At 53.3% G+C, this 57,671-nt stretch carries 51 protein-coding genes and 1 tRNA gene (1 of these 52 running past the window's edge); 35 read left to right on the top strand and 17 right to left on the bottom strand.

All coding sequences use genetic code 11. The features are described 5' to 3' along the window. From KJY78_RS05585 to KJY78_RS05565, 5 genes are all read right to left on the bottom strand, one after another. Positions 1-626 carry the 5' portion of a LysR family transcriptional regulator gene (locus KJY78_RS05585; RefSeq protein WP_214337621.1) on the bottom strand. The gene continues 328 nt to the left of window position 1, outside the view, so the window shows 626 of its 954 coding nt (coding positions 1-626); it begins with the start codon at positions 624-626; its stop codon lies off the left edge, out of view. Further along, on the bottom strand, positions 620-904 hold the full coding sequence (locus tag KJY78_RS05580) for a hypothetical protein (protein ID WP_214337620.1): 285 nt from the start codon (positions 902-904) through the stop codon (positions 620-622). Before KJY78_RS05580 ends, KJY78_RS05585 begins: the two co-directional genes overlap by 7 nt. Next, positions 870-1,952 carry a branched-chain amino acid aminotransferase gene (locus tag KJY78_RS05575; protein WP_214337619.1) on the bottom strand — a complete coding sequence of 361 codons (1,083 nt, stop codon included), beginning with the start codon at positions 1,950-1,952 and terminating at the stop codon, positions 870-872. Before KJY78_RS05575 ends, KJY78_RS05580 begins: the two co-directional genes overlap by 35 nt. A gap of 74 nt (positions 1,953-2,026) precedes the next feature. Beyond that, complete coding sequence (locus KJY78_RS05570; protein ID WP_214337618.1) at positions 2,027-3,643, bottom strand: sensor histidine kinase; 1,617 nt, start codon at positions 3,641-3,643, stop codon at positions 2,027-2,029. A 75-nt stretch (positions 3,644-3,718) separates the two neighbouring features. Next, on the bottom strand, positions 3,719-4,420 hold the full coding sequence (locus KJY78_RS05565; RefSeq protein WP_214337617.1) for a response regulator transcription factor: 702 nt from the start codon (positions 4,418-4,420) through the stop codon (positions 3,719-3,721). A 25-nt stretch (positions 4,421-4,445) separates the two neighbouring features. Between KJY78_RS05565 and KJY78_RS05560 the strand changes: the two genes are divergently transcribed. After that, positions 4,446-4,598 carry a hypothetical protein gene (locus KJY78_RS05560; RefSeq protein ID WP_214337616.1) on the top strand — a complete coding sequence of 51 codons (153 nt, stop codon included), beginning with the start codon at positions 4,446-4,448 and terminating at the stop codon, positions 4,596-4,598. Here the strand turns inward: KJY78_RS05560 and KJY78_RS05555 are convergent. The 3 genes from KJY78_RS05555 to KJY78_RS05545 all read right to left on the bottom strand — a co-directional run bounded on the left by KJY78_RS05555 (position 4,595) and on the right by KJY78_RS05545 (position 8,294). Then, positions 4,595-6,319, bottom strand: a complete 1,725-nt coding sequence (locus KJY78_RS05555) for a DNA repair helicase XPB (RefSeq protein WP_214337627.1) — start codon at positions 6,317-6,319, stop codon at positions 4,595-4,597. The genes KJY78_RS05560 and KJY78_RS05555 overlap by 4 nt on opposite strands. A 163-nt stretch (positions 6,320-6,482) precedes the next feature. After that, positions 6,483-8,000 carry a helicase-associated domain-containing protein gene (locus tag KJY78_RS05550; RefSeq protein ID WP_214337615.1) on the bottom strand — a complete coding sequence of 506 codons (1,518 nt, stop codon included), beginning with the start codon at positions 7,998-8,000 and terminating at the stop codon, positions 6,483-6,485. 9 nt (positions 8,001-8,009) lie between these two features. Further along, positions 8,010-8,294, bottom strand: coding sequence for a hypothetical protein (locus KJY78_RS05545; RefSeq protein WP_214337614.1), 285 nt, complete (start codon positions 8,292-8,294; stop codon positions 8,010-8,012). 82 nt (positions 8,295-8,376) lie between these two features. On the opposite strand from KJY78_RS05545, the gene KJY78_RS05540 reads away from it, so the two are divergent. Genes KJY78_RS05540 through KJY78_RS05525 form a run of 4 tightly spaced genes read left to right on the top strand, consistent with a single transcriptional unit; the run spans position 8,377 to position 11,866 of the window. Then, complete coding sequence (locus KJY78_RS05540) at positions 8,377-8,754, top strand: cold-shock protein (protein ID WP_214337613.1); 378 nt, start codon at positions 8,377-8,379, stop codon at positions 8,752-8,754. Then, positions 8,747-9,145, top strand: a complete 399-nt coding sequence (locus tag KJY78_RS05535) for a DUF3027 domain-containing protein (protein WP_214337612.1) — start codon at positions 8,747-8,749, stop codon at positions 9,143-9,145. Before KJY78_RS05540 ends, KJY78_RS05535 begins: the two co-directional genes overlap by 8 nt. Before the next feature lie 47 nt (positions 9,146-9,192). Next, positions 9,193-10,005, top strand: a complete 813-nt coding sequence (locus KJY78_RS05530) for a purine-nucleoside phosphorylase (RefSeq protein ID WP_214337611.1) — start codon at positions 9,193-9,195, stop codon at positions 10,003-10,005. 31 nt (positions 10,006-10,036) lie between these two features. Continuing rightward, entirely contained in the window at positions 10,037-11,866 is a 1,830-nt protein-coding gene (locus KJY78_RS05525; protein ID WP_214337610.1) for a phospho-sugar mutase, read from the top strand. 163 nt (positions 11,867-12,029) lie between these two features. Here the strand turns inward: KJY78_RS05525 and KJY78_RS05520 are convergent, their stop codons facing one another. From KJY78_RS05520 to sdhC, 5 genes are read right to left on the bottom strand one after another with little or no spacing between them, the layout of a single operon-like run. Further along, positions 12,030-13,142 carry a YihY/virulence factor BrkB family protein gene (locus KJY78_RS05520; protein WP_214337609.1) on the bottom strand — a complete coding sequence of 371 codons (1,113 nt, stop codon included), beginning with the start codon at positions 13,140-13,142 and terminating at the stop codon, positions 12,030-12,032. Positions 13,143-13,175: 33 nt separating this feature from the next. Beyond that, entirely contained in the window at positions 13,176-13,940 is a 765-nt protein-coding gene (locus tag KJY78_RS05515) for a succinate dehydrogenase iron-sulfur subunit (RefSeq protein WP_214337608.1), read from the bottom strand. Positions 13,941-13,942: 2 nt separating this feature from the next. Continuing rightward, a complete protein-coding gene (gene sdhA / locus KJY78_RS05510) occupies positions 13,943-15,736 on the bottom strand; it encodes a succinate dehydrogenase flavoprotein subunit (protein WP_348771209.1) in 1,794 nt (597 codons plus the stop codon). A gap of 25 nt (positions 15,737-15,761) precedes the next feature. Next, the gene (locus tag KJY78_RS05505; RefSeq protein ID WP_348771210.1) at positions 15,762-16,208 is read right to left on the bottom strand and encodes a succinate dehydrogenase hydrophobic membrane anchor subunit; all 447 of its coding nucleotides are present in this window, start codon (positions 16,206-16,208) and stop codon (positions 15,762-15,764) included. An 8-nt stretch (positions 16,209-16,216) separates the two neighbouring features. Next, positions 16,217-16,633, bottom strand: coding sequence for a succinate dehydrogenase, cytochrome b556 subunit (gene sdhC / locus KJY78_RS05500; protein WP_214337606.1), 417 nt, complete (start codon positions 16,631-16,633; stop codon positions 16,217-16,219). A 228-nt stretch (positions 16,634-16,861) separates the two neighbouring features. On the opposite strand from sdhC, the gene KJY78_RS05495 reads away from it, so the two are divergent. From KJY78_RS05495 to KJY78_RS05430, 14 genes are all read left to right on the top strand, one after another. Further along, positions 16,862-17,974 carry a mannose-1-phosphate guanylyltransferase gene (locus KJY78_RS05495; protein ID WP_214337605.1) on the top strand — a complete coding sequence of 371 codons (1,113 nt, stop codon included), beginning with the start codon at positions 16,862-16,864 and terminating at the stop codon, positions 17,972-17,974. Positions 17,975-18,259: 285 nt separating this feature from the next. After that, positions 18,260-18,574 (top strand): WhiB family transcriptional regulator, encoded by a 315-nt coding sequence (locus KJY78_RS05490; RefSeq protein WP_214337604.1) that lies wholly within the window; start codon positions 18,260-18,262, stop codon positions 18,572-18,574. A gap of 84 nt (positions 18,575-18,658) precedes the next feature. Beyond that, positions 18,659-21,751 carry a glycosyltransferase gene (locus KJY78_RS05485; RefSeq protein WP_214337603.1) on the top strand — a complete coding sequence of 1,031 codons (3,093 nt, stop codon included), beginning with the start codon at positions 18,659-18,661 and terminating at the stop codon, positions 21,749-21,751. After that, on the top strand, positions 21,744-23,117 hold the full coding sequence (locus KJY78_RS05480; protein WP_214337602.1) for a DUF5719 family protein: 1,374 nt from the start codon (positions 21,744-21,746) through the stop codon (positions 23,115-23,117). Before KJY78_RS05485 ends, KJY78_RS05480 begins: the two co-directional genes overlap by 8 nt. Before the next feature lie 30 nt (positions 23,118-23,147). Continuing rightward, positions 23,148-23,831 (top strand): MtrAB system response regulator MtrA, encoded by a 684-nt coding sequence (gene mtrA, locus KJY78_RS05475; protein ID WP_214337601.1) that lies wholly within the window; start codon positions 23,148-23,150, stop codon positions 23,829-23,831. A 6-nt stretch (positions 23,832-23,837) separates the two neighbouring features. After that, a complete protein-coding gene (gene mtrB, locus KJY78_RS05470) occupies positions 23,838-25,685 on the top strand; it encodes an MtrAB system histidine kinase MtrB (protein WP_214337600.1) in 1,848 nt (615 codons plus the stop codon). Next, the gene (locus tag KJY78_RS05465; RefSeq protein ID WP_214337599.1) at positions 25,682-27,364 is read left to right on the top strand and encodes an LpqB family beta-propeller domain-containing protein; all 1,683 of its coding nucleotides are present in this window, start codon (positions 25,682-25,684) and stop codon (positions 27,362-27,364) included. Before mtrB ends, KJY78_RS05465 begins: the two co-directional genes overlap by 4 nt. A gap of 225 nt (positions 27,365-27,589) precedes the next feature. Next, the gene (locus KJY78_RS05460) at positions 27,590-28,357 is read left to right on the top strand and encodes a ComF family protein (protein WP_214337598.1); all 768 of its coding nucleotides are present in this window, start codon (positions 27,590-27,592) and stop codon (positions 28,355-28,357) included. A gap of 111 nt (positions 28,358-28,468) precedes the next feature. Further along, on the top strand, positions 28,469-31,258 hold the full coding sequence (gene secA / locus KJY78_RS05455) for a preprotein translocase subunit SecA (protein ID WP_214337597.1): 2,790 nt from the start codon (positions 28,469-28,471) through the stop codon (positions 31,256-31,258). 41 nt (positions 31,259-31,299) lie between these two features. Then, the gene (locus tag KJY78_RS05450; protein ID WP_214337596.1) at positions 31,300-32,226 is read left to right on the top strand and encodes a DsbA family protein; all 927 of its coding nucleotides are present in this window, start codon (positions 31,300-31,302) and stop codon (positions 32,224-32,226) included. 109 nt (positions 32,227-32,335) lie between these two features. Continuing rightward, positions 32,336-32,408 (top strand) — tRNA-Thr (locus KJY78_RS05445). An 811-nt stretch (positions 32,409-33,219) separates the two neighbouring features. After that, a complete protein-coding gene (locus KJY78_RS05440; protein WP_214337595.1) occupies positions 33,220-33,597 on the top strand; it encodes an ATP-binding cassette domain-containing protein in 378 nt (125 codons plus the stop codon). A gap of 30 nt (positions 33,598-33,627) precedes the next feature. Next, entirely contained in the window at positions 33,628-33,954 is a 327-nt protein-coding gene (locus tag KJY78_RS05435) for a P-loop NTPase family protein (RefSeq protein WP_214337594.1), read from the top strand. Then, on the top strand, positions 33,944-35,362 hold the full coding sequence (locus KJY78_RS05430; RefSeq protein WP_214337593.1) for a hypothetical protein: 1,419 nt from the start codon (positions 33,944-33,946) through the stop codon (positions 35,360-35,362). Before KJY78_RS05435 ends, KJY78_RS05430 begins: the two co-directional genes overlap by 11 nt. A 1,520-nt stretch (positions 35,363-36,882) precedes the next feature. Here KJY78_RS05430 and KJY78_RS05425 read toward each other — a convergent pair. Both KJY78_RS05425 and KJY78_RS05420 read right to left on the bottom strand, forming a co-directional pair. Beyond that, positions 36,883-37,542, bottom strand: coding sequence for an ABC transporter ATP-binding protein (locus KJY78_RS05425; protein WP_214337592.1), 660 nt, complete (start codon positions 37,540-37,542; stop codon positions 36,883-36,885). 21 nt (positions 37,543-37,563) lie between these two features. Further along, positions 37,564-39,774: a hypothetical protein gene (locus KJY78_RS05420; protein ID WP_214337591.1), complete on the bottom strand. Its 2,211-nt coding sequence runs from the start codon at positions 39,772-39,774 to the stop codon at positions 37,564-37,566. Between the two features lie 266 nt (positions 39,775-40,040). Between KJY78_RS05420 and ccsB the strand changes: the two genes are divergently transcribed. From ccsB to KJY78_RS05340, 16 genes are all read left to right on the top strand, one after another. Further along, entirely contained in the window at positions 40,041-40,931 is an 891-nt protein-coding gene (ccsB, locus tag KJY78_RS05415) for a c-type cytochrome biogenesis protein CcsB (RefSeq protein WP_348771208.1), read from the top strand. Positions 40,932-40,944: 13 nt separating this feature from the next. Then, a complete protein-coding gene (locus tag KJY78_RS05410) occupies positions 40,945-42,297 on the top strand; it encodes an O-antigen ligase family protein (protein WP_214337590.1) in 1,353 nt (450 codons plus the stop codon). A gap of 206 nt (positions 42,298-42,503) precedes the next feature. Beyond that, a complete protein-coding gene (locus tag KJY78_RS05405) occupies positions 42,504-44,465 on the top strand; it encodes a glycosyltransferase (protein WP_214337589.1) in 1,962 nt (653 codons plus the stop codon). Positions 44,466-44,508: 43 nt separating this feature from the next. Beyond that, positions 44,509-45,663: a UDP-galactopyranose mutase gene (gene glf, locus KJY78_RS05400; protein WP_214337588.1), complete on the top strand. Its 1,155-nt coding sequence runs from the start codon at positions 44,509-44,511 to the stop codon at positions 45,661-45,663. 116 nt (positions 45,664-45,779) lie between these two features. Beyond that, positions 45,780-46,538 (top strand): FadR/GntR family transcriptional regulator, encoded by a 759-nt coding sequence (locus KJY78_RS05395; protein WP_214337587.1) that lies wholly within the window; start codon positions 45,780-45,782, stop codon positions 46,536-46,538. 66 nt (positions 46,539-46,604) lie between these two features. After that, positions 46,605-48,113, top strand: coding sequence for a CoA-acylating methylmalonate-semialdehyde dehydrogenase (locus KJY78_RS05390; protein ID WP_214337586.1), 1,509 nt, complete (start codon positions 46,605-46,607; stop codon positions 48,111-48,113). Positions 48,114-48,250: 137 nt separating this feature from the next. Continuing rightward, on the top strand, positions 48,251-49,312 hold the full coding sequence (locus KJY78_RS05385) for a metal ABC transporter substrate-binding protein (RefSeq protein ID WP_214337585.1): 1,062 nt from the start codon (positions 48,251-48,253) through the stop codon (positions 49,310-49,312). After that, a complete protein-coding gene (locus KJY78_RS05380) occupies positions 49,270-50,097 on the top strand; it encodes a metal ABC transporter ATP-binding protein (protein WP_431732330.1) in 828 nt (275 codons plus the stop codon). Before KJY78_RS05385 ends, KJY78_RS05380 begins: the two co-directional genes overlap by 43 nt. Next, entirely contained in the window at positions 50,094-50,966 is an 873-nt protein-coding gene (locus tag KJY78_RS05375; RefSeq protein WP_214337583.1) for a metal ABC transporter permease, read from the top strand. Before KJY78_RS05380 ends, KJY78_RS05375 begins: the two co-directional genes overlap by 4 nt. Next, complete coding sequence (locus KJY78_RS05370) at positions 50,963-51,784, top strand: metal ABC transporter permease (protein WP_214337582.1); 822 nt, start codon at positions 50,963-50,965, stop codon at positions 51,782-51,784. The genes KJY78_RS05375 and KJY78_RS05370 overlap by 4 nt, the downstream gene beginning before the upstream one ends. A gap of 24 nt (positions 51,785-51,808) precedes the next feature. Further along, positions 51,809-52,222, top strand: a complete 414-nt coding sequence (locus tag KJY78_RS05365; RefSeq protein WP_214337581.1) for a Fur family transcriptional regulator — start codon at positions 51,809-51,811, stop codon at positions 52,220-52,222. Between the two features lie 196 nt (positions 52,223-52,418). Further along, complete coding sequence (rpmB, locus tag KJY78_RS05360) at positions 52,419-52,655, top strand: 50S ribosomal protein L28 (protein WP_214337580.1); 237 nt, start codon at positions 52,419-52,421, stop codon at positions 52,653-52,655. A 1-nt stretch (position 52,656) separates the two neighbouring features. Then, on the top strand, positions 52,657-52,824 hold the full coding sequence (gene rpmG, locus KJY78_RS05355; RefSeq protein WP_214337579.1) for a 50S ribosomal protein L33: 168 nt from the start codon (positions 52,657-52,659) through the stop codon (positions 52,822-52,824). Between the two features lie 2 nt (positions 52,825-52,826). After that, positions 52,827-53,132, top strand: coding sequence for a 30S ribosomal protein S14 (gene rpsN, locus KJY78_RS05350; RefSeq protein WP_214337578.1), 306 nt, complete (start codon positions 52,827-52,829; stop codon positions 53,130-53,132). 274 nt (positions 53,133-53,406) lie between these two features. Then, on the top strand, positions 53,407-54,162 hold the full coding sequence (locus KJY78_RS05345; protein ID WP_214337577.1) for a Fic family protein: 756 nt from the start codon (positions 53,407-53,409) through the stop codon (positions 54,160-54,162). 15 nt (positions 54,163-54,177) lie between these two features. Then, positions 54,178-54,492 (top strand): Fic family protein, encoded by a 315-nt coding sequence (locus tag KJY78_RS05340; RefSeq protein ID WP_214337576.1) that lies wholly within the window; start codon positions 54,178-54,180, stop codon positions 54,490-54,492. On the opposite strand, the gene KJY78_RS05335 is transcribed toward KJY78_RS05340, so the two are convergent. Together KJY78_RS05335 and KJY78_RS05330 are read right to left on the bottom strand one after the other, a co-directional pair. Beyond that, positions 54,418-56,637, bottom strand: coding sequence for a DUF11 domain-containing protein (locus KJY78_RS05335; RefSeq protein WP_214337575.1), 2,220 nt, complete (start codon positions 56,635-56,637; stop codon positions 54,418-54,420). The two genes, KJY78_RS05340 and KJY78_RS05335, sit on opposite strands and share 75 nt — an antisense overlap. Before the next feature lie 126 nt (positions 56,638-56,763). Then, positions 56,764-57,671 (bottom strand): SpaH/EbpB family LPXTG-anchored major pilin (locus KJY78_RS05330; protein WP_214337574.1); only part of this gene is annotated, 908 nt, incomplete at its 5' end.

Raw genomic sequence — 57,671 nt, 5'->3', positions numbered from 1 at the left:
CCAGCTATCCAGTGATCCTGTTGAAAATCTGAAATTCTAATGCGCCTGCCCGGTTTGATCCGCGGATCAGAACTCACCGCAACCATATTTAGCTCCTCGTACCAGAGCTGCTCATAAATCACATTAGAAGGCAGTTTAGTTGTGCTCTGATAGTCAAAAATAATCGCGCAATCAACCTCGCCTTGCGACAACAGCTCCAGCGCCTCGGGAGGCTCCGCTTCACGATATTTGAAGGTCACAACCGGCGCTATTTCGCGCATCGCACGCATCATTTCGGGCACGATAGTGGCGGAAGCGGATGGAAAACCCACGAGCCGAAACTCCCCTCCGCGAGTGTCGCAGAGCGCGGATATTTTATCAAGCGCAACCTCCAGCTCTGCCACTATTTTCGCTCCGTGAGAAGCCAGAATCTGCCCCGCTGGCGCAAGCCGTATTTTACGCCCAAAACGCTCTGTTAAAGGCACTCCGAGCTTAGTTTCAAGCCTTTTAATGCGCTGGGTAATTGCCGGTTGGCTAATGTGCAGCGCCTCGCTCACACCGGTCAAACTTCCCGACTGCGCCAGGGCCTGCAAAATCCGCAAATCAGTTGCGTCGATGCTCTGTGAAACATCGTGCAAATCTAACACTCCACACGCACCCTAAACAGCAACAGCCGCCTGAGCTGCCACTGACGCTTTTTGCCGGTGCGGCGCACCGAACCGAGCCGCGAAACCTGCCCAGCCTGCTTAATTGAGCTTGTGCCAACGTGACCCTGCGCCGTGTGGTCACCACGCGAGCTGTTTATTGAGCTTTTCTGATAATCCATAACCCCTGTTTCAGCGTTAAAAGAAGCGTGCCAAGCTGTCACGCTCGCACAATATAGCCGGTAGCTAGCTGATCCGCTCCAGCCATCCGTTCGTGTCACTTATTGTGCCGTGCTGAATACCCATTAGCTCTTCTCGCAACTGCATTGTGATTGTGCCGGTTGGCTCTGGTAGCTTGATTTCGGGCGCATCTTTCACAAGCAAACGCCCAATTGGGGCTACAACCGCCGCGGTGCCGCACGCGAAGGCCTCGCGAATTGCGCCGGTTGCTGCGCCCTCGCGCCACTCGCTAATGGTCACCCGACGCTCTGCAACCTCGTAACCTAGATTTTTAGCCAGCTGAATAATGCTGTCGCGGGTCACGCCCTCGAGAATATTACCGTTCACCTCGGGGGTGATAAGTTTATTATCGTCGGTTACTAAGAACAGGTTCATACCGCCGAGTTCATCTATTGAATCACGGTCGTAAGCGTCGGTGAAGAGCACCTGCTGACACCCGTTCTCATACGCCTCGGCCGTTGCGGCAAGCGAACCAGCGTAGTTGCCGCCGCACTTGGCAAAGCCAGTGCCGCCTGCTGCTGCGCGCGTCATCTTGGTTGACAGCCACAAATCCAACGGCTTTACACCGCCAGGAAAATAATCTCCTGCGGGGCAGGCAATCACAATAAAACGTGCCCGCTGCGCGGCGCGCACGCCAAGGAAAACCTCGTCAGCAATCATAAAGGGGCGCAAATACAGCGAGTGGTAAGCGGTTTCTGGCACCCACGCCTCATCGGCCCTAACAAGTTGACGACACGCCTCTAAAAACAGCTCTTCTGGAATCTCCGGCAGCGCTAGCCTTTTCGCGCTGCGGTTAAACCGCACCGCGTTCTTACCTGGGCGAAACAGCGCGATACCACCGTCTGGCTGGCGATACGCTTTCATGCCCTCAAAAATCTCCTGCGCGTAGTGCAAAACCGCAGCTGCCGGATCCATCTGCAAAGGCGCATACGGCGTCACCGCCGCATTGTGCCATCCCTGCTCAGAATCCCACTCAACAACCGCCATGTGGTCTGTGAAGTGTACTCCAAAACCGGGGTTCTGAAGCGCTTTTTCACGCCGCTGAGCAGTAACACTATCGCTTAGCTGAATATCGAATTGTGGTTGCACAGTGCATACTGTCCTCTCAAACTATAATTAAAACTAATAGTTCAATTCTAGCGCGCTTCTATGAAAACAGCAGCTTACAGCTGCTTGCACTGTTGTTTTTGCTGCAGCTTCTCTTCCTGCGCGGTGACTTTACGCGCTTTCCGCTCGGCCTTACGTCGCGCACGCGGGCTATCAACCTTAGCCTTATCTTCAAGCTCAAACACTTTCGCCGCGCTGTGCTGTGCTGTTTCTTTGCTCTCAACAGCCGGCAGATCAACGCGAAAGGTCGCACCACCCCCGGGGGTCTCAACGCAACTAACCCGACCATTGTGAGCCTTCACAATCGACGCCACAATCGCCAGACCCAATCCGCTGCCGCCTGTTTCACGGTTGCGGGAAGTATCCGCCCGCCAAAAACGCTCAAATATTTTATCGCGGATCTGCTCGGGCACACCCTCACCATGGTCACGGATCTCAAAGCGCGCGCAGTGCGGCAGCGAGATCACCACAAGCTCAATATCGCTCTGCGGCTCCGTGTGCCTGATCGCATTACCCAGCAGATTGGTCATAACCTGGCGCACCTTATGCTCATCACCGAGCGCCATCGGTGAGTCAGGGCTGATTATCGCTTTAAACTCGCGCGCTGGATCCTGCGCGCCCGCGTCAAGCACCGCGTCCTGCGCGAGCGCGTTCAAATCGAGCGGCACCAGATCGAGCGCGCGGCTCGAATCAAGCCGCGCCAGCGAGAGCAGGTCTTCAACCAGCGAGGTCATACGGATCGCCTCTTTCTCAATGCGATCCATTGCCTGCTTCACAGCCTCGTCTTCTTTCAAAATTCCCATGCGATACATTTCAGCGTAGCCGCGCACAGAAGCCAGCGGGGTGCGCAGCTCGTGACCGGCATCGCCAACAAAACGGCGCATATTGTCGATTATCGTGGCACGATCCTTGAAAGATTTATCAATCTGGTCGAGCATCACGTTCAGCGACGCGCCCACGTGCCCCAGCTCGGTATTTGGAGTGATAACATGAATCCGCTTTGAAAAATCACCCCGGGCGATCTCGCGCGCGGTGCGCTCAACCTCGCTCAGTGGCTCCAGAGTGGTTGTTACAAGCACCCTTGTGAGGGCCGCGCCCAGCAGAATCACCGCTATTCCAAACCCCGTGAAAATTGTGAGGTACGACACAATTACCGCGTCAATAACCCTGGTTGACGAGGCGAACACGAGGTACGCGGTAATCGCGCCGCTTGAACTGTCTCGAATCGGTGAAATGACGGCGCGCCAGTCGCTGCCGTCTCTTGCTCTAACATTGAAAATCGTGTTCGGCGGGTTGCTAGCTATTTCATCAACCTGCAGGCGAGCAATCTGCAGCCCGCGCGCGCCCTGCTCGGCTTGCTTATAGCTGTTATCGTAGAGAAAATTACCCGCGCTATCAAAAAGCGCAACGTAGTTGTTCGTTGGCGCGTAAATAACATCGGCGCGGGTGAACGCGCCTGCGGTAGCGCCCGGCTGCAGGGCACTGGTCGGATCCGCTTGAATACTCAACAGGTCACGATCCTGATTACCGTACAGCGTGGGGCGCAAAACCGAAGTTGTGCCAAACCCGGCAACCGCCAGGCCAAACAGCAGAATCAGCACCGTCACACCGGTTATTTTGCTGCGCAGCGAAACGTTCGCCCAGCGCTGCATCAGAGTGCCCCGTTTTGCCATTAGTTAACCTCGTACACCGTGCGCGGCAAGCCCTGCGGCGTCGCGGTGCAAAATCTAAAACTACACTTATAACACCTAGAGGTTATCAATTTTTAGCATATAGCCAAAACCGCGCTTCGTGTGAATTAGCGGCTCTTGGGTGAGCGGATCGAGCTTGCGCCGCAGATATGAAATGTAAGACTCAACAATTCCCGCGTCGCCGTTAAAATCGTACTCCCAAACGTGATCCAGGATCTGCGTTTTAGAGAGCACCCTGTTTGGGTTCTGCATTAGATAGCGCAGCAGTTTATACTCTGTTGGGCTCAGCTCGATCCGCGCTTCACCGACCTGCACTTCGTGAGTATCCTGATCCATTGTAATCGGGCCAATTGAGAGCGCCATAGTCTCTTCTTCTGGGGTCGTGCGACGCAAAATTGCTTTGATTCGCGCGATAATCTCGTCAAGGCTAAACGGTTTTGTGACGTAATCGTCACCGCCTATGCTCAAACCCTTGATTTTATCTTCGGTGTCATCTTTAGCCGTTAGAAACAGGATAGGTGCGGTGTAACCGGCTTCACGCAGGCGCTCTGTGACGCTGAAGCCGTTCATATCCGGCAGCATAATATCGAGCAGAATCATATCTGGCTCTTCTTCAAGCACAGCGGATATTGTCTGTGCGCCGTTAGAAACGCCCCGCACACCAAATCCGGCGTGTCGCAGGGTTGTCATTAGGAGCTCCCGAATATTGGGCTCGTCATCAACAATTAGAATACGCGGACCTTTATTTTGCTGGTTCATAACTTACATTTTGGAGTATATTTCTATGACTTTGCTGGAAGCTGGTGTTTTCGAAGAGGCGGCGGATGCGCCGGGCGCTCGCCACTGCCCCGCTCGGTCACAGCAGACTAGCGAGGACGCTAGCAACAATCGCCAGCTGGTGTTTTCAGGGAGTAGTAAGCCCCTGGGCAGGCGCTAGCAGTAATCCGCCGCTTTTTGAATCGCATAAGAGTAGCCCTGCTCGGCTAGAAACCGCTGCCGGTGCTGTGCGAACTCCTGATCTACCGTATCCGCCGCAACAAGCGCGTAAAACTTCGCCTCAATCGCCTCGGATTTAGGCCGCAGCAGCCTGCCCAGCCGCTGCGCCTCCTCCTGCCGCGAGCCGTAGCTACCCGAAACCTGCACCGCCACGCTCGCCTCGGGCAAATCCACCGAAAAATTTGCAACCTTAGAAACCACCAGGGTATCAATAATGCCCGCGCGGAAATCATGCAGCAACCGCTCGCGTTCGGCAATGGGCGTTTTGCCCGTTACGAGCGGGGCTTGCAGCGCGCAACTAATCTCGTCAAGCTGCGCTAAATACTGCCCGATAACGAGTTTCTGCCGCTTAGGATAGTGCGCCAAAATATCTTTTGTGAGCTTTATTTTCCCGCTGCTGCACGCCGCAATGCGATATTTTTCGCGATCCTCCGCGCAGGAATACTGCGACCGCTCCGCCTCGGTAAGTGCTGTGCGCACCTCGAAACATTTAGCAGCTGAAATCGCACCGGTAGCTTCAAGATCTTTCCAGAGAGCCTCGTAGCGTTTTGGGCCAATCAGGGTGAAAACCTCGCCCTCTAGCCCGTCTTCGCGCACCAGGGTTGCTGTGAGCCCGAGCCTGCGGCGCGCCTGCAGCTCCGCTGTGAGCTTAAAAACCGGCGCAGGCAGCAGGTGCACCTCGTCGTAAATAACCATGCCCCAATCCTGCGCGTCAAGCAGGGAAAGGTGCGCGTATTTACCCGAGCGCCTGCTCGTTAAAATCTGATAGCTCGCGATTGTGACGGGTTTTATCTCTTTCACCTGCGCGGAATATTCGCCAATATCCTCCGGGCGCAGGCTTGTGCGGCGCAACAGCTCGTCACGCCACTGCCTGGCGGCAACAATGTTGGTCACAAGAATCAGCGTTTTAACCTGAAACTCCGCCATCACAGCTGCCCCCACAACCGTTTTACCCGAACCACACGGCAGCACGATTACGCCCGATGACCCGCCGTCTCTGAAGGCTGTGACCGCCGCACGCTGATAATCGCGCAGCTGCCACTGCTGCGGGGTACCCGCGTGCTCATCAAGCGCCACCGGGAACGGATCGCCGGGTCTAAAACCCGCGCTGTCTATTGCGGGCATACCGCGTTTTAAAAGCTGCTGTTTTAGCTCGCCACGCGCATACTCGGCGACAACATAGCTGCGACCATCCAGCTGCTCGCCCAACAGCTCAGCAACTTTTTTTGCGCCCACAACCTCGCGCAGCACGTTCTCGCTGTCGCCGCGCAGAATCAGACGCCCCGACGTGGAATCTGCCCGCGTATCGAAATCTGCTAGCGGCTTAACAGCTGTCCCCAGACCAGAATCCATCCGCGGCTCACGAATAATTTCAAGCCTGCCATAGCGCCCAATCGTGTCAGCAATATGCGCCACAACATTTTGCGGTACCGCAAACTTCGCATACTTATTGAGCGTGTCAATAATTTCCGCTGCGCTGTAACCGACCGCGCGGGCATTCCACAGCCCCAGATTTGTGAGGCGGTAGGTGTGAATATGCTCGGGAGCGCGCTCCAGCTCAGCAAAAACCGCTATTGCTTGACGGGTGTCGTTGTAATCTGGGTGGTATGTTTCAAGCAGCAGAGACTGGTCACTCTGCACAATTAACGGCCCAGGAATCATTCTATCAAGCATACAGGGCAGCTCTGAGATATCTCGAGACGACGCGGCGAATCGGCTGCGCTAATAATCTCACCGCGCAGCGACGCGACACCATCACACCTGGCAGGTACTAGCCGCCATACGCGCCGGCCAGCCGCGCTACACAGCAACGCACCGCCCCGAACTACAACACCTCCAGCACCGCAGCAAGCGGCAGTGTAACCTCAGAATCAGTGCTAACGTTCAAAGCGCGCACCCAATTTTGCGCCAGCCCCCGCACCTGCGCCCGCAGCTCTCGCTCCCCGCTCGAGTGTTTGATCCGCATGGTAACAACGCCCTGCTCTGCCAGTGCAAGCTGCAATCGCAGCTGTATTACAGCGGATCCGCTCGCCCGCGTGCGCAGCAGCTCACTCGCGTGCGCCGCGGCTCGTGCATAGTCTAGCGTGTCAGCAAAATTCACGGGAGTTTCCAGGTCATCCTCAAGCACCTCGGGTTCTGCACTACGGGAGCGCGTTACCCGCACCGGTTTTACAACGCTTGTAAGCTTATCGGCAAGCTCTGTGAGCGTGAACTCGAGCGCCTGCGGCAGCTCGCTGGTGCTGCGCGCGGCAAGCTCCGCCCTGATTTTCTCCAGGGACAGCCCGTTCGCAACAGCACGCGACAGCGTCTGCTCGGTAATCTCGTAAACGCTCGCAACACCCAGCTGGCGGGGCGCACCAACGCGCATCAGCAGCGTTTCGGCAGCACCGTTAAGCACCGAGGGCGCAATCACACTGAAATCTGGCTGCACAATAAACTGCTCGCCAGCTTCCGGCAGGCACTGCGCAACCTGTGACACCGCTTCTTGCCGCGCGCCGCGCAGCACCAACGCGCCAAGCTCGGTGAACTGACCGTCCGCAGTAATACCGAGATCTTCCAGACTGTGCAACCGCGCCAGCTCCAATTCAATAGTTGGCTCGCCCCGCAGCAGCTTAACCAGGGTTTTTAGCGGCATGGATGCGAGCGCAGCACGACTCAGCACGAACCACCGCTCGGCGTGATCAAGCTCCAAATAGGCGAACAACCGCGCTTCGCTGTCGAGCAGCCCGACGGTTTTTGCGATCGCCACGCTCTGCCGCACATCGTCATTGCCGATCCGCAATTGCGCCGCCAGCTCCTTGCGCATTTGCGCGGTGAACCGGTCTGGAACGTGGATATTTTGCCACTGATGCAGCAGGAAATGCGCAGCGTTAACAACCACACCGGCGCGCGTGAGGGCGTGATTCCACCACTCGGGCGCTGGAGGCACGGAGCTTTGCAGCGAACCGTTTATGATTTCCAGCATGATTTCGCCGATGTTTTTAGACGCGCCACCCCCGGAGCTCGCCAGACGCTCTTTTACCGCCAGCGCCCTTGTCACGTCTGCAAGCGGCGCGAGATCGCCATCTGTGGTCAGCCCGACAAGCGCGAGCAGCCGCGCGAGCGGCAGATCCGCCGCGGTCACAGTGGCAGCTTCGCCGTTGCCCAACCGCAGCAGCGCCTCTGCTTCGCTATCAGAAATTAGCGTGCATGATCTCACGATGTTGGTTTTATTAAGCAGCAGCCGGGCGCTCTCAATGTAGTCGCCGCCCTCGCAGCTGCGCAGCCTGAACAACGTCACCAACTCAGCCTCGCTCATCCTGCTGAGCGCCAGCGCGAGGCTCAAAACGTCATGGTGTTTCATCGCGACCTCCTACTTGCGACTGCGCGCGCGACGGCGCTGCACCCTAAACAAAAGCACAAAGATTAAAAAGAATCCCAACGGCAGCCCCACATAAGCGAGCAGGGCAATATTTTGCATCCCCGCGGCCACGAGCACGTCACGCCCGACAATAGCAGCCGTTATCAGAGTCACAAAATATGACAGAATAGACAGCGCAATGCTCGCAACCGCTATATACACCAAAACTCTGTCGAATTTCGGGAACTCATCTGCGCGCGAGCTGCCCTGTGAGGGAGTAAAATTATTTTCATTCACATATTTAGCCTATCTCACAGTGACCAACGTTAAAATAGCTAAACTGGATTATATATTTTAGACAAGATTTTTTGGGGTAAATATGCCTATTGGCAAAATTCGTTTTTTTGACACAGAAAAAGGGTTCGGGTTCATCAGCGGGGCTGATGGGAAAGAAGTTTATGTGCATGCGTCGATACTGGACGAGGGGCAGGAACTAGCAGCCGGCGTCAAAGTAGAGTATTCTGTGGCTGATGGTCGTAAAGGACCACAGGCGCTCTCACTGAGCGTACTTGAACCCGTTGCCACCGTTCACAAAAAACGCAAAAAGGCTGATGAAATGGCAGTTATTGTTGAAGATCTCGTGAAACTACTCGATCTAGTCGGCGAGGATCTCAAGCGCGGCAAACATCCCGAGCGCGCCAAGGCTCGCAAAGTAGCCCAGATGTTGCGTCACGTTGCGGGTGAGCTAGATGTATAAAGACATACACGAGAAGGCGCTACGCAAGCGCGCCAAAGAAGAGCTGCTCAAAGTTGCTGAGCCAACGGAAATCGGCAGGCTAGTTTCTGTGCAAGAAGAGTCAGAGCACAGCTTAACCTTTTTGTTTAAGTGCAAACGCGAGGCTTACACCGGCTGGAACTGGGTAATAACCCTCACCCAGCTCGACCCTGCCGAACCCGTAACCGTAACCGAGTTGTCACTGCTCACTGGCAGGGAATCCCTGGTCGCTCCCGAGTGGGTGTCGTGGGATGAGCAGCTACGGCAGTATAAAGAAACCGTCAAACAGGTCGCGCAGCTGAAGCTGGAAAACACCGATGGCGAGTCTGGCGAAAATGCAGCTGTCGAGTCAGCGCCAAACTCGAGTGACTAATTCACATTTTCAAGGTGCGCTAAGTTTTAGCTCATATTCTTAGAAGTATGGCTGATAACAATAATGATCCGCTGGCTCTTGCGCAGCGAGCCGCACAAGCCTTGACAGCGGCAACCGGCGTTGCACGCTTTGATATTGCGCTCACGCTCGGCTCCGGCTGGGGGCAGGCAGCTCTCTTACTCGGCACGAAAATCGCGGAGGTTAGCGCGGATCAGATTCCCGGCTTCACTCTCAGCCAGGTTATCGGGCACAGCGGCGAACTATCCGCTCTGGAAATACCCGACGGTCGCAAGATCTTAATTATCGGCGCGCGCACCCACCTGTACGAGGGACGCGAAATCGATGCGACCGTGCATAGTGTGCGCACGGCGCACGCAGCGGGAGCGCGCACGATTGTGCTCACAAACGGCGCGGGCGGAGTGAACTTCGACTACGGTGTTGGCGAGGCGGTGCTCATTAAAGACCACATTAATCTCACTGCTCGCAGCCCGCTAAAGGGCGCGAACTTTGTTGATTTAACCGATCTTTACAGCGCCGAATTGCGCGCAATTGCAAAACAGGTGCATCCCGAGCTGAAAGAGGGCGTGTACGCGCAGGTACCCGGACCGCACTTCGAGACCCCGGCAGAAATCAAATACCTGCGGGCTATTGGCGCGGATGCCGTTGGTATGTCCACCGCGGTGGAGGCCATTGCAGCGCGCGCGCTGGGCATGAAGGTGCTGGGCCTTACCCTAATAACAAACCCCGCAGCCGGAGTTACTAATGATCCGCTCGATCATGAAGCCATCATCGCGAAGGGTAAAAGCGCGGCAGCGCGGTTAGCGGATCTGCTAGCGACCGTTGTGCATAAACTCCCCTAACTTATTAATCCGACTAAACAAGAAGGTAATCATGCGCCCTGCAGAATTCGCCGCACTTTGCGAAAAAGCTCAAGCCTGGCTCGCCAGTGATCACGACCCGGAGACCAGAGCCGAACTAGCAGAGCTGTTGCAACAAGCAAAGGCGAATTCGAGCCGGAGCGGGGCTGCTGCCCAGGGTGACACTGCTCTGGTCGATAAGCACAGCAGCGCATCACGCGCCACGGCGCTCGCAGAGCTGGCCGACAGATTTGCCGGGCGGCTCTGCTTTGGCACCGCAGGATTACGCGCCAAAATCGGGGCCGGGCCAAAGCGCATGAACTCCGTGGTTGTGAAGCAGAGCACAGCAGGCTTTGCCGAATTTCTGCTGGATCGAATGCACAAGGGCAAAATATCCGATACCGAAATTAAAGTTGTTGTAGGCTACGACGCGCGTAAAAAATCCGCTCAGTTTGCGCAAGATACCGCACAAACCCTTGCCGGGTACGGCATAACAGCGCTGCTAATGCCAGCCGCCGCACCAACGCCAGTAACCGCTTTTGCGGTGCGCCACCTCAAAGCCGCCGCAGGGATTATGATCACGGCAAGCCACAATCCGCCCGCCGATAACGGCTACAAAGTATATCTCGGAGATGCCGATAACGGCTCGCAAATCGTGACCCCCGACGATAAAACAATAGCTAGCAATATTGCGCGCATAGCCGAGCGGGAACTGCAGGAGATTCCCAGCAGCTCAAAAGTTACCGAGCTTAGCACTTTTATTTTTACCGAGTACATTGCCGCAAATCTTACAAGCACAACTGGCACAACAGGCGCAACTGGCATAGCGGCGGGCTCCTCGGACGCAGTAGCCGCGTCTCACCAACCGCGCACCGTTTACACAGCAATGCACGGTGTCGGGGCTGAAATCACGAGGCGGCTATTTGACGCGGCGGGGTTTGATCCGCTGTATGAGGTTGCCGAGCAGAATACTCCAGATGCGGCTTTCTCAACCGTGACTTTCCCCAACCCTGAAGAGCCCGGCGCGCTGGATCTCGCGTTTGCACGAGCCGCAGAGGTTGCGGCGGAGTTAATTATAGCGCACGATCCCGATGCGGATCGTCTCGCGGTGGCGCTCCCCGCGCGCGGTGGCGGATACACCGCGCTCACGGGTAACCAGCTGGGCTTATTACTAGGCTGGCAGGCGGCTGAGCGCTATGCTGCGGATTCTAACCGTAAGGTTGGCGGGGCGCTCGCGTGCACAATCGTGTCATCTCCCGCGCTGGGAGCTGTTGCCGAGCACTACGGAATGCGCTACGCAGAGACGCTCTCCGGGTTTAAATGGATCTCCCGCGTGCCCAATCTCGTATTTGGGTTTGAGGAGGCGCTCGGGTATCTTGTGTCGCCCGATGTTGTTGGCGATAAAGACGGCATCTCCGCCGCAGTTGCGATTGTTAAACTCGCCACAGAACTCAAGGTCGCGGGCAAAACCCTGTGGGATCGCTTGGATGAGGCGAGCATTCTGTTTGGGCACTATGAGAGCGGGCAAATAAGCCTGCGCCTGCCCGATCAGGCGGCAGCTGCTGCGCTCGTTGAGAAGTTGCGAGCGAATCCCCCTGCCGAGTTTGACGGTATTGCGGTGAGCACCAGCTCGGATCTGCTGCGGCACGAGTTAGCGGATATGCGCGCGAACGTGTTGCGCTACGATTTGAGCGATGGATCGCGAATTATGATCCGTCCGAGCGGCACAGAGCCGAAACTTAAGCTTTACATTGATACGCTGTGCAAAGAGGGCACGCTCACAGCCCGCCAGGAACAGGCGCAGGCGCGCCTTGCCGCGCTGAAAACCGCTGCAAAAGAGCTACTGAGATCACTGCAGAGCTAGGCGCGGCAGATCACGCCACGGTGCAGCCCTTAAAAATATAAGATTATCCGCAAAGCACTGCTCGTAGCGGATGTTTCACACGCTGCAACTCCAAGCACCGCTCACACCAGCTACTTCACACAGTGCACAGCTCAAAAACGCAGCAAATTGCTGCGGCTAAGCTCTAAGATTCTTTGTGCAGCACAGCCCGTGCGGCGGGCTCTAGATCGTTAGTTTCGTATGTCGCTGACTTATAGGTCTCATCTGTGACGCCTGCACGGCGATAAACAGCGCGGCGTGCAGCCTCACGCTTGTCTTTCTCAATTAGCGCCGGGGGCAGACCGATCTGTTTGCCCTCGCCAACCGCGATCCATGATGCGGTGAGCAGCAGCACCCGGCTAATAAAGTTAAACCACAGCAACAGACCAACAAAAACAGCAAAAGAAGCCAACAGCGGGTTCTTAGTTGCTCCGCCGAGCAATCGCGATCCGAGCAAAACAAGCACTAGCGTTCCAACCGCGCCGGGAAATGTACCCCACCACAGTTTTTTAGGAATCAGGCTGATCCCGGCAAGCCATTTGTGAATTGCAAACAGCACAAACCAGTACGCCAAAAAAAGCACGCTGTAACGCAGCATCACGCCACCGATTCCAAAAATCCAGCTGTTGGTAAGCTCGGGAGAAACTGTGTCAGCGAGCGCGCTTAAAACAGCTGTCACGCCAATCGTGGTTGAAAAAACGATTAGAATCAACACACCAAAAGCGATCGCCATCGCAAAATCGCGCAGCTTCAGCAGCAGCGTGTTTTCATCCGCTTGCGCTCGTGGCTCGTCAAACAGAATCCGCACAACAGAGCGCGTGCTGCTAAACCAGCTCACAACCAGCCAAACCAGCGACGCCAGCGAAACTACGGTTGAGAGCGTGAGCGCGTTACCGCTCAGCAGCTTGTCCACATCAACCGCGCCGCCCGGGCCAAACAGCCCCGGCACCATCTCGTTTAAACCGTCAAAAATAGCGCCGAGTAGCTCTGGATTGTTGCGCAGATAAAAACCGAACAGCGTAAAAGTCACCCAAAGCGCAGCAAACAGAGCAAACACCGATTGAAAACTCATGCCGGCAGAGTAAATCTCGCCGCCCTTAGAGTCCAGGTGCGAAAAAGTGCGCGCAAAGCGGGTGCGCTGCACCCACTCCAAAACCGTGGAAATTAGCTTAACTCTTTGCTTTATTGAGGCAGGCTTGTCACTGCCAGAGTCTTGACTCTGGTCAATATCTGCCACGCGAATTTTATTTTTAAACATTTATCAACAACTTTTACAGCGCCAAGGCAAAACCTATTTCACTTTGCCCGTGCGCAGCGCGCTTTTAACCTCGGCAATGGCTTTGGTAACCTGAATACCGCGCGGGCAAGCGTCCGTGCAGTTGAATGTTGTGCGACAGCGCCACACACCCTCAGTTTCGTTCAGAATATCCAAACGCACCTGCGCTTTATCGTCACGCGAGTCAAAAATGAACCGGTGCGCGTTAACAATCGCCGCCGGACCGAAATACTGCCCGTCGGTCCAAAAAACCGGGCACGAAGTTGTGCACGCGGCACACAGAATACACTTTGTTGTATCGTCAAAACGCTCCCGCTCAGCCACCGACTGCAGCCGCTCTTTGCCGGGCTCTGCCGGAGTTTCCGGCTGCAAAAACGGCTGCACAGCACGGTATGCGTCAAAGAACGGATCCATGTCAACAATCAGGTCTTTTTCAAGGGGCAACCCCTTAATCGCCTCAACATAGATCGGCTTAGAAATGTCAAGGTCTTTAATGAGTGTTTTACACGCCAATCGGTTGCGACCGTTAATCCGCATCGCATCAGAGCCACAAATGCCGTGCGCGCAGCTGCGGCGGAAGCTCAAAGATCCGTCCTGATCCCACTTGATTTTGTGCAGTGCGTCAAGAATTCTATCGGTCGGGTAAAGCTGCACATCAAAATCTTCCCAGTATGCGTCGTCGCGCACTTCCGGGTTGTAGCGGCGGATCAGCAGCGTTACGCTAAACGGTTTTGGCGCTTCTGGTGCACTGCTTGTCTGCTGTACTGTCTCAGTGCCCATGCTTAGTATTTCCTCTCTTGAGGCTCGTATCGGGTCATCCGCACCGGTTTCCAATCAAGTTTGATGTGATCCTCAGGTTTTGCTGAGTGCGGATCACCCACCAAATAAGCCATGCTGTGTTTCATATAGTTCTCATCGTCACGCTTTGGATAATCATCACGCATATGCCCGCCGCGGCTCTCCTTGCGATTGCGCGCTGTGTAAACCAGTACCTCCGCCAGATCGAGCAAAAAGCCCAGCTCAATCCCCTCTAGCAAATCAGTATTATACCGCTGTCCCCTATCTTGCACCGAAATATTCTTGTAGCGCAGTCGGAGATCGTGGATCGTGCCGAGCACTCGGGTTAGCGACTCCTCAGTGCGAAACACCTGCGCCCCCGCATCCATAGCTTCCTGCAGCTCGCGGCGGATATCCGCTACCGACTCGATTCCTTGAGAGCTACGCAAAGCTGCGAGCAACTCGCGGATTTCTTTTGTCGGATCATCTGGCAGCGGCACAAAATCGGCCTTCTGCGCGTATTCTGCGGCGTTTCTGCCCGCGCGCTTGCCGAACACGTTAATGTCAAGCAGCGAGTTCGTGCCGAGCCTGTTTGAACCGTGCACAGACACGCAGGCGCACTCGCCCGCAGCGTACAGCCCCGGCACCGTGCGGTCGTTATCCTGCAGCACCTCGGCGTCATTGTTGGTTGGGATACCACCCATTGCGTAGTGCGCGGTCGGGTAAACAGGAACTGGCTCGTGTACTGGATCCACACCCAAATAGGTGCGTGCAAACTCGGTAATGTCAGGAAGCTTGGTTTCTAACACCTCAGCGCCAAGATGCGTACAGTCGAGATAAACATGGTCTTTGTGCGGTCCTGCACCTCGCCCGTCAAGCACCTCTTGCACCATCGAGCGTGCCACAATATCGCGCGGCGCAAGGTCTTTAATGGTTGGCGCGTACCGCTCCATAAAGCGCTCGCCGGAATCGTTACGCAAAATCGCCCCTTCACCGCGTGCACCCTCTGTGAGCAGAATGCCAAGCCCCGCAAGACCCGTAGGGTGGAACTGGTAAAACTCCATGTCTTCAAGCGGCAGCCCCTTGCGCCACACAATTCCGACGCCGTCGCCAGTAAGGGTGTGCGCGTTTGAAGTGGTCTTGAAAATCTTACCGAAACCACCTGTTGCAAAAACGAACGATTTCCCCTGAAAAACGTGCAGGTCACCGCTCGCCAGATCGTATGCAACAACCGCGGAAACACGCTTCTGCCCGCTCGCATCGGTTGCCATCGCAAGATCCAGAGCATAATACTCGTTAAAGAACTCGACCTCGTGCTTGACGCAGTTTTGGTACAGCGTCTGCAAAATCATGTGCCCCGTGCGATCCGCCGCGTAGCAGGAGCGCCGCACCGGTGCTTTGCCATGATCGCGCGTGTGCCCGCCGAAACGGCGCTGGTCAATTTTACCGTCTGGCGTGCGGTTAAATGGCAAACCCATGTTTTCAAGGTCGATTACAGCCTCAATCGCCTCTTTAGCCAGAATCTCAGCGGAATCCTGATCAACCAGATAGTCGCCGCCCTTAACAGTGTCGTAGGTGTGCCATTCCCAGCCGTCCTCCTCAACGTTCGCAAGCGCAGCAGCCATACCGCCCTGCGCTGCTCCCGTATGCGACCTGGTTGGGTAGAGCTTTGTGATAACAGCTGTACGAGCACGCGGCGCAGCCTCAATTGCCGCGCGCATTCCAGCACCACCGGCACCAATAATCACAACGTCATACCGGTGATAGGTCACACCATCTTTGATTTCTGGTGAAGTCACTATAATATATTCCTTACAGCCCTAGCTAGCTAACGAAACAGATTTTGGAGAGCAATTCCGGATCCGCTCCCGCAGGGCACGGATCGAAGGTGAACACAACCAGAGTGCCAAGCAGAATTAGCAGCGCGGCAGCCGCATAGATTGCGTATTTTAGAACGGTTGCGAGCTGCTTGTTGCTCACATAGTCATTGACTATCGTGCGCATTCCATTAGAACCGTGAATTAGTGCGAGCCACAGCATAAGCACATCCCAAACCTGCCAGAAAGGATGCGCCAGCTTGCCGCCAACAAAACCAAAATCGATGCCGTGAATGCCGTCGCCGAGCACCAGGTTTGTGAACAGGTGACCGAAAATGAGCACAACCAACAGCACGCCGGAGACGCGCATATAGATCCAGCCCCATTTTTCCCAGTTCGTGGTTTTTTTGTTCTTTACGAACGGATTTACTCTCGTAGCTGCTGTCGTATTGATAATTCCTCCTAGTGCCCAAACACGTTCATTAGATGGCGCGGCGCAAAGCCGAGCATCAAAATTGCCCAGAGCACAATCACTATCCAGAACATAAGCCGTTGATATTTCGCGCCCTTGCTCCAGTAATCAACGATAATAATGCGCAGCCCGTTAAGTGCGTGGAATATCACTGCGGCCACAAGCCCCAGCTCGCCAACTCCCATAATCGGATTTTTGTATGCGCCAATAACCGCGTTATAAACCTCGGGAGAAACTCTAATAAGCGCCGTATCTAGAATGTGCACGAGCAAGAAGAAGTACAGGGCAACACCTGTTATGCGATGTAGCACCCACGACCACATTCCCTCGCCGCCCCTGTAGAGGGTGCCTCCCAAACTGAGTTTGAGGGGCTTGTTTTGCCGCACTGCACGCGTATCGGCTGTCACTGTCTGCTCCTTAGCTCCTTGATGCGGACTCCTGACGAACCCCGCTATCGCTCTCGGTCGCGCTTAAAAACGGAATTAATGCACAAGCTATTATCCCATTTATTACAAACACTTTTTAACTCTATACTAAAATTTTCATCAGATGAAAACTATAGATTTTCATAAACGCAGACTGAGTTAGTAATCCGCTTTGATTATCATCACAATTCCACAAAGTAGCATGGAAAGATGATCGACAAAAAAAACTTTTGGTGTATTATTCCGGCGGGTGGCACAGGCACGCGGCTGTGGCCACTGTCGCGCGCGGACGTGCCCAAGTTCCTGCTCGATCTCACTGGCTGCGGGCATTCACTGCTGCGGAGCACCTGGAATCGCACCTCGCAGCTGGTATCAGCGGATCGCACTCTCGTTGTGACCGGAGTGAAACACGCCCACTCGGTTGCGGCACAACTGCCCGAGCTCTCCTCCGAAAACATTATTGCCGAGCCCGCACCCAAAGACAGCTCAACAGCGATTGGGCTTGCTGCGGCGCTCATTCTGCGGCGCGACAGAGACGCAATTATCGGCTCTTTTGCAGCCGATCACGTGATTCAAAACAACCTCCTGTTTGAACGCGCCGTAGCCAACTCGATAACCGCTGCCACAACGGGCGCTATTGTAACGATCGGAATCCGCCCGACCCACCCCGCAACGGGCTTTGGGTACATTAAAATTGGCGCACCACGACATGATATTGCACCCTACGACGTTTACGACGTGGCGAGTTTTATTGAAAAACCGAGCCAGGAGCGCGCCTCGAAGTATCTCGCCAGCGGCAACACTCTCTGGAACGCGGGCATGTTCATTGCGCGAGCGGATGTGCTGCTGGAGCAAATGGCGCAGTCGCAGCCGCTGCTGGTTGCACACCTGCAAGAACTCGCCAAAGACTGGGACACCCCGCAGGGAGCTACCACGCGGGAAGCGCTGTGGCACAAGCTCCCCCAGATTGCGATAGATTACAGCGTTGCAGAGCCGGCTGCAGCCGCCGGCAAAATGGTTTGCGTTAGCGCTCACTTTAGATGGGATGATGTGGGCGATTTTGCGAGCATCGCAAACATTCTCAGCAGCGGGCGTAAAGACGAACTTGCGATTTTGGGCGGCAAACACTCACAGGTGCTCTCTGAGCAATCCAGCGGCATTGTTGTTGCCCAGCCGGATCGCCTGATCACAGTTGTGGGAATGGAAGATGTGGTTATTGTGGACACACCCGACGCGCTGCTGGTTACCAACAAAACAAACGCACAAAACGTGAAGCAACTGGTGCACCGCATTCGCGACTCGCGCGGCAGCCAGTTGCTATAAGACCGTAGCGTCAGCCAGCCAGTGTAACGCAACAGCGGCGGCCAGCTGGCTGTGATGTAACACATCAGCTGCTGTGAAGTAAGAGCGGCTGCCGATTTGCTGTGTCACAATATACGACAGATCTTAGTAAATTACGGTAGCAACACGCCGAAAATCAGCAAAACCCTAAAGCTACAGTTTAAAGTTTTGTGAGTTTTTCTTGATTTTTGATAACTACAGCGGTGTAATTATTAGGCACGGAATTTTAGAAATCACATCCGCGTCGAGCACCAGAAAGGAATCACTATGCTCAACCAAATCGGAGCTCAGATCCCAAATGACTGGTACGTTGATCCGCTACAACTGGGCGTTTTAGGCACTCCCGATGCCGATGAGGGCGCGCTGAGCTGGCAACAGCGTGCGCTCTGCGCAGAAACCGACCCGGAAGCGTTCTTCCCAGAAAAAGGCGGCTCGACAAGAGAGGCTAAAAAGATTTGCCAGCAGTGCGAGGTGCGCGCTGAATGCCTGGAATATGCGCTGCAAAGCGACGAGCGTTTTGGTATCTGGGGTGGATTATCAGAGCGCGAACGGCGCAAACTCAAAAAATCTCGGGCAGCATAGCCGCACCGACTTCCCGCTTGTTCCTAAGCAAACACGGGCTCTGCCAACATTTTTTAATCGTTTGCGCGTATTCTAGTAGACAGTATGCGTACCTCAGTAACTGCAATAGTTGTCACAAAAACAGGCGAGTGGCTCGACACAACCCTAGAATCATTGCGCGCACAAACTTTGAAACCAGACCGCGTGGTCACTGTTGTGCGAGAAAATAGCCCCGAGCTTGCCCAGAAACTAAAGCAGGCGGGGGTCACAAAAGTCGTCGCCGTACCGGCCTCGACGGCGTACGGATTCGCCATTGCAATTGCTGAGCGCCTAACCCCTCCCGCAACAGAATTACTAACAACAAAGAGCGGATCAGAGCGCCACGCGAGCAACCTCACTGGTCCCGCATTTAGCGGCACTCCCCTACTCGCGGGCGATACGGGCACAGCAACGTACGCAGCAGATGCAACAGCCGAGATTTCAGAGTGGCTGTGGCTTTTAACCGAGGATGCCGCGCCCGAACCCAAGGCTCTGCAGGAGCTGCTCCAGTCGGTTTTGCGCGCACCATCGGTCGCAATCGCCGGTCCCAAACTTATTAACTGGGATCACCCGGAGCGCATTGTTGAGCTCGGGCAGAGCCTTACCAAACACGGCTCGCGCTGGCTGCTGCGCAACCAAGAGCTCGATCAGGAGCAGTACGACCATCTGCAGGACACGCTCGGGGTTGGCCCGATCGGAATGCTTGTAAAGCGCGAGGTCTGGCAGGAACTTGAGGGGTTCGACCCCGCCCTCACAGTTTACGACGATGGCTTAGATTTAAGCGTGAGAGCACGCCTTGCCGGGCATCGCGTAATTGTTTCGCCGCGCGCTAGAATCCGGGTTGCGATGAGCGGTATCGCAGGGCCGCGCCTCGGTCTCAGCCGTAAAATTGCACGGCGCAACCACACCGCCGCGCGCAGCGCACAGATTCATCGCAGACTCACATATATACCCGCAATTTTCGCGTTTTGCTACTGGCTGCTACTGCCGGTGACAGCTGTTTTTCGCCTGTTTTGGGCGCTGTTGCGCGAGCAACCGGGGTACATTCCCGGCGAGCTGGCAACAGCTTTTGGAGCATTCTTCAGACCCGGCAGAGTTTTTGCCGCGCGCAGACGCCTAAAGCGCAACAATATCACGGGCTGGGGCGCAATAGATCCGCTGCGCACCGACCCTAAAACAGTGCACACAGCACGCCTTATCGACCGCGAGGCGCTGCTCGAGGCGCAGGGACGCAAACGCAAAAACCTACACTTTATTTCAACCGGCGGGCTGGGCGTGCTACTCTTTAGCATTGTTGCGGCGGCAATTTTAACCTGGTGGCTGTACGACAAGCAGTCGTTGGGTGGCGGATCCGCACCCCTGAGCGACTTTGAAAACCTGTGGGCAAACACCCGCATTGTCGACGGTGTGCCTGCCGATCCGTTCACCTGGGTGCTCGCGATTCTCGGCTCGATCACTTTCTGGAAACCGGGGCTGGCGCTGGTGATATTTCTTGCGGCCTCAATTCCGCTCACCACGCTTGGCGGGTGGATCTGGGGCGCGCAGTTCACAAGCACGCCCGCGGGTAGGGCGCTTGCAGGAATAGCCTGGTCGCTCAGCCCGGTTGTGCTCGGCTCGATCGATCACGGGCGTATTCAAACCGTGATTTTAGCGACACTTTTGCCGTGGGTTTTAATTGCCGCAACCCGCGCGCATGAAAGCTGGGCATGGACGGGCACGGCATCGCTGCTCAGCGCGGTTGTGCTCGCGTGCGCGCCAGTGCTGATTCCATTTGCCGCGCTTATGCTGGTAATCGGGCTGCTGCTGCATCCGCGACGCATAGCACAGATTTTTGCAACCGCAATTGCGCCAGCCGTGATGTTTGCGCCGATTATCGTACACGCGATAGTTGTGCGCGATCCGCTCGCAATTCTGCGCGATCCCGGCATTACACAGCCATACGCACCGGCATCGCTACCGCACCTGCTGCTCGGATTCCCAGAATTCGGGCTCGAAAGCTGGGGCGTTTTGCTCGAACGGATCGGCCTCACCACAATTCCCGCAACCCTGATTGTAGGGCTGATGCTGCTGCCACTCGCCGGGTTGGCATTGCTCGGCGTGTTTGCGGGCAAGATTCACATCACAGTGTTTTCAGCTCTGCTCGGCGGTACGGGCATGGTGACGGCGATTTTTAGCTCCGGCACAAGCCTCACCGCGTCAGGGCCCGATAGCGTCAATCTCTGGACCGGCTCGGGGCTTGCGCTCTACTGGATCGCCATTATTACCCTGGCAGCTAGCGGACTCACCCTGCTGCACAGATCAGCTCTCCTGTTTGCGACGATCGCGCTCATTATGAACCTGGTAGCAGTGGCTCCGCTGCTCGCCAACCTCGCAACAGGACAGAGTCAGGCACGGCAGAGCCCAACACCGATCCCGTCAATTGTACAGGCTGCCGGAACGCAGAACCCAAACCTGCAGACACTGCGCCTAACTGCAACGAACAATCAATCTATCCGCGCGGAAATTATTACCGGGGCGGGACTGCGCCTCGACCAGATTCGCACCGCGCAGGCGTCCGTGTCAAACAAGCGCAGCGCGCAAATCGCGCACGTTACCGGTGCTCTGGCAAGCCCCGGGTCACCCGAGCTGGCGCAGGCGCTAACCGACGCGGGAATTAGCTACGTGCTGCTGAGCAATGCCGGGAACCCCAGCGAAAGAGCCGAACTGCAGGCGATTCTTGACGAGCACAGCGTGCTCGCCGCCGCCGGTTCAACCACAGCGGGCAGTCTCTGGCGCGTTACCAGCAATAACCCGGCTGCAGTGGATGCTGCGGCAAATGCTGTTGCCAACGCTGAAACCGCGAGCTTCACGCGCACCCTGTTCAACCTCGCAAAACTGCCCTTGACGGCGCAGACCGTATGGGCTTTCCAAGCAATAATGTTGATCGCGGTATTCTTGCTCGCGCTGCCAACCGGTGAGGTCACAGAACAGGCACCAAGACGCCGCAAAAACAAGCGCAACAAGCCCGTGACGGACACCAACGCCGCTGAGCTGCTGCAAAACCAGAGGCGCAAAAAGCGCCTGCTCGCCAGCAAGCGCGCCGCGCACAAAAAAAATACGCAAACAGCTTGGCCAGAAAACCGAAAGCACCTCACAAACCCGGGAGACAGTAATGACTAGCAGAGCCAGAGCGACTATTTACACCGGGCGCGCGCTAACCGGCACGGTTGTGAGCGCGGTTGCAGTTGCCGGGATTATCGCCGCAACGACCATTAGCGCACAGTATCCGCAGCAGCAGGTGCGGGGCATCCCGGTCGATATTTCCGGCACAACAAACACGCGCATCGCCTGCTCTGGCGGATTTGCGGAGCTGGGCACGAACCCCAGCGACCTGACAGCGTCATCCGCTCACAGCGGGCAAGAAGTGAGCGCGACCCGCACCGATGCCATTGCGCTGGAACGCAGCAACGGCGAGGCAGCAAGCTACGCCACGGCTTTTAGAGCGCCCGGCAGCACCAAACTCGCCGCCGCACAAACACAGACGCTCGCAACCGAGCAACTGCGCGGCGTGGCAGCTCACAGTTGCACCGCGCCCGCCACAGACCAGTGGATCGTCGGCGGCAAAACAGAGCTCAACTCGAACGCAACTCTAACGCTCTCGAACCCGGGCGATAAAGACGCGGCGGTGTCAATCCGCGCATATAACAGCACCGGTGAAATCACGGGCACAAAAGCCGTCGGCGCGCTAGTGCCAGCAAAGCAGTCGCGCACCATCTCTGTCAATGGTATTGCCCCCAATTCGCCAGAACTCGCACTGCGTGTGCAGGCCAATGGCGCGGCGGTGAGCGCGGTGCTGGGCGTTGCGGAGACGCACGATATTCGTCCGCAGGGCATCGACACGATCACCGCGCAGGGTCTCGGCGACAGAGTGCTCACGCTGCCGAACGTGCGCAACAACTACGACAGCGGCAATAACGACGCGGCCGCTGGTGACAGCAGTATTCTGGCGCAGGTGATGGCGTTGCAGGCGGACGGGCACGCCACTGTTTACGCCGTTAGCGCCGCTGGCACAAAAACCGAGGTTGGCAAGCTCAAGCTCGAGCAGAAAAAGCTCACTCCGCTTAAAATAGAGCCCTGGAAAGATGAATACGCGGCGCTGCAAATAGCTGCGGACACCCCGATTGTCGGCGCTGCCGTAGGCAACAGTTTTCAAACCGGCAACGCCGACATGGTTTGGTTCACACCATCACCGCCACTTAGCGGCGAGCACTACGCGGCAATTGTGTCAGGCGGATCGCTAACCGTGCAAGCAGGTAACGCGCCGAGCGAAGTAACTGTAAAACCGTTGGGCAGCAGCGCTGCGCAGACTGTGAAACTTAAAGCAAACGAGATTAAAAAAGTAGCTCTTAGCGTCAACACCGTAAGCATTAAGAGCGATGCCCTAGTTTACGCAGCCGTCACAATTTTCACACCCGCAGGAGGTGCGGCATACCCTGTAACAACTGTGCCGTCACACAGATCGCAGGTTTTGGTTTACACTAATTAAAACACTTTATACTTTAGGGAAAGAATCATTATGAGCGCTCACATCCTCGTTGTCGATGATGACGCTGATTTAGCAGAAATGCTCGGTTTAACCCTCAGCTCTGAGTGTTACACAACCACCTTTGCAGCCGACGGCGACAGCGCAATCAAAGCGTTCCACGAAGAGCGCCCGGATCTAATCCTGCTCGACGTGATGCTTCCGGGCATCGACGGCATTGAGGTTTGTAAAATCGTGCGCGAAGAATCGGGCGTGCCAATAATCATGCTCACAGCCCGCACCGACACCGAAGATGTTGTGCGCGGGCTGGAAGCAGGAGCTGATGACTACGTCGTAAAGCCGTTCGATCCTGCGGAGTTAAAAGCACGTATGCGGGCGCGGTTGCGAGAACCACAGATTGACGAGAGCGCACCGATCCGCATTGGTGATCTGCGGATCGATCTGACAAAGCACGAAGTTAAACGCGGCAGTGAGATGATCCGCTTAACCCCGCTCGAGTTTGACCTACTGGTTGTGCTCGCGCGCAACCCGCAACAGACGTTCAGTCGCGATATGCTACTCGAGCAGGTTTGGGGCTATATTTACAAGGCAGATACTCGGCTTGTAAATGTGCATGTGCAGCGGTTGCGCTCAAAAATCGAACTCGACCCGGACAAGCCACAGCTTGTGCTGACAGTGCGCGGGGTTGGTTACCGCGCCGGTAAACTGGTTAATTAGCGCGCTATGCAGGCAGATCGCAGGTGGCTGGCGCGGCGCGAAGATTCTCAAAACCTGGGCGCACAAAACAATTTTTTGTCGCGCCTAAAATACAAGCTGGAATCTGTGACCCGCCCGTTCGCCAGAGCAATTGTTCCGGCGCTGAAACCGTTTACAACAAGGTGGCGGCAGTCGCTGCCGTTTCGAGTTGTGACGGTTAATGTGCTCGTTGCAACCGCGCTGATTCTGCTGATCGGCGGTAGCACGGTAACAACCATTTCCAATGATCTGGCAGAACGCAGTCGCAATCACGCCCTCAACGACAGCGCGCGCGCAACAATCGCCGCGCAACAGGTGATTAACTCTGCAGCCGCTAGCGATCGTAGCACCCTCAGCACCCTGATGCTGCAGGTGCGCAGCGCTATCCGCGACACCTCCGCAAGCTCGCTAATCTACGTGCGCCGCCAGCCCGGACAGCCGCCCTCAACCGACGCGCCGCTCGATTTTCGCACCGGACCGGGCGTTATGGAGGCCGTTACAAAAGAGCTCAGCAGCTCGATTGCGACCGGCAATCTACCACAGATTTGGCAGCACGTCACGCTCGATAAAGCCAACGATTCGTTCGGCAATAAAATCCCCGCGATTATAGCCGCAACATCGCTGCATTTTCCCGGCAGCGCTGGCACCTACGACCTTTTTATCGCCTACGACCTCGACCCAACCGCGAGCGCGGTTAAAACCATTTCACGCGCGCTGCTGGGATCTGGCGCGGCAATTGTTGCCCTGATCGCGCTGTTATCCTGGCTGATGATAGCCAAAGTGACCCGCCCGATCCGCGATGCTGCCGAGGTCACCAGGCAGATTGCAGCGGGCGTACACAGCGCTAGAATGCGACAGCATGGCGATAAAACGCTCGATGTGCTGAGCGCCAATTTTAATGAGATGGCCGACACGCTGAATATGCGCATCACCGAGCTGAACACGCTCTCTACAATGCAGCAACACTTTGTTTCTGATGTTTCACACGAGCTACGCACCCCGCTCACAACGATCAGGCTCGCCAGCGATGTGCTTGTTAATAACAAGCATCACCAGAAGCTCGATCCACAGCGCCAGCGCGCCACCAAAGTGCTGTCTGATCAGGTAAAACGCTTTGAGTCTCTGCTCACAGACCTGCTCGAAATATCACGCTACGACGCCGGGCGTGTGCAGCTGAGCATCGAACCAACGTCGCTGACAAGCCTCACCCGCGAAGTGATCGAGAGCCTGCAGCCGCTGTCAAATTCACTGATTGAGTTTCGCCCGCGCGGCGCGTACGCGAGCATTGACATCGACCCGCGGCGAATCCGCCGAATTCTCACCAATCTTATTGGCAACGCAATCGAGCACGGCGAAAACAAGCCGATTATTGTGACCACCGACTCTAATAACTGCGCTGTTGCGGTGACTGTGCGCGACTACGGCACGGGCATGACCGAGGAGCAAACACAGCGCGTTTTTGATAGGTTCTGGCGAGCGGATTCATCGCGCAAACGCACGCTCGGAGGCACCGGCTTGGGGCTTGCGATCGCGAAAGAGGACGCTAGCGTGCATGGCGGATCAATTGACGTGTGGGCGCTGCCCGGCAAGGGCAGTAGTTTCAGGCTGACACTGCCGCTAGATCCCGCGCAGGAAAGAGTCGTTTCGCCGCTGCCGCGCGAACCGGATGATGCCCCGGGAGCAGCCAACAGCGCAGCTGAGCTCACAGCCGGAGCGCCCGAGTTGCCCGAGCCGGGCGCTGCTCGCAAGAGAGCAAGCAAAAAAACGGCAGCTTGCATGAGCACGAGCAAATCCGGTCTACCCTGCAACGACCCGAACAGCGGAGAAAAGCGATGAAACGCAGCATTTTTGCGACAGTTTGCGCGTTTTTCATGCTGGCAAGCCTATCCGCCTGCCAAACAATCCCCGAGCACAGCAAGGTTATGCCTGGGCTCAGCAAGCTCTCCCAGGCAGAACAGCAGGTGTTATTTAACCCGTCCGGTCCGCTTCCCAATGCCTCGCAGGAAGAAATAGTGCGCGGCTTCTTGGAAGCCGCAGCCGCCGCCAATAGCAACTACGAAATTGCGCGCGAATATTTGACCCCACAGTATCAGAACAGCTGGCAGCCCGTGGGTGTAATTGTTGACGAGAACACCCGCTCTTTCTCGCAGATTAGCGACAGAGTGACGAAAATAACGACCTCGGCGATCGCGATTTTAAGCGCGGCCGGTGAGCTAGTGCACCAGCAGCCGCAGGCGCAAAACGTGGATTTGCGCTTCGAGCTGGAGCGCTACGATGACGAGTGGCGCATCTCCAGCGCCCCGGCAAATCTGGTGCTCGACTACTCGACCTTCACCGCAGTGTGGTCTAAACGCAGCCTCGCCTTTGTTGACGCTGCGGGCAGCATCGTGCCAGACACGCGGTGGGTGCTGAACGGATCCGGGTCGGTCACAGAAACGATCGAACATATGCTGCGCGGCCCCGCCACGAGGCTGCAAGATGTTGTGCAGTCAGCTTTTGGTGCCGGTGTACGGCTGACCGCGCCGGTTAAAGTGCATAACGGCAGGGCTTATATTCAAGTCTCCGAAGATTTTGCGGACGCGCCCGAGAGCGACATGAGCATCACGCGCGCGCAACTGGCTAAAACCCTGAGCAATTTCGACTACATCAGCAATTTTGTGCTCAGCTCTAACGGACGCAAAATAACGCAGGGAAAAATTGCCAAGCAGCAGGCATCAACAACGAGCACGCCCGCCTACGCGCTAACCGCGGAGCGCATTTTGTCGTTTGACGCAACCGCCGCCACCGAGATTCTGGCGCTCTACCCGACTCTTAACAAGCTAAATCCGTCTGACATCACGCTCCTTCCCAGAACCACTGCGAACGCGGAAAAACTGACACCGCAAATGGCAGTGCTGCACAATGGCGCAGTTTCGCTGGTGAGCGCGGATCGCGTCACAACCCTCTCAAACCAGCATAACAACCTGGCACCAAGCGTCGATAAATGGGCTTATATCTGGACCGGCACTTTTGACGGCGCAAAAACCGTGCGCGCGTACACCGCCAATAAAGACGAACTGCAGCTAGATTTGCCGGCAAATATTGCACATACCAGGCTAAAATCGGTGCGGATCGCGCCCGACGGCAGCCAGCTGGCGCTTTTGGTGCAGAACGGCAACAGCAGTAGCGTGTACCTGGCGGGGGTTGTGAGGGCGGCAAACGGTACTCCCCTGCGTCTAACTACTGAGGCTCATTTAACCCTCAACGCGCCCGGCACCGCGCTCGATCTTGACTGGCTCACCGACGGTAAACTAGCGCTTTTAACTCACTCTGGCGATATTTCAGTAACAACAGTCGGTGGCAACGGCAGTTTCGGCAATGAGCTCACCAGAGCGCCCAGTGGACGCTCGCTGGCGGGTAGCACCGCCGCGGATGTGCGCGTGCTAAACGCTGAGGGCGAGGTGTTTTCGCAGCGCGAATCGCTAGTTTGGAATCAGATCGCCAGTGGTGTGCGAGTGCTGATTAAGAATAATTAGCTTGTTTTGCTGGGCACTCAGACGCTGTTACATTTTGCGGGCGCTGTTAACTTCCCTGGACGTTTTGGGTTTTGTGCGCGTTACTGCGTTTCGCGGACGCTGCCGTGTTTTACGCGAGGATTCCCAGGGCGAGGTTATTGCCTTCAACATGCGTAACTTCGCTCACTTTTCAACAGCCACACTCAAAATCCCCGCCGCGCGGCAGCAGCAAGCCATACTGTAAATATGCAAGAAATAGCAGCACGTACTCTCGCCCCGAGCTGTCTAAAAGCGGTGCGCGCGCATCCGCTGCACGAGTTTCTGGCGGATCTACAAAGCCTGGTGTTACCGTGCAGGTGTCTTGGCTGCGGACGTTTTGACCGGCTTTTTTGCGTTCCCTGCACGAATGCAGTGCGGGCTTTAACGCGGTTTATGCCCCTTGAAACAACCCTGGCACAACCACTTGCGCTGCCGGTTTTCAGCGCGGGGGCGTACGCCTCACCCGGCAAAGACGCGCTGATCGGAATTAAGCACGAAGATATGCCCGGGCTTGCAAAAGTGTTGCGCCCTGTTTTTGAGCACACAATCGAGACGACCCTCTGCGAGCTGCGGCGGCGTAACGCTCTTACTAGCGATGCGCGGGTGCTGTTTGTCCCGCTGCCCTCGCGCGCCAGCAAAGTGAGACAGCGCGGTTTTGATCATCTTTCTTTGCTGCTGCGCGACAATCGTTTCACACGCAAAAGAACCGTGCGAGCACTGCGCGCAGGGGGTGCGCGCAGCAGCCAGGTGGGGCTGGATCACGAAGCGCGGCTGGTCAACTCGCGCCGTCTAAAAGTGACCCCGGCAAAATTAGAACTGCTGCGCCATCAGCATATCCGGGTTGTGCTCGTTGATGACGTGTGCACAAGCGGCGCAACTCTCACCGCAGCCGCACAGATTTTAGCCACGCACGGGGTTTCTGTCAGCTGCGCAGTAACCCTATTTAGGGTTGAGATTAGAGACAGCACTGTGTAGCAGTTCCGCTCTAGCATAACTTTCACAGTTGCATATACCTTTTACATTGATATACTTTAACTTTAAGACCGCCCTATGGCGCAGCACATTACATAACGCATCGGGATATAAATGGCATCAGTTATCGAAAAGTTACTTCGTATTGGCGAGGGTCGCACTCTCAAGAAGCTTGAGCGGCTCGCGCAGCAGGTGACGGATCTTGCAGAACACTTTGCAGATCTTAGCGACGAAGAATTACGCGAAGAGACTACGGATTTCAAGGCGCGCCTTGCTGCGGGCGAAACTCTCGACGATCTCCTGCCAGAAGCCTTTGCCGCCGTGCGCGAAGCCGCAAAGCGCACTATTGGTTTAACCCCGTATCCCGTGCAGATTATGGGTGGCGCTAATCTGCACCTCGGCAATATTTCAGAGATGAAAACCGGCGAGGGTAAAACCCTTGTTGCAACTATGCCGGCGTATCTCAACGCGCTGGCGGGGCGCGGCGTACACATCGTAACCGTAAACGACTTCCTTGCGCAGTATCAGAGCGATCTGATGGGTAGGGTATTCCGCGCGCTGGGCATGACAACCGGCTGCATCGTATCCAACCAGGATTCATCCCTGCGCCGCGAGCAGTACAGCGCAGATATTACATACGGCACAAATAATGAGTTTGGCTTTGACTACCTGCGCGATAACATGGCGTCGAGCAGTGCTGAGCGCGTGCAGCGCGACCACTATTTCGCAATCATTGACGAGGTTGATTCGATTCTGATTGACGAGGCGCGCACCCCGTTAATAATTTCAGGTCCTGCATCCGGCGATGCTAACCGCTGGTTCAATGATTTTGCGAAGATCGCACAGACGCTAGTGCCAGGAGTTGACTACGAGGTGGACGAGAAAAAACGCACCGTTGGCGTGCTTGAAAGCGGCATCGCAAAGGTTGAAGACTACCTGGGCATAACGAACCTATACGAGTCGGTTAATACTCCGCTTATTTCTTTCCTCAACAACTCAATCAAGGCACGCGCACTGTTTACGCGCGACAAAGACTATGTTGTGCTTGACGGTGAAGTGCTGATTGTTGATGAACACACCGGTCGTATTCTCGCAGGTCGCCGCTACAACGAGGGTATGCATCAGGCCATTGAGGCTAAAGAGGGCGTGCAGGTTAAAGCTGAGAACCAGATGCTCGCAACCGTAACCCTGCAGAACTACTTCCGCCTGTACGAGAAGCTGTCAGGCATGACCGGCACAGCTGAAACCGAGGCTGCGGAGTTTATGAGCACCTACAAGCTCGGGGTTGTCCCAATCCCGACAAACCGCAAAATGCAGCGCATTGACAGATCCGATCTTGTTTACAAGAACGAGCAGATTAAGTTTGACGCGATTGTTGACGATATAGTTGCGCGCAACAAAAAAGGGCAGCCTGTGCTTGTTGGCACAACCAGCGTTGAAAAGAGTGAGTACCTGTCACGCCTGCTAGCAAAACGGGGTGTGCGTCACGAAGTGCTGAATGCCAAGAACCACGCTCGCGAGGCTGCAATCGTGGCACAGGCTGGGCGCTTCGGGGCCGTTACTGTGGCAACCAACATGGCTGGCCGCGGCACCGACATTATGCTCGGCGGCAACGCTGAGTTCCTTGCAGTGCAGGAAATGAGCGCGCGCGGGCTATCAACAGAAGAAAACTCGGAAGAGTACGAAAATACCTGGCCCGAAGTTTTTGCGCAGGTCAAAGAAACGGTTGCCGCCGAAGCTAAAAAGGTTATTGAGGTTGGCGGATTATACGTGCTCGGCACAGAACGCCACGAATCACGCCGCATCGACAACCAGCTGCGCGGTCGCTCTGGCAGGCAGGGAGATCCCGGCGAAAGCCGTTTCTACCTGTCACTAACCGACAGTCTAATGCGCCTATTTAACGCTGGCGCGACACAGGCTCTACTGAGCCGCTCCGGCATTCCAGATGATGCCGTGATTGAAAACAAGATGGTTTCACGTGCGATCCAGTCTGCGCAGGCTCAGGTTGAGTCTCGCAACGCGGAAACTCGCAAAAATGTTTTGAAATATGACGATGTGCTAAACCGTCAGCGGCACGCTATATACGGTGACCGCCAGCAAATTCTTGAGGGCGAAGATATTCAAAACCGTGTCGATCAGTTCCGCGAGGACACGATCAGCGCGATTATTGACACGCACCAAAACTCCAGCGGACTGTGGGATTATGACGCACTCTGGGCGGATCTGAAACAGATCTACCCCGTTGGCATAACCGTTGAAGAACTACTCGAAGAGGCAGAAGATCTGCTTCACAAAAACGGCAAAGCGTATTTGGCTCGCGAGCTAGTCAGTGACGCTGAGGTGGCATACCAGCAGCGCGAAGCGGAGCTCGGCGAAAAAGCTATGCGCGAGCTAGAGCGCCGCGTTGTGCTCGCCACGATCGACCGCCGCTGGCGTGATCACCTCTACGAGATGGAGTACCTAAAAGAGGGCATCGGGTTGCGGGCTATGGCGCAGCGCGATCCGCTCGTAGAATACCAGCGCGAGGGGTACGAGCTGTTCCAAACTATGATGGGACAGATCAAAGAGGAGTCTTTAAGTATGTTACACAACATCCAGGTGCAGGTGCAGCAGACGACCGACGGTCTTGCAGAATCGGTGCAGCTGACAGGTGGCGGACTTGACGAGCAAACAGGTCCGGATACTTCAAAGCTCAGCTACACCGCACCGGATGAAGACGGTGAAGCTAGAGTTGTGGCTTCTGCGAGCACTAAAAAAGCGAAGCCTAAAAACGGCAAGAAATCTAAGAAAGGCGGCAATCCTGCCGCAAACAGCAAAACCAGAACCACCGCAAGCGAGCACGCTGCAGCGCAGCAAGCCGCCACGCAAAAATCTAAAAAGGGTGGCGGCGCGTTCGGGTTATAACCCCAGTTTTTTAAGCGCTTAACAGAGTTTGAAAGGAAAACATGAACCTTAAAGATAAAAACTTAACCAAAAATGAAAAGCGGGCACAGGCTCGTGAGCAGGCGCGGGTCGCTCGCGAGGCGAGCGTCAAGCGCGAGAAGCGCAAGCGCTTTTTAATAAAAGGTTCGGTGGTGCTAGGTGTTATCGCTGTGCTCACAACCGTGGCTCTAGTTGTCACCTTCTCTTTGCAGCCGGGCGCTATCGCAGCTCCTCAAAACATGGCTACTGGCGGAACTATATTCACTAAAGATTTGAAGGTTAAAGAAACCGGTAAGCTCAACGAGGATGGCACTTTTAAGGCAACCGAGTTTGATGCCAGCAAACGCCCGGTTTCGGTTAGAGTGTTTGCCGATTTTATGTGCCCTGTCTGCGGCAGTTTTGAGAGCACATACGGCAAAATGCTTGAGCAGTACACCGGCTCTGGAGATATTGAAATGGAGTTCTACGTTCTAAACTTCCTTGACAGTTTTTCCTCAGGCACAAAATACTCATCACGCTCCGCTAACGCATTTGCCTGCGTAGTTAACGAACAACCAGATAAAGCTTACGCTTATCAGAAAAAACTTTTGGAGGTGCAGCCTAAAGAAGGCACAGCCGGTCTAACCGATCAGCAACTACTAGACTACGCGATCGAGATCGGAACTGAGAAAACTCCTGAACTTTTGGACTGCATTAACAAGCGCACCTTTGTTAACTTTATTGACAAAGCAACAAAGCAGGTTTTGCAGGAGGGCGTGCTCGGTCTTGCTGAAGGTGAGGTGCTTACCGTACCTCGCGGAGAGCCACGACCTGCTGATCAGCCGCAGCGTATAAGCTCTACTCCAACGGTAATTGTTAACGGCAAGCAGTGGATTCAGCAGCGCGACGGCGATCTTGAACAGTATCTGCTCAAGATTTTGCAGAAGCTAGATTCCTCAGAGCAGGAATAGAGCCCAGCTCACCGGCTGACTATAGTCTGCGGTGCTCGCAAAACTGTAGTTTAGGTTTTGCGAGCACCGCGGTTTTAAGATAAAATTGTAAACGCTGTTAAAACAGCTTGCCACCTTGGCGCAATTGGTAGCGCAGTGCTCTTGTAAAGCGAAGGTTGCGGGTTCGAGTCCCGCAGGTGGCTCAGGTTTGATAATTAAACTTTGGCATTATATATACACTAGCTCGCCCGGGCTTCGCTAAAAAACAAGAGGGGTGAAAACTCGGCACTCCGCTACAAAAATCTACTTAATATTGCCATCTCGGCAAACGTGAGAGCAAATTATCCTTGACACTCTTTCTTCAACGATTAAACCATACTCCAAATCTGCCAAACAATTTCCCACAAGCCCAGCGGCGGGTATATCACAGCACTTGCCAGAAGAGTGAATAAAATGTACAATCAAGAATATCCACCGACTTCAACTTGAGTATTAGGATACTGCATAAAAGAGCAGGAAATGAGTAAATCGATAAACTTAGGCTGGAAGTTCAACGCTGTAGGTTTAGCAATCGCGTCTGCAATCCATTGCCGCAATGAATGGTGAATCCCGTGAAATCTTTAAAAGAACTCATTCTTATTTTATCTGCGGCAATTATTTCGGCTGGTCTAGCAACGTTCTTCGGCTGGATCACAAACATTTGAGTTATAAGCTCAATTGGTGAATTTCTATATATCGTTTTTGGTGCCACTATCACCGTTTACATTTCAAACCTAATCGAACGACGCAAACCACCCAAAAGGAACAGCAAATAAAATCACGGATCTTGAAGGATTCAAACTTCTCGAGCAATATTTCAATTACGGTTGTCGGGGTTAGAGATCGCTTAAAATAATCTCTTCAATTTATTGACTTTCAAAGGCGGTTACGCTAATCTTTACCTCAGCGTGGTGGTCTTGCGCATACGCTCGATGGATAAAGTAAAGGATTCCGACTCCACAATCGGGGATAAAAATGGTGGAAGCATTAAGCGTACGAAATTTATCTTTTAGCTACGCACGAAATCACAGCGTCATTAAAAATCTTTCGCTCTCAGTGCCGTTTGGGAAGATCACCAGTCTAATCGGTCCCAACGTGTCCGGGAAATCCACACTCATGCGGGTTGCCGGTGATCTTCTCAAATCTCAGACTGGGGAGATACGTATCTGCGACGCTCCGAACAACACAAAACAAGCAAAACAGAGTTCAATTCTATTAGCTTCGAACGATTATTTACCAGAGTTCTTAACGGGTCTAGAATACCTGCAGTTCATTCATAAAATGTACCGGCTAGACTGCAATATTGCCGAGCTGGAACGACTGTTTAGTCGCTACCAGATGGAGCATCGCTAGGATGACCTAATCGAGGATTATTCGCACGGCATGCGAAAAAAGGTTCAGCTCATAGCCGCTCTGATGGTATCGCGTCCGCTTACTATGATCGATGAAACCCCGAACGGAATCGATATCGAAGCTCTTTATAACCTTGAAGTTGATCTCCTTGATCTGCTAGACGAAAACCACGGCATACTTCTCTGCAATCACGATTTCGCAGTGTTGGAACGCATCGCCGATTCCATAGTGCTTATGAGCCACGGTAGAATACTGGTGCATGAAGAACGTCACGCGCTGGTGTCAAAATACGGATCTATTGACACCTTCGTAAAAGAGTTTATCACCCGCGGGCAGAACGACTGGGATGAGCGGTAACACATTAAGACTGGTTCGCTTTTTATTCCTGTTTTTCACCCGGCGCTTGCTTTTGCACAGCGCAATGAAAAGCAAACTATCAAAAACCCTACTGTTCACCGTTGCTATAGGAACTTACGCTGGTTTCTGCGCACTCACATTTGTTGTAGTCCGCGGCATGACACTCGACGCTAGTGCAATCGCACTTGTGAGTCAAAGTATTTCTCTCACCGTAGGTTTGTGGACTCTGCTGTTCTTCATCGTTATTCGGATTCTGTTCTTGAAAGCAGACAAATTAATCGAGCTAACATACACATTTCCTGTTACGAATAAACAGCGGATTCTTGCATATACCGTGTTTGAAGCTGCAACCGTCTTGTCTTGTGTAGCTTTAATGTCAGGGCCTTTAACGGTTTCGATGGCAATCCGAGGCGGCGCAGCTACTTTTCCTGAGATTGCACTCGGAATCATCGCACAAATTGTTGTTCTCTACCTACTGTTGGATATTTTATACCTGGCTTTTGATAGAGTTCTGCACCTGCTACATATGACGCGATGGCGTAGCTTCCTGCTTCCATGTCTCTTCGTTGCTCTTCTCTATGGAGCCTACGCTTACGCGAATAATGAATCGTCGAAGTTTCTTGATGCATTCTATGAGGGGCAAGCTTATTACGGGGTCTCTCGTTTTTATGTGTTCCTATATGATCGATTCGGGTCTCTTGTAGCTGGCGGGGCTTTCATCGTATCTACTCTGATTGCACTAACGCTAATTATTCTCGTAGCTCCAAACCAACACTCACGGTGGAAGTACTTTTTCAAAGTTCTCGTCTGGGGCAATACTAATCTATTTGGTGCTCATCTGCGGGCTGTGGTTCGCAGTGGCGAGTTCCTCTTAGCAACGTTCTTTGTTGTATCAGCGTCACTAATCGTGCTCGGAATCCCCGGATACTACCCGCCCTACTGGTTAGCAATTATATCGCTACAAGCAGTTTATGCTGTGTCCACAACCGAGTCCATACGTAAAACATACCGGCATCAATTAAGCTCTCTACAGTCCTATGTTTATCTAGCCGCACCCTACATTCTAGTTGAGATACTAATCCTCATTCCGGTGATAACAGCAAGTATGATAAAAGGTATGAGCTTCTCCGAAGCGGCAAAGACTACTTTTATTTGCTTAGTTACTCTTATAGCAGCACTGGCGGTTAGCATTTTCTTCCCTGCAGAAAAACATAATCCATTCTCTGTCTTAGTGGGAGTGGTTACAGCTTTGGGGCTTGTTTCCTTAATAGCCTTCACTACACTAATTTGGAAGATTCCAGATAACTATGCAATTCTGGCATGGGCTTTAATCGGCAGTATATGTGCGTTTTATTCCGTAATAGGTATCAGCTCAACACAAAGGAAAGAATATCATGCAAATGTTTAAGCGAATCCTCAGCGCTATAATGCTCGCCTTCACGGCTACTGCCGCCTCTCTGCTGCGACGATTATAATCCTTATGTTCACAGAAGGTCAGGAACTCGGGCATCACGTGGGACTTTTCTGGGGTGTTTTTCGACGCACGCGAAACGCCCACCGGTTCTATCCTGGTGGGTTTCGGAGTCGACAATCCTTGGGCGTTGGCTCTAATATTCCTGATTATATTTGCGCTCTCGATGATATTCCTCACCATATTATCCGCACTAAAACAACGGAATGCACTGTTAGAGCAGCGTACGGCAAATCTTCCTGAATGAGTCGAACATTTTTATGGCGTGGTATTTCGCAAGTTCTTCTCGGCTTCCTCAAAGGGTACGGACTTATTCTTTTGTCGTGCTCTTTGGCATCAGTAGGGCTATTCCTACTATCCATTCACTATAATGACCCTTTCCTCTTTGAGCTAAGTCTCACATTTCTTAAGCATCTATATTTCGGTCTAATCGCAGGAATCCTTGTTCACGAAATTGCCCATGTAGCTCTCCTTTCGGCAACTATGCATAACCTAAAATATATTGTGGTAGAAGCGAAATTAGCACGTTTTTCAGTATACGGCGTAGGGAGCAGCACCGGTCGCGGCATCTTTGTAACTGCTTTGAGTGGTTCTCTGGCAACAGTCGGATTCGGGTCTCTTATTACCTTCATATTTCCCAATTCTGATTTGGTAGGCTGGTACATTTTTCACCTACTCTTTTTACTCCCTATATTTGGGGATGGACGAGCACTAATATTCGGCATTCAGCATTGACGTTCTATCGTGAATGTTAACCAGTGATATTAGGTGATGTCCCAGTTCTAGTACTAAGAAAGTTAAACAATTGATCCGGCATCATCAAACTAAACCATCATGCATCTCTGAAATGCCTGAAGGTATAATGGAAAATAACACATCCAAACAGCTTATTGAGCGCTCACAAAAGATTGTTCAAGTCGCCGATATAGAGTTACTCAATGTTCAGGACGCAATCGAACGGGGCATCTGCAATACTCAGGCGCATAACAGTCACAACTAATGCTCGAACAAAACGACCCTCACTGATATGCGTAAAGCAAAACGGCTTTAATTGTACGTATCTAAATAGTTTTATGAAAAATTACCTAAGGTGTATCCCGACTTGTCACCATCTAATTTCAGTTTGCAAGATTAAAATACTTTTATACGGACGTAAGAGACGCTTTGTCGCCTCACAAGTCAGCACTCAATCAAGACTCAGAAGCTTTACAGTGATTTTATTAAAGTATAAGAGTATATTCAACACTAATAAACCTAAATTTCTTCTTTCTTCAGCTCCTATTCATCGCTCTTCTAAACTAAATAATAATATTAAGTCACTGCTGGTGATGGCATTATCCGCTCTTGTGACGGCTGCCGCAGTGTACTGGAATGCGAGCAAGAGAGACAGCTCAGACCCAAGGGATCAGCGCAAAAATGACCAAAACGCGTAATTAATATGCGCAGGGTCTAGGCGGCTATTGCTCAGCAACAGGCACAAGTTGCAGAATGCGGTCGCAGCGTTCGGCAACTTTCGGGTCGTGCGTTACTACGAGCAGGGTTTTATTGTGTTCGTGCTGGAGTTTCAGCATTTCGTCCAGCACACAAGAGGCGAGCTCCTGATCTAGCGAACCGGTAGGCTCATCCGCAAGAATAAGATCGCCGTTTTTGAGAATGCAGCGAGCCAGAGCGAGGCGCTGCTGCTCCCCGCCGGAAAGCGTTGAAACTTTATCGTTGCTCACCTGCGAAAGCCCCAGGCGCTCAAAAATACGATTAATCGCTTCAAGTTTTTCGCTTTTAGTGGCCTTTGTGTGATGCATTCCGAGCATCGCGTTTTCTACCGCGCTGCTATCGGTAATGAGCGCAAACGACTGAAAAAGATAGTTTATTTTATGTCGCCGTAGCTTAGTTGCCTCGCTCGAATTGGGCTTTGGCAAAACCTTACCGTCAAGCTTGATAGATCCGCTGCTGGGGGCTTCCAGCATACCGATCATATTCAGCAGGGTGCTTTTACCGCACCCCGACGGACCGGTGATCGCGATGCTCGTACCGCTCTCAACAGAAAAGCTCAGGTTGTTGATTATCGGGCGCGCCCCGAAACTTTTGCTCAGGTTTTCCACTTCAAGAATGTTTGGCATTTTCTTCTCGTTTCTAGGTGATTACTGTGTCGACTTAATTAGGGATACAATTCCGCGCGTGCTGGCTCTCCTTGCCTGATACATGAGCAGCGCAAACTGGAAAAGCCCGAAAATTGTGAGCACAAGAGCTCCGCTTGTGCTTCGCAGCGCCAGCGCAACAATCGCGCAAATAACCGTTGTGCACACAACCAGCAGAATTGGTGGCAGGAAAACGCTAAGCAGCGAGTGCCCCATTAGGCGCTTAACCGCTATTTGCTCGCGTCTAACTATCGAAAACATTTTAACCAGCGAGGTCATAACAATCGTTCCAAGAACTGCAATCAGCAACACGGCCGCCCCGAAAAGCTGTATGGTTTCACTAATCGATTTTTGAAGCCCGGCAATAAACTGCGACACGGGTAAAAACACGGGTTCGTTATCGTCTAAATTGTATTTCGCAAGATAACTAACATCTAGATATTTTTCTGCCGCCTCGGAAGTTAGCTTGAGGTAGCTATTCTCCAAACTACCGCTCGCCCATAAGCTCTCTGATTCAAAAGGAATCATATTGGCCGCTGTTGCAACCAAAAGCACCGGATCAGGCACGGCATTAGGCAGCTTTGTATCAGTGTTCCACAGAAAGATGTTTTTATCTGCGTGGTAGGTTACGAACGAAAAGCGCTGCTCCCGCGTGAAATCATTTTGAATCAGGCTTTCCAGTCGTGAAATAGATACTTCAATAAGGTGCGCCTCCAGCTGTTTCCTGTCAACATCGCTCAACGAATCTGGAATCAGGTAGACTCGCTCGCCGCTGTGCGCAAGATTAATATGCTCAGGGCTAACTGCAATATCATGTGCGGCAAGATAGTTGGGTGAAGCAAGAACACTCCAGAAAGGCTGGTTTGGAATATGTTTATAAATCCCATTTTCCCTATAAAACTCCAAGCATTCCGCACTACAAAATTGAGAGTGCGCTAAAAACACTCCGTCACGCCCCTCGATCGATGAGTACCAGTTGTAGTACTCAACAGAATGATCCGATCTTTGACCTGTAAATGAAGTCGCATTATCACCTATTTTTTCTTTGTAAAGAACGTTCAGGTGCGAGTATTGAACCCACCTCTGCTGTACTTCATGCATTTCCGCAACACTTACTAACGGTCCATCAATGGCTCGCATTGTTCCCACAAGAGCCCCGGATGCCGCCAGATACAGCGCAACCAAGCTCGCCACAAGCACCTTTGAAGACACTCTGTTGCGGATCGCATTAACCGGGCTGATAAGAAACAGCGAGACAGTTCCGGCGGCGACTGCTAGCAGCGTCAGACCGATAACCGGCGTAGCTGCAAGCAATGCACGCAGAATAATTTCTGTTCCGACAGAAAACCCCTGTAAACCATAGAGCATAAACGCGAACGCTACTAAAACTCCCAAAAAAGAAACGGCAACAACGGGCGCGAAAACTTTCCGCGCATAGTCTAGGCGCGTCCACCCTAAAAGCACGTGCGTTCCCAGCACTGCCATGCTCTGGTAAGCGCCGAGAATCGATAAAAACACCAGCACCAACCAAGAAGCAAACCCCGCTCCAAACGCTATGGTAATCAGCAGCGTACCATACACAAATCCTCCACTTTGTGGCTCCAAAAGGCTATCTCGATTAACCTGCAAAAGCGCCGCAATACGATCAACAAGCTGGTCAAAATCCCGAGGCTCTAGACCGTCAATGCGATAGTTTGCGTTGACGGTTTCTGTGTCTCTAACCAAATCAACAAGCTTAACCCCAACTACCTTTTTACCACCCAAAACTTCTGGTAGCGGGATGATTCTGTCAGCGATATTACGATCAAGCCCTAATGTAGCTCCACTCTCAGCCTGCAAAAGTTTAGCAATATTCTGACTGTTAAATATACTGTTTCCAAGAAAATCAAAGCGTACCGCAGACGCATTAACTTCGGGGTCGCCATGAAAACCAAACTTTAGACCCGATGCATTGCCGTCATTATCTCTTAAAGCATCAGCCCGAGTAATGAAACCCTTCTTCTCATCAATTGTTTTTATCATCTCAGAGATAATGTCAGATTGAAGCTCTTCAGGCACCTGATGGAGGTAAATAACAGTTTTAGCGTTAGTGCGGGCGTAGCTTTCAGCTGCTTTCAGGTACTCATCACCAACCGTTAAAACAGCTATAAGCCCGAACACGAAACCAAGAAACAGCACCAGCGCAGCTGAAATAAAACGTAAGATCCTGCTCATTAGAGATCTGCCACCATCCTCGACATCTAATTAACTACAGCACAACCAGCTAAGCCCGCCACTTCCGTTAAGCGAGGTAACAACTAAAAGTTACGAGACGCACATCACAATGAAGTGTGCCTATCACCCACATGGTACACCCACAAATAGCAAACCGCAACAAATTTTGTCAAATCGAAAATCTAGCTCAAAATCCCCCGTAGAGCACTCCTACCTAGCCATCCTAACTATATGATTATTCAGCCACCAGCAAGTACACTTTTAACGTGTTTGATTCTTTAGAGACCGTCTCGATTCTTGCGCTGTATTCGGCGATGATAATTTACGCGCTCGCGTTCATTTTCTACACCATCGACCTCTCCGGCAGGGCAAGCAGCCCCGGGCAACAAAGCGGGCAGGTCACCCGCTGGGCACGTGTTGGCTACAGCCTCACCATACTCGCCTGGCTGCTACACACCGCAGCAACAGTGATGCGCGGAATCGGAGCGCACCGCGTGCCCTGGGCAAATATGTACGAGTTTGCGCTCACCGCAACCGCGGTCACCGTTACCGTGTACCTGGTGGCGCAGTTCTTTCTCGAGATCCTCTACCTTGGCACGCTAATAACGGGCTTGGCGCTGCTGTTTCTGGGCATCACCAAAGTTGGCTACTACGTGCCTATAGCACCGCTGCAGCCCGCACTCGACTCGTACTGGCTGCTCATACACATTATTGTTGCGATGCTCGCCGTCGGTTTCTTAACGCTTTCGTTTGGGTTCTCCGTGCTACAGCTGCTGCAAACGCACCGCATCAAACAGCAGAACTCGGGCAAAACGCCCGCGCTAAAATTCCTGGCGGGCATTCCCGACGCAATAAGCCTCGAGAACTTCTCGTACCGGGTGGCGATAATCGGCTTCGTATTCTGGAGCTTCACCCTGGTTGCAGGCGCGATCTGGGCGGAGCGCGCCTGGAGTCGCTACTGGGGCTGGGATGTTAAAGAGGTCTGGACCTTCGTGATCTGGGTGCTCTACGCCGGTTTTATTCACGCGCGAGCAACTCGCGGATGGCGGGGTACTCGATCCGCTTGGCTCTCCGTGATTAGCTACAGCGCGGTGATTTTTAACTTCTCTATCGTGAACGTCTATTTCAAAGGCTTACACGCGTACTCTGGATTATAAAAAACATTTAATTATGCGTAAAATTTCAGATTCAATCTGGTTTCAGATTTACCCCGCCCTGTGCTTTTTGCACCTGATCGGCTCAATCGGAGTGCGCAGTCTGATCGGTTGGGGCGGGTTTTTGGTCGTTAGCGGCGCGCTCGTGATTGGCGGCGTGATTCTTTTTAATAAGGCTCGTCAAACAAAACAGTTCAGCTGGCATTTTGTGCCGCACTCGCTGCTGTTGTTTTTGGCTTTCGCAACCGTTTCTATTATCTGGTCAGCATACCGCGTTGAATCACTGCTCGGGATTACTGCACAGCTCGCAACGAGCACGGTCGCGGTGCTGCTCGCGTTCCTGTTCAGCTGGCAGCAACTGGTGCGCGCGCTTGCGACCTCCCTGCGCTATATTCTGATGCTGTCGCTGCTGTTTGAGCTCTATGTTGCGGCGATTCTGCACAAGCCGCTGCTGCAGGGGTTTGTCACCGTGAACGATGCCACAAACCCATCTGAGCTGCTCTACTGGAGTCGAGCGTTGTTATTTTCTGGCGGACCGATTCAGGGCGTAATAGCCAATTCGGCGCTGCTCGGGCTGTTCGCTCTAATCGCACTCGTGGTGTTTGCCGCGCAGCTGCTCGACAGCGAAACCAGCCGTTGCAGCGGCTGGTTCTGGATCTCAACCGCCGCTCTTGTGCTGCTGCTAACACGTTCAGCAACGGTCTGGATCGCGTTGCTAGTGGTTGCCGCAACCGCGCTGTTTGCGCTGTGGGCGCGGAGATCCGCCGCAAATCGCACGCCGGTCTACATTTCCGGGTTTGCGCTGCTTGCGACAACAACCGTTGCCGCTCTCACGCTCTACGAGCCGGTCTCGAAGTTTTTGGGCAAAAGCCCAGATTTCACCGGGAGATTTGAGATCTGGCACAAGGTCGCAATGCTCGCGCAAGAGCATCCCGTGCTTGGTCTGGGGTGGGTCAGTCACTGGGCACCGTGGGCGGAACCGTTCGCCTCGCTCGACACGAAAGTGGGGCTTCCCGTTATGCACGCGCACAATGCGTGGCTTGATGTGCGACTGCAGCTGGGCTGGGTCGGGCTGGTGATTTTCACAGTTTTTGTGCTGGGAACCGTGCAGCGCGTCTGGTGTTTGGCGGTGGATCAGCCCCGCCAGGGTGTCACAGAGCGTCTGCCGTACCGCGCGTACACTATGTTGCCACTGCTGATAATGGCTGCGCTGTTAATTCAATCGCTCACTGAGAGCCGGTTGCTTATTGAGTCGGGCTGGTTATTGCTGGTGCTTTTTGCCACAAAAACCACCTCGCACTACCGGATACCGCTGCCTGCGCAGAAATCAAAAAAGCTGATGCCCTATGCCACGAGCGTGTCGCACTAGTCGAGCCGCGCTTGCAGATCTGCGAGAGCCGCCGCGCGGTCTCAGTGCCGCAAGCACACTGCACTGACCGGCGTGAGCGAACCGCCCGCGCACCCGCAGCTCACCAAGCGCACTGCGCAGGAGAGCCACACGAGCGATCCGCGCCCGCTAAAGCTCAGCCTGTTTCGATATACTTTATCCCTATAATTTTCTAGCGAAAGATAGCGATGAATGTAATTTTACAAAACGTAATTTTCCCCGTCAACATGGATCCGGACGTGCTGCCACTCTATGCCGACCCGGATACCTGGACGATGGTCGCGCACAAGCCCGTAAAACTAACCTCGCTCGCGTCAATTGACAACGTGCTATCGCGTCACAGCACCAAAATCACGAGTGGCAAGCGAGTCTCGTACGCAACCTATTTCAATGCCTTCCCGGCATCCTACTGGCAACGCTGGACGATTCTAAAAACTGTCACCCTCAACATTAACCTTAGCGGCACCGGCACCGTTATTGTGTACCGCTCTAATGCTGCGGGAGCGCAACAAAAGGTGAGCTCTAAGGTTGTCGCTGGCGACAACCGGGAGTTTAACTTTGAGCTGCCGCTTAACAACTTCAGTGACGGCGGCTGGTACTGGTTCGATCTGATCGCAAACGACCAAGATCTAATTCTCAATCGCGCAAGCTGGCAAACCACCCAGGCTTCTGTTAAAAAGGGCAAAATAAGCCTGGGTATGTGCACTTTCAATAAGTCTGACTACTGCATTAACACCCTCAAAAACATTGCGGCCGATAAAAACCTCACGGTCGTAATCGATAAGATTTTGTTGGTGGATCAGGGCACTAAAAAAGTGCAGGACGAGGCAGAGTTCCCCGCTGTTGCCAAGCAGCTTGGCTCGCAACTGCGCGTTATCAACCAGGGCAATCTGGGTGGTTCCGGCGGATACTCGCGCGCCATGGCAGAAACGCTAAAGCTGCCAGACACCGACTTCTTACTGTTACTGGACGACGATATTGAGTTTGAAACCGAAAGCGCGCTACGCGCCCTACAGTTCGGGCGCTACAGCCGCGAGCCCCTGATCGTTGGCGGGCATATGTTTGACCTGCACGATAAACCTGTTCTGCACGCCTGGGCCGAGGCGGTGGATCGTAAGCACTTCATCTGGGGTCCAACTTTTGTGGAGCAGCACCGCCACAATTTCTCTGTAGCCAACCTGCGCTTAACCCCGTGGATGCACTCGCGGCTCGATGCTGAATACAACGGCTGGTGGATGTGCATGATCCCGAAGCAAGTAATCGCGGATGTCGGCCTGTCTCTGCCAGTGTTTATTAAGTGGGATGATGCCGAATACGGTTTGCGCGCGGCGCAGCACGGCTATCGCACAGTTTCAATGCCGGGCGTTGCGCTGTGGCATATGTCATGGCTCGACAAAGACGACACCCAAGACTGGCAGGCTTATTTCCACACTCGCAACCGCATTATTGCCGGGCTAATTCACAGCCCGCGACCAAAGGGTGGCAGGATGTTGCAGAACAGCTACCGCCAGGATCTTAAAAAACTGCTCAATATGCAATATTACGCGGTACAACTCTCTGTGAACGCCCTGCGTGACGTGCTTGCAGGTCCTGCACACCTGCACGAAGGTATTGACAAGGCAATGCCGCGAGCACGAGAACTGGCCAAAAAGTATTCCGAAACGAAAGTGTGGAAACCTGAGGATGAAAAAACCCCGGTTGCCGCGCAAAAGCGCGCGCTTCCGATCGTGAAAACGCACGAAGACTATAAGAAAAACACTGTTCGCAAAGCTACGAAGTATCCCAAGGGTCCGGCACTGGCTGTGTTTACACTTAAAAACGTGGTAGCTCACCTCATGCGCGACACCTCTCGTGACGAGCACCCCGAAATGGAATTTGCAAAAATCGACGCACTCTGGTGGACAGTGCCCAACTATTCGAGCGTGATTGTCGGGTCCGCTGATGGATCAGGCAAGATGGTCTACCGCCACAATAAAAAGCATTTCCGCCGGCTCTGGATTCAAAGCTATCTGTTAACTCGCGAAATCGATAAGCGGTGGGACACCCTGGCGCAACAGTATCGCGAGGCACTCACGGATATCACCTCCCCTGAGGCATGGCAGCAAACTTTCGAGAGTACCCAGCCACAGGAGTCCGAAGTTAAACAGTAACGGCTTATTTTCAATTCATAAATAAACTAGTAGGGTAGAAAACATGGATCTTGTAGTAGTAGGCTCGGGACTCTTCGGGCTAACAATTGCCGAACGAGTTGCGTCAAAGCTTAATAAAAAAGCTGTAATTATTGAACGGCGCCATCATATCGGCGGCAATGCTTACTCCGAAAACGAGACTGAAACCGGTATTGAGGTGCACCGCTACGGCGCGCACCTGTTTCACACATCTAACGAGCAGGTGTGGGAGTACGTTAACCGGTTCACAAAGTTCACAAACTACCAACACCGCGTGTACAGTAACTTCAGGAACGAGATTTATCCGCTCCCAATTAACCTGGGCACAATTAACCAGTTCTTCCGCGCCGCGCACTCCCCTGAATCCGCTAAAAAATTGATAGCGGATCAAGCATCCGAGTTCAACACCAAAGAAGCTAAAAACCTGGAAGAAAAAGGCATTTCGCTAATCGGGCGACCCCTGTTTGAAGCGTTTATACGCGATTACACGGCGAAACAGTGGCAGACCCCGATTCAAGAACTGCCAGGCAGTATTATCAGCCGTCTGCCCGTGCGCTACAACTACGACAACCGTTACTTCAGCGACAAATACGAGGGTCTGCCCGTTGACGGCTATACCGCCTGGCTGGAACGGATGGCGGATCACCCAAACATCGAGGTGCGCTACAACACCGACTTTTTTGACGAGTCGCAACCACTAAACCAAAAAGCGCTGGTTGGTAAAGTGCCGATTGTTTACACGGGTCCCGTTGACCGGTATTTTGACTATTCTGAGGGTGAACTTGCCTGGCGCACCCTTGATTTTGAGGAAGAAGTTGTGCCAGTTGGCGACTATCAGGGCACAAGCGTTATGAACTACGCGGATGCAGCTGTGCCCTACACACGCATCCACGAGTTTAAGCATTTCCATCCCGAGCGCGACTGGTATCCAAAGGATAAAACCGTGATTATGCGCGAATACTCGCGCTTTGCGCAGCGCGAAGACGAGCCATATTACCCTGTGAACACTCCCGAAGACAGGGAGCGTCTGCTCAAGTATCGCGAGCTTGCCTCACAAGAACAGCTCGTGTTTTTTGGCGGTCGCCTGGGCACATATCAGTATCTTGATATGCATATGGCTATTGGCTCAGCTCTTACTATGTTCCGTAATGAACTGACCCCTGCGCTGCAGACTCAATAGCGGTGTCCGTTGTGATCTATAGGGGGCGATTTCGTAGCTGCGAAGTCGCCCTGCTTGTATTCCTAACGCAGCGGATATAATCAATATATTAAGAAGCAAGCTCTAGAAGGATTAATATGCAGATAAACGGAACCGAGCGCGCACGCGCGACCCTATCCTACTTGCGGCGCAAAATAACAACCGGAGAATGGCCCATCGGCGAGCGGATTCCTATCGAGCCGGAGTTGGCGCAGCAGATGAGCGTAGGGCGTTCTACTGTGCGCGAGGCTGTGCGATCCCTTGCCAATATGGGTATGCTTGAGACCCTCCCCGGGCGCGGCACTTTTGTGCGCTCCGCAACACCAACCAGCGCCCTGCTAAACGAGTTTCTAAACGCGTTCACGCTTGAAGAGGTGCTCAGCTACCGCCGCGCGCTCGAGATTGAAGCTGCCCAGCAGGCAACCATTCACCGCACCGCAGAGGATATTATCGCACTAAAGCAGGCAGCTGCACGCGAACAGGGGTGCTCAATGTGCCCTATTGCAACCGCAGGCAGCTCTAACCCTGCCTTTGAAAGCCAGTTTCACCTGCTCATGTTTGACGCCGCCAAAAACCGCCTGCTTGCCGCGCTCTACGCCGGAATTAACGAGCAACTTCGCAGCCCACAGCACCGCGGCAAACTCGCAAATATAACCAGCGCAGCGGATATGGAGCACTACCACCAAAAACTTATCACCGCTATCGAGAAGCAAGATTTTATTGATGCGGTGCATGCGATGGCTGCCCATGTCGATCACGATATTGTGATCGTCACCCCGGAGCAGCAGGTTGTGCCAGCTCTCGCGCGAACAAAATCTCAGCAGGATCGTATTAAAGACCTAGAGCGTGATATCTAAAGACCGTGTTAAGCAGTTCTGACAAACAAACACCCCGGCATTTTCGCCAAAGAGAAAGGAAACACAATGAGTAACAATAGCGTACTAGCAAACTGGATAGACGGGAAACTAAGCCTCGGTGCGAGCAAGAACCTCTCGTCAGTTTACAACCCGGCAACCGGTGAGGTCATTGCGCAGGTGGCGCTTGCCTCGCAGGAAGAAATTGACGCAGCTATCGCATCCGCTAAAAAAGGCTTTAAAAAGTGGAGCGGATATTCAATCGCAAAGCGGCAGGCGGTAATTTTTAATTTCCGCGAGCTGCTAAACAGTCGTAAAGAAAAGCTTGCCGAGATTATCACTCGAGAACACGGCAAAGTTTTAAGCGACGCAATGGGAGAAATTGCGCGCGGTCAGGAGATTGTCGAGCTCGCGTGCGGTTTCCCGCACCTGATCAAGGGCGCATTCTCTGAGAACGCATCCACGGGCATCGATGTTTATTCGATTAAACAGCCACTCGGCGTTGTGGGCATTATCAGCCCCTTTAACTTCCCCGCGATGGTGCCAATGTGGTTCTTCCCCGTGGCGCTTGCCGCAGGCAACTCGGTTGTGCTCAAGCCCAGCGAGAAAAACCCATCCGCCGCGCTCTGGCTAGCTCAGCTGTGGCAGGAAGCCGGACTGCCAGACGGCGTTTTCACCGTGCTCAACGGCGACAAACTCGCCGTTGACGGACTGCTCAACTCGCCAGATGTTGCCTCAATCTCGTTCGTGGGCTCAACCCCTATCGCTAAATACATCTACGAAACCGCAGCCGCCAACGGCAAGCGCGTGCAGGCTCTTGGTGGCGCTAAAAACCATATGCTGGTACTCCCCGACGCAGATCTTGATCTGGTTGCCGATCAGGCAATTAACGCCGGTTACGGCGCGGCCGGCGAACGCTGTATGGCGATTTCCGTTGTGCTCGCCATTGACACAATAGCTGATAAGCTTATCGAAAAGATTAAATCGCGCATTTCACAGCTGCGCGTTGGCAACGGGGCGGATAAGCAAGAGCCGGATCTGGGTCCGCTAATTTCGCAGGCGCATCTTGAAAAGGTTTCTGACTATGTTACCATTGCCGAAAAAGACGGCGCCAAAGTGGTTGTTGACGGACGTAACTACAGCGTTGAAAACCACCAGAACGGCTTCTTCTTCGGTCCGACTCTGCTGGATCAGATGCCAACAGATTCCAAGGCATACACAGAAGAAATATTTGGTCCTGTGCTCTCAATTGTGCGGATCAACAACTTCGACGAGGGCGTTGCACTTATCAATTCTGGCGCATTTGGTAACGGAACCGCGATTTTCACGAACGACGGCGGAGCGGCGCGGCGTTTTCAGAACGAGATTCAGGTTGGCATGATCGGTATCAACGTACCTATTCCTGTGCCGGTTGCCTACCACTCATTCGGTGGTTGGAAAAACTCCCTGTTTGGCGATGCGAAAGCATACGGCACCCAGGGCTTTGACTTCTTCACTCGCGAAAAGACCGTTACCAGCCGCTGGCTAGACCCCGCACAGCACGGTGGCATTAATCTGGGATTCCCTCAAAACGATTAGCCCTTTATTAGCTCTACAGGGGGGGGTATGTTTCACATAAAACATACCCCCCCCCATTTTAATTTTAAGCATTCTGCAAACCCCGGCAGCTATAATTGTGAATCATTATCAATAAGCGAACGCAAACGGAGATATCCATGAAAAAAATAATTACAATGGTCGCAGGAGCCGCGCTACTTTTCGGCATGACCGGATGCACAAATACCGAAAATGCAGCCACCAATAAATTAGAGGTAACGGTGAGCACAACTCAGATTAACGATTTTGTCTCTCAAATAGCGGGTGACAAGGTTAATCTACACCGACTGCTTAAACCCGGAGCATCAGCTCACGGCTTCGACCCCAGCCCAGCCGAGCTTGCCGCACTTAAAAAATCCGATCTGCTTGTTCTTAACGGCGCAGGTCTCGACAGTTTTATGGATCCTGTAATCACCTCGTCAGGATTCAAAGGTAAAAAGATTTCTGCCGTTGACGGAATCGACAAAAAACGCGCAGAGGCTGAAACTACCGCAGCAAAAGAGGCTCTGGAAGCAATTGGCGAATCCGCTGACGAACACAGTGACGAACACAGTGATGAACAAGGCAACGAGCAAGCTAATGAGAACGGCGACGAGCACGATGAAGACCGCTACGGAGCTATTAATCCACACATCTGGACTTCACCCGAATTTGTACGTCAAATAGTTAACTACATCGCCAAAGAACTCGCCGAGCTTGATCCTGCAAACGCCACAACATATACGCAGAACGCAACCGCCTACGGGGCGAAACTAGACGAACTTAACCGCTGGATTAAAAGCGAATACGCCAAGGTTGATCCTGCCAAAAAGAAATTTGTAAGCAGCCATAATGCGCTTGTATACTATCTATCCGAAAACAATATTGAATACGTTGGCGGTGTAATTCCGAGCTTTGAAGATAACGCCGAGCCGAGCGCGGCAGAAATAAACACACTGGTACAAAACATTAAAACCAAAAACGTTCCGGCTGTGTTTGTTGAGTCATCCGTCAGCTCTCGCCTGGGCGAAACTGTGGCGCGCGAAGCCGGGGTGCCGATTGTGCAAGATCCAATCTACGCCGACTCGCTCGCGGCAAGCGGCGAAGCGGCGAGCTACATCGGGTCCATCATCAGCAACACCCGCACCATCCTCAAAGCGTGGGGGTATCCAGATGTAAGCGTGCCATCATCGCTGAAATAACCGACGCACAACCCCTAATAGCGGTTGTCGACGCAAGTTTCGGATACTCCCAAAACCCGGTGCTGCAGGAAATTACCATGCAACTATATGCTGGGGAATCTGTTGCGCTAATCGGTTCTAACGGATCGGGCAAGTCAACTCTCTTAAACGCGTTCGTGTCGCTAAGCTCGCACCTTGGCGGCACGCTTCGCGTGCTCGGCACAAGCCCTGATAAGGCGCGCCGCAAAATCGGTCTGCTCCCCCAGCAGGACACGCGCCAGAAAGATATACCGCTCACCGCATATCAGGTCGCCGCCATGGGTCTCTATCCGGAGCTGGGAGCACTCCGCCCGTTTAGCCAGCGACACAAGCAAAAAGTGTTTGCCAAGCTTGCGCGGGTTGGTTTAGCGGATCAGGCAAAAAAGCCGTTCGGAGACCTATCAGGAGGGCAACAGCAGCGTGTTATTCTGGCGCGCGCACTTGTTTCCGACCCTGAACTGATTCTGCTCGACGAACCTTTTAACGGACTCGACCGCTCCAGCAGAGACACTCTGCTCCAAATTCTAAGCGAACTGCGCGAACAGGGGTGCGGCATTGTGGTTTCAACCCACGATTTAGAAATCGCTCACGCAGTTTGCAGTCACGTGCTGCTGCTTGACAAAAAACAAATCGCTTTCGGCGAGCTGCACTCAACGCTAACTGCCACTAACATCGCCACCGCATTTCACGACACCACTGTTGAAATAAACGGAACAGCTTTTACAACGCGCCATGAAACAAGCGATCACAGCCATAAACTAGCATGAACTGGCAAGATTTTATCGCTGTTATGGGGCTACCGTTTGCGCAGCGCGCACTGCTCACCCTAGCACTGCTGGCGTTCGGAAGTGGCATAGTCGGCGTTTTCGTTAGCCTGCGCGGGCTTGAGTTTATGACCGACGGGCTTGTCCACGCGATATTTCCGGGTCTTGTGATCGGCTATATTCTCGGCGGTAGCACGCTACTTTTGGGGGGTGCGCTCACGGCAGCGCTCGTCACGGTAGTTCTAATTTCACTGCTTAAAACCAAAAATATAACGGGCAGCGACACCGCAATTGCAATAACTTTGAGCGCCGCTTTTAGCCTCGGCATCGTGCTTGTGTCCAAACAACAAAACTACGTCAGCGCGCTTGAAAACCTCCTGTTTGGCAACGTGCTAACGGTCACAACCGAGCAGCTTCTAACACTCACAGTTGCCGTTGCGCTCGCGCTTTTAATAATCGCTCTAACCTGGCGAGCACAGCTCTATTTGGCCTTTGATCCGCAAGGATTTAAAGCAAGCGGATACCGCGCCAACCTCACAAATCTTGCGCTCGGGTGCGCCATAGCGCTGCTCGTTGTGGCAGGAACGGGAGCGCTCGGTAACCTGCTCGTCATTGCGCTGGTGATTGTGCCAACAGCGGCCGCCAGGCAGCTCAGCAAAAAACTTCTGACACTGATTCCCATTGCAATTATCGTCACCCTGATAGCCGGTTTTGCGGGTCTGAGCGCTTCTGTGTGGGTTTCTTTCGCACTTGACGCGCACCTTTCGGCTGGAGCAGCCACTGTAATTGCGCTGGTGTTACTGTATCTAGCCGCAATTTTTTACAAGCAAACCACCGCGCGCCTAAAGCGTTTACGCGGGGGCTTACAATGAGCTATCTGGTTTTAGCGGGCATAGAACTCACCATGCTATCTCTACTCTCCGGCATTGTCGGCACAATCGCCGTTTTTAGACAACGCGCGTTCTTCTCGGTTGCACTCAGTCACGCCACCTTTCCCGGCGGTGTAATCGCCGCATTAATTGGCGCGAACGTGCTGTTAGGTCAGGCAATAGCGGGCGCAATTTTTGCCGTGCTACTGGCGCTGCTAAGCCGCGTAAAGAACCAGGGGCAGGGCACGGCAACCGGTATTTTGTTGGTGTTCGGGTTTGCGCTCGGGGCGCTGCTAACGTCTTTGCAAAAAGGTTTCACGGTGCCAGTTGACGCGCTGCTAATCGGCTCTGTTTTCGGAGTGCAAAAAACGGATCTAATAGCCACTCTGCTTGTGCTGCTCTGCGCGATTATAACAGTGCTCTGCTACGGCAGACAGCTCTTGTACGATACCTTCGACTCACCGGCAGCCCGAGCCGCGGGATACAGCCCGCTGCGGGCTGAAATCATCACCACCGTGCTGGTTGCGCTCACAACAACCGTTGCGCTCCCGGCTGTCGGCGCAATTTTAACGACTGCAATTGTGATAGCCCCGGCCGCATCCGCAATTCTGCTAACCCGCGACATCCGCTTTATAGCGCCCCTAGCAATCCTGTTTGGGCTGCTCGGCAGCGCCGCGGGCTTGTTCCTCTCGGTGAAATACGGCTTTGCCGCGGGCGGCACAATCGGGCTGAGCCTCGCCGCAATTTTCTTTTGCGCCTGGCTGTGGCGGCTGATCCGCAATAAAAATACATTGACACGGCACGCTAATGCGCTAAGCTAATTTTGCGAAAGGGGTTGATCCACGATGGTCATTAAGCGTAATACTTGGCAGCGCGACACAGTGCGCACCGAAATGCGACGGATTCAGGGGTTTATTAGCGCGCAGGGGCTCTACGACCAGCTGCGTCTCAAGGGGCTGCACATTGGGCTCGCCACTGTTTACCGTACCCTCAGCTCGATGACGGAATCGGGGGAAGCGGATATGCTCAACTCCCCCGACGGCGAGAATCTGTTCAGATTCTGCAAGTCGAACGAGCATCATCACCATTTAATCTGCCGGGAATGCGGATACGCGAAAGAGATTGAGGCAACCCCGGTGGAAGCGTGGGCGGCGCAGGTTGCCCACCGGAACGGCTTTACACAGGCGCAACACATAATAGACATTTTTGGAATCTGCGCAAACTGCCAGAGCAACCCTCCCGCAAACGGTGCAAAATAGCGTCTTTTAGGACAGCACGCGGCGTGGCGAGCGGATATTTGCCGGTTTTTCTTGCGCATCCAGCGGCATAAGCTGTAAACTTGTTGGCGGTTGTGCCTTGACCTATGGGCGCATACCGCAGATAAGCAACTTGCTTTTTCTGCAGACAAGAGATCTTGGGAGGGCTCTGCGCCCTCGGTACTGAGAGGAAAACAAAATGGCAGCAGTATGCCAAGTGACCGGAGCCGTGCCAGGCTTTGGGCACAACGTATCACACTCGAACCGTCGCACAAAGCGCCGATTCGATCCAAACATTCAGAAAAAAACTTACTATGTGCCCTCACTCGGTCGCAAAGTAAAGCTTACACTTTCAGCCCGCGGCATCAAAGTTATTGACGCGCGCGGCATTGAAGCGGTTGTGGCAGATCTTAAGAAACGCGGGGTAAAGTTCTAAAATGGCTAAACACCATGATGTACGCCCGATTATCAAACTGCGCTCAACAGCGGGCACAGGTTACACCTATGTAACCAAAAAGAATCGCCGTAACACGCCAGACAGGCTCGTGCTTAAAAAATACGATCCTGTTGTTCGTAAACACGTTGAGTTTAGAGAGGAGCGCTAGTCATGGCTAAAAAAAGCATGATCGCTAAAAACAAACAGCGCCAGGCAGTTGTAGAGCGCTACGCAGAGCGCCGTCTCGAGCTTAAAAAAGCTCTTGTAGACCCTAACGGCACACCAGAAAGCCGTGAGGAAGCACGTCGCGGTCTGCAGAAGCTGCCGCGCAACGCTTCTCCTGTGCGCCTGCGCAGCCGTGATGCGATCGACGGTCGCCCACGCGGTGTGCTCAGCAAGTTCGGCATCAGCCGTGTGCGTTTCCGTGAAATGGCACACCGCGGCGAACTGCCAGGTATCACCAAGTCAAGCTGGTAGCGATATTGTGTTGCCCCCGGGGGTGACGCAACCTGTTTCTAGAAATTAAGCCCCTCTTGTTGTTTAGTAAGAGGGGCTTAACTATACCGTCACAAAACCCGAGCCGCAACGTGTAAAGAATCTTTGCACATCATGTTTTATATGTAAAGAAAACTAAAATTTTTTACACATCGACCTATATATGTAAAAAATTTGCGAAAAACTTTACATAAAGACCGCAATATGTAAAAATGTTTAACACGTTATTCACGCATTCAAACTAGGAGGTGCGCCCATGTGGGATCCCAACATTCCCTACAACAATTTGCCTCAAATACCCGAGGCTAAGCTTGAAACTCGCAAGGTGTTAAAAGCGCTACCCAGTGCGCGGGCAATTCTCGCCGAATTAGACCGTGCCGCAAAGCAAACAGTAAACCCGTCACTGTTTATTAGCGCAATGCACCTGTTCGAGGCGCAGGCGAGCTCCGAAATTGAGAATATCATAACCACAACCGACGAGCTCTTCACCGCCGCATCACAGAAGTCAACAACCGTGTCCACCTACACAACAGCAGCCACAAAAGAGACTCTGCGATATAAGGAGGCTCTCACAGAGGGCACGGAAGCAATCCGCCAGCGTCCTTTAACTGCCAACGCCGCAAAAGACATCTGCAGCACTATTCACGGGTACGACGTGCGCATCCGCGACACCCCTGGCATCTATATTCGTGATACCACCAGAAATACGCGCCGGTACACTCCACCCGAAGGCAAAGCTGTTATTGAGCAGAAGCTCGGTGACTGGGAGAAATTCATCCACTCTGCCAATATCGATCCGCTGCTGATAATGGCTGCCGCGCACTACCAATTCGAGGCTATCCACCCGTTTTCAGACGGCAACGGGCGCACAGGGCGAATCATTAACCTGCTAATTCTCAAAGAGCACAAGCTACTGTCAGAGCCGGTGCTTTTTCTTTCTAAGCACATAATTAAGCACAAAAACCGGTATTACGACCTGCTCTTAAACGTTACGAAAGAGAATGATTGGTAATCCTGGCTGCTGTTCATGTTGGAAGCGATAACCGTCACCGCGCACGACACCCTGAGCACTCTCGATCAGGCTCAAGAGCTGCGCAATGACTACAAGGAGGAGCTGCGGCAAACACTAAGTTCAGGCGCTAATGAGGATCTGCTCGACACTATCTTCAAGCTGCCCTACTGCCGCATTGCCAATGTCGAGCAGTACTGCAATGTGAGCCGCCCCACCGCAACAAAATGGCTCGAAGTGCTAACAGCGGAGGGGATTCTACTCAAGCGCAAAAACGGGCGTGAAAACATATACATTAACAGGGAGTTTATGCGCATTCTCAGCCAGGCATAGGCGGCGGATCGGGCTTCCCGACCTGCTCCGCAGCCGCCGCGCAGCCCCCCCCACGCAACCAAAAAAGAGGGGGGTGAGCCAGCCTACACCCCCTTGTACAGTCAAAAACCAGCCAACCGCCCCGTACCAGTAAAACACAACCACAAGCCCCGCCGCAACACCAATCACAAGTACACCTGCACCGGTTAGATACAGCCAGTCGGATGCGACACCGCCGGTGAGTGGTAGTGGTGGTGCTACGGCCATGAATTTGCGTTGTAAACGAACTGTGTGTTGAACTGTGGCGTCCATCATAACCTGTTGCAGTTGATACGCAAACGGGGTTTGGCTGGTGAACTCCCAGCCGTTGGGGGCTGTTGTGTTGCGTACTGTTACTGTGCAGTTGCTTCCAGCCCATACTATTTTATGTATAACTTGGGGCGCTCCTGCGCCGTTAACAAGCCGAGCATAATTGAGCGTGTACGTGAAAGTATTGTTATGTTGAAACGGTGTTACGCAGTTGATACTACCCGTCACGGTCACAACACCACTAGCAGGGCGTTCTCCTTCGGGTTTTACAATGAGTGAGACTGTGACCCTTTTGTTTGTGACATTAAAGCTTGCTTGTGAACGGTTATTGTTTTGGTTGGCGTCTGTAAACGCTGCGCTAGTGGTTGCAGTGAAACTACGCCTGTTAGCCTCAAACAACCCAGCCTCACCTGTAACAGTCACCGTAACACTACCCCCAGCAGGAATCCGCGGTATAGTTGCTGTTACCGTGTGACTAGCTGCGTTGTACACCCACCGGGCAGGACACATAGCACCACGCCCTGTAGCCTGGCATGCCGAGTTTACTGTGGCGGCGGTGTTTACAAACCCGTCCTTTGGTAGTTGAATAGTAACGGGTACGTTAAGCGCTGGGTTTCCGCTGGCTTTGATTGTTGATATTACTTGTACTTGTTGGCCTGCGGCTACTGTTGGTGTGGCAGTTGTTTCGGTGGATACTTCGACTGGTATTTTTTCAACCTCCAGCCGTATTGTGCTGGTGCGTGAGCTGGTGATGTTTGATTCTGTTTGGGTGATCCGGTCGGGTGTTTTCCATCTCCAGCCTGCTGGAACAGCGCCCTTAACAATGGTTATCACACAGGTGCTACCCGCATCAACCATGTTGTTTAACACTCGATCCCATTTGCCGCCTACTAGCTGGTTGTGTTTTAGAGTAAACATGATGTTACGCCTGTCTGATTGGCCTTGGGGGTTAATGCATAAAACCTCGCCTGTTACAACAACCTGTCCTTCGGTAAGCCCCACAGGCTGAAACGACGCTGTTAGCGTGGTTTTACGGGGAACAATCTGAAACACAGCTTGAGAGGGAGTGGCGGTGAAATATTCTTGCACATCATAAGCACGGGAATTGGTTTTGTCGATGTAGGTGAAATCCAAAACCCCATCAGCGGTAGTCCTAACTGTGTGGGATGTGTTGGGTGTGCCTGTGACTGTTCCTGTTATGTTAAGTTCCTCAAAAAGCTGGTACTCACCGCCGTCCTTATAGTGGGGGGTGGGTGTGGGGAAACTACCGGTGAGCCTGCGTGTTCCTGCATTATAGTTCCACTGGTAATCCTGGCACTCCCGCCGGTTTGTGCAGTCTCTTGTGAAGGGGCCTTTGGTGAGTGTTTCTTGTGAGATTGCAAACCCGGCGGGTAGTTGCACAGTAAAATTAACAACAGCAGTATAAAAGTCCTGGGCAGATTGTATATCCTGAACCATCGGATATTCCACCTCGTTATACCTGAATGACACTTGGATGCTAGCTGCTTCACCGGGATAGTATTCTGTTTTGTCGGTTGTTGTTGTGCTTGTGACTAGATCCGTGATGGTGGTGCGGTTTATTCCGGCTGGTAGTTGTGTAGTGTGCGGGGGGTTTGCTGCTGGTTTGGTTTTGTTTGTGTTGTTTGCACCAGTGTTGCCTGGTTGTAGGCTGGTGGTAGTTGTGGTGGGTTTAACAGGTTCACCACCTGCTACTTGCAGCAGCGTGGTGTTTTGCCCTGTTGCAACACCCACCCCAACGGTTTGACCTGTTTGCGCGCTAGCTAGTGTGCTGAACACCAGCACCAGTGTGAGGATGTTTGAAACAACACCCCGTGCTTTTAGTAGCAGGGAAACCACACCGCACAAAAACCCCACCACACACTGCCAACACACCCCAAACCCACTAAAACAACACAACCCCATACACACAAAAAAAGGGTGGACTGGAACAGTCCACACCCCGGAAAGTCAAACCCAAACATTTCAACTAAAAGGTGAAAAGAGAACATAGAATACTAGCAAAAAAGAACCAGTAACCTCTTTTATGCTGTATTTGCCGGCTTTAACCGCAATGGGTGAAACCAGTTTACCCGTATCGCGTGTTATAAGGGTTTCTTGTAGGTCTACTTTATTAGTGCAGGTGTCACCGGTGTAGAGTTCGAAGGTTGCGCCTGATATTGCGATCATGGTGTCTTTAACATATTTTTGAATATCAAAATACCCGTAGATGAGAGTTGGTGCGCCACCCGGACCACCACCCGGCACAGGGTCTGGTGTTGACTGTGTGGTATCTCCTCCATTAGAGGTTTTGATTCTAACGTTGGCGGTGTTTACAATCTTCCCGGGATCGTTTACTGTGGTTGTGATTTTGAATGTAACAGTCTGACCTCCTGTGAGATTTTCTGGGTTATCTAAGCTACCTGCTAGGGTTCGACCCCCGTCACCCGTAGCGGTAACGGTTACACCAACCTCCATGCCGTTAACCTGCGCGGTAGTTTCAACGTAGCCTAGTTTTTCGGCAAGCTGGTCTGTGAAGCTTACCTCTGTGAATGTTTCACCATTTTGGAGTTCTGGTAGTACTTGTGTGATAGTCCAGGTGACACTGTCACCGATTTTTGTGGCGTTTGTATCGTCTAGGGTTTTAGATGGTTTAGCGCTGACAGTGTTTTTTGGGTAGACGTGTACGTTATAGTTCCACGCGTTGCCGTTTGGGTGGGGGATGGTAACAATAAAAGGCGCAGCCTTTTTAACCACACCAGCAGGAGCCTGGGTTTCTGTAACCAGATAAGCACCAACAGCAAGATCACTGAATGTGGCTTCCCCGTTGTCGTTTGTTGTTTTAATAGTTTCAGACCCTGCTGCTAGCCTGTTTTTAGCTTGATCAGCGGTTA

The sequence above is a fragment of the Canibacter zhuwentaonis genome, assembly GCF_018531145.1.
In the GTDB taxonomy this organism is placed as follows: domain Bacteria; phylum Actinomycetota; class Actinomycetes; order Actinomycetales; family Microbacteriaceae; genus Canibacter; species Canibacter zhuwentaonis.
This window is presented reverse-complemented; position numbering and strand designations above follow the sequence as displayed.

Coding starts and splice junctions, on each gene's coding strand:
- KJY78_RS05570 (WP_214337618.1), bottom strand. CDS start 3,643: ATGGCAAAACGGGGCACTCTGATGCAGCGCTGGGCGAACGTTTCGCTG.
- KJY78_RS05565 (WP_214337617.1), bottom strand. CDS start 4,420: ATGAACCAGCAAAATAAAGGTCCGCGTATTCTAATTGTTGATGACGAG.
- KJY78_RS05560 (WP_214337616.1), top strand. CDS start 4,446: ATGACTTTGCTGGAAGCTGGTGTTTTCGAAGAGGCGGCGGATGCGCCG.
- KJY78_RS05555 (WP_214337627.1), bottom strand. CDS start 6,319: ATGATTCCTGGGCCGTTAATTGTGCAGAGTGACCAGTCTCTGCTGCTT.
- KJY78_RS05550 (WP_214337615.1), bottom strand. CDS start 8,000: ATGAAACACCATGACGTTTTGAGCCTCGCGCTGGCGCTCAGCAGGATG.
- KJY78_RS05540 (WP_214337613.1), top strand. CDS start 8,377: ATGCCTATTGGCAAAATTCGTTTTTTTGACACAGAAAAAGGGTTCGGG.
- KJY78_RS05535 (WP_214337612.1), top strand. CDS start 8,747: ATGTATAAAGACATACACGAGAAGGCGCTACGCAAGCGCGCCAAAGAA.
- KJY78_RS05530 (WP_214337611.1), top strand. CDS start 9,193: ATGGCTGATAACAATAATGATCCGCTGGCTCTTGCGCAGCGAGCCGCA.
- KJY78_RS05525 (WP_214337610.1), top strand. CDS start 10,037: ATGCGCCCTGCAGAATTCGCCGCACTTTGCGAAAAAGCTCAAGCCTGG.
- KJY78_RS05520 (WP_214337609.1), bottom strand. CDS start 13,142: ATGTTTAAAAATAAAATTCGCGTGGCAGATATTGACCAGAGTCAAGAC.
- KJY78_RS05515 (WP_214337608.1), bottom strand. CDS start 13,940: ATGGGCACTGAGACAGTACAGCAGACAAGCAGTGCACCAGAAGCGCCA.
- KJY78_RS05495 (WP_214337605.1), top strand. CDS start 16,862: ATGATCGACAAAAAAAACTTTTGGTGTATTATTCCGGCGGGTGGCACA.
- KJY78_RS05490 (WP_214337604.1), top strand. CDS start 18,260: ATGCTCAACCAAATCGGAGCTCAGATCCCAAATGACTGGTACGTTGAT.
- KJY78_RS05485 (WP_214337603.1), top strand. CDS start 18,659: ATGCGTACCTCAGTAACTGCAATAGTTGTCACAAAAACAGGCGAGTGG.
- KJY78_RS05480 (WP_214337602.1), top strand. CDS start 21,744: ATGACTAGCAGAGCCAGAGCGACTATTTACACCGGGCGCGCGCTAACC.
- mtrA (WP_214337601.1), top strand. CDS start 23,148: ATGAGCGCTCACATCCTCGTTGTCGATGATGACGCTGATTTAGCAGAA.
- mtrB (WP_214337600.1), top strand. CDS start 23,838: ATGCAGGCAGATCGCAGGTGGCTGGCGCGGCGCGAAGATTCTCAAAAC.
- KJY78_RS05465 (WP_214337599.1), top strand. CDS start 25,682: ATGAAACGCAGCATTTTTGCGACAGTTTGCGCGTTTTTCATGCTGGCA.
- KJY78_RS05460 (WP_214337598.1), top strand. CDS start 27,590: ATGCAAGAAATAGCAGCACGTACTCTCGCCCCGAGCTGTCTAAAAGCG.
- secA (WP_214337597.1), top strand. CDS start 28,469: ATGGCATCAGTTATCGAAAAGTTACTTCGTATTGGCGAGGGTCGCACT.
- KJY78_RS05450 (WP_214337596.1), top strand. CDS start 31,300: ATGAACCTTAAAGATAAAAACTTAACCAAAAATGAAAAGCGGGCACAG.
- KJY78_RS05440 (WP_214337595.1), top strand. CDS start 33,220: ATGGTGGAAGCATTAAGCGTACGAAATTTATCTTTTAGCTACGCACGA.
- KJY78_RS05435 (WP_214337594.1), top strand. CDS start 33,628: ATGCGAAAAAAGGTTCAGCTCATAGCCGCTCTGATGGTATCGCGTCCG.
- KJY78_RS05430 (WP_214337593.1), top strand. CDS start 33,944: ATGAGCGGTAACACATTAAGACTGGTTCGCTTTTTATTCCTGTTTTTC.
- KJY78_RS05425 (WP_214337592.1), bottom strand. CDS start 37,542: ATGCCAAACATTCTTGAAGTGGAAAACCTGAGCAAAAGTTTCGGGGCG.
- KJY78_RS05420 (WP_214337591.1), bottom strand. CDS start 39,774: ATGAGCAGGATCTTACGTTTTATTTCAGCTGCGCTGGTGCTGTTTCTT.
- KJY78_RS05410 (WP_214337590.1), top strand. CDS start 40,945: ATGCGTAAAATTTCAGATTCAATCTGGTTTCAGATTTACCCCGCCCTG.
- KJY78_RS05405 (WP_214337589.1), top strand. CDS start 42,504: ATGAATGTAATTTTACAAAACGTAATTTTCCCCGTCAACATGGATCCG.
- glf (WP_214337588.1), top strand. CDS start 44,509: ATGGATCTTGTAGTAGTAGGCTCGGGACTCTTCGGGCTAACAATTGCC.
- KJY78_RS05395 (WP_214337587.1), top strand. CDS start 45,780: ATGCAGATAAACGGAACCGAGCGCGCACGCGCGACCCTATCCTACTTG.
- KJY78_RS05390 (WP_214337586.1), top strand. CDS start 46,605: ATGAGTAACAATAGCGTACTAGCAAACTGGATAGACGGGAAACTAAGC.
- KJY78_RS05385 (WP_214337585.1), top strand. CDS start 48,251: ATGAAAAAAATAATTACAATGGTCGCAGGAGCCGCGCTACTTTTCGGC.
- KJY78_RS05375 (WP_214337583.1), top strand. CDS start 50,094: ATGAACTGGCAAGATTTTATCGCTGTTATGGGGCTACCGTTTGCGCAG.
- KJY78_RS05370 (WP_214337582.1), top strand. CDS start 50,963: ATGAGCTATCTGGTTTTAGCGGGCATAGAACTCACCATGCTATCTCTA.
- KJY78_RS05365 (WP_214337581.1), top strand. CDS start 51,809: ATGGTCATTAAGCGTAATACTTGGCAGCGCGACACAGTGCGCACCGAA.
- rpmB (WP_214337580.1), top strand. CDS start 52,419: ATGGCAGCAGTATGCCAAGTGACCGGAGCCGTGCCAGGCTTTGGGCAC.
- rpmG (WP_214337579.1), top strand. CDS start 52,657: ATGGCTAAACACCATGATGTACGCCCGATTATCAAACTGCGCTCAACA.
- rpsN (WP_214337578.1), top strand. CDS start 52,827: ATGGCTAAAAAAAGCATGATCGCTAAAAACAAACAGCGCCAGGCAGTT.
- KJY78_RS05345 (WP_214337577.1), top strand. CDS start 53,407: ATGTGGGATCCCAACATTCCCTACAACAATTTGCCTCAAATACCCGAG.
- KJY78_RS05340 (WP_214337576.1), top strand. CDS start 54,178: ATGTTGGAAGCGATAACCGTCACCGCGCACGACACCCTGAGCACTCTC.